Below are 57,671 nucleotides of genomic sequence, written 5' to 3' on the forward strand. Positions count from 1 at the left end.
CGCCGCCGGCCACCTGGGCTTCGCGGGCCGCTCGGTGTATTCGGCGTCGAAGTGGGCGGTGATCGGCTTCACCAAGTCGCTTGCCATCGAGCTGGGCGCGTTCGGCATCCGCGTCAACGCCATCCTGCCGGGCGCGGTGGAAGGCCCGCGCATCCGCGCCGTGATCGCCGCCAAGGCCGAGGCGCTGGGCGAGCCGGTGGCGGAGGTCGCCGCGCGCTACGAGAACCAAGCCGCGCTGGGCCGCATGGTGACGGCGCGCGACATCGCCAACATGGTGCTGTTCAACGCCAGTGACGCGGCGCGCAGTGTCTCTGGCCAGGCCATCGTGATCGACGGCTTCACGCAGAAACTCTACTGACCGGAGGCGCCATGTCCACCGTCGCCATCATCGGTTGCGGATTGATCGGGCAGGGCTGGGCCATCGTGTTCGCGCGCAGCGGCTGGCAGGTGCGGCTGCACGATCCGGACGCTGCCGCGCGCGCCGAGGCGCCCAGGCTGGTGCGCCAGCAGTTGCTGGCCCTGGAAAAGCACGGCTTGCTGGAGGACGCCGAAGGTATCGCGCAACGCGTCGGCGTGGCGGATACCTTGGCCGACGCGCTGGCGGGCGTAGACTACGTGCAGGAGAACTCGCCCGAGCGGCTTGAGGTCAAGCTGGCCCTGTTCGCCGAGCTGGACCGGTTGGCGCCGCCCGAGGCCATCATCGGCAGTTCCACCTCCAGCATTCCCACCAGCGCCTTCACGGCGGCGCTGCCCGGACGCGCGCGCTGCCTGGTCGCGCATCCGGTCAACCCGCCGTACCTGGTGCCGGTGGTGGAACTGAGCGGCGCGCCGTGGACGGATGCGGCCACCATCGAACGGGCGCGCGAGATCATGTGCGCGGTGGGCCAGAAGCCCGTGACCGTGCGCCGCGAGATCGAGGGCTTCGTGCTGAACCGCCTGCAAGGCGCGCTGTTGCAGGAGGCATTCCGGCTGGTGCAGGCGGGCATCGCCAGCGCCGAGGACATCGATGTGACGGTCAAGGACGGCCTGGGACTGCGTTGGTCTTTCATGGGGCCCTTCGAGACCATAGACCTGAATGCGCCGGGCGGCATCGCGGATTATTGTGCCCGTTACGGCGGACTGTATGCCTCCATCGGCGCCACGCAGCAGCAATGCGTGCCCTGGGAGGGCGAGCTGGTCGACGATCTGCAACGGCAGCGGCGCCAGCAACTGGACGCGTCGGAACTGCCGGCGCGGCGATTCTGGCGCGACGATGCGCTGATGCGGTTGTTGCGGCATAAACAAGAGCGGAGAGACTAATGGCAAAGGCCAAGAACAAGGTCATCATCACCTGCGCCGTGACGGGCGCGATCCACACCCCCAGCATGTCGCCTCACCTGCCCGTGACGGCGGACGAGATCGCCGACGCCGCCATCGGCGCGGCCCAGGCCGGCGCGGCGGTGCTGCACCTGCATGCGCGCGATCCCGTCACCGGCAAGCCGACCCAGGACCCGGCGTTTTTCGAGCCCTTCCTGAAGCGCATCAAGGCCGAGACCGATGCGGTGATCAACATCACCACCGGCGGCAGCCCGCACATGACGGTGGAAGAACGCATGAAGCCCGCCACCACCTTCGCGCCCGAGGTGTGCTCGCTGAACATGGGGTCGATGAACTTCGGCCTGTATCCGATGCTGGACCGTTTCAAGGAGTTCGAGCACGAGTGGGAGCGCGCGCACCTGGAAAACAGCCGTTCGCTGGTGTTCCGCAACACCTACCAGGACATCGAGACCATCCTGAACCTGGGCAATGCCAACGGCACGCGCTTCGAGTTCGAGTGCTACGACATCAGCCACCTGTACAACCTCAAGCACTTCGTCGACCGCGGCCTGGTCAAGTCGCCGCCCTTCATCCAGTCGGTGTTCGGCCTGATGGGCGGCATCGGCCCGCATCCCGAAGACCTGATGCACATGCGCCGCACGGCCGACCGCCTGTTCGGCCGTGATTACGAGTGGTCGATCCTGGGCGCGGGACGCAACCAGATCCCGCTGGCCACCATCGGCGCGGCCATGGGCTCGAACGTGCGCGTGGGGCTGGAGGATTCGCTGTGGATCGGTCCGGGCGAACTGGCCGCGTCCAACCGCCAACAGGTCGAGAAGATCCGCACGGTGATCGAGGCCCTGAGCCTGGAAGTCGCCACGCCCGCCGAGGCCCGCGAGAAGCTGGGGCTCAAGGGTGGGGACAAGGTGAATTTCTAGGAAGGCGCCCGGCCCGTGGGGGGCGGGGCCTTGAACCGGCCCGCCCCGGCCGTGCTCAGCCCGCGTGCCGCTGCAGCGCGCCGGCCAGTTCCGCCACGCCCAGCGTACGAGGGAAATTGGCGGCATGGCGCGCTTTCAGCGTCAGGCCGGCGCACAGCGTGAGTGCTGCCTGGTCGATGCGCGTGGCGCCCAGTTCGCGCAAGGTGCGCGGCAGGCCCACGCGGCCATACCAGCCGAGCAGTGCTTCACGCACGCCATCGTCGCGCGCTTCCAGGTCGAGCTGAACCAACAGGCCCAACGCCACCTGCATGCCATGCAAGGCTTTCTCCACACCCGATATCTTGGACAGGCCGCGCGTCAGCGCGTGCGCGATGGACAGGCCGCCGCTTTCGAAGCCCAGGCCGCTCATCAGGATCATGGCTTCCACGGCGCGCTCGAAGGCCGGGTTGGTCTGGCCGGTGCCCGCGGCCGCCAGCGCCGCCTCGCCATCGGCCAGCAGCGTGGCCGCGCAGCCGTCGGCGATCAACTGCGCCGTGCCCGTGGGGGCCGCGTCGTACATGTTCAGGCCGCCGTTGGCGGCGCATTGCGCGGCCTCGAACTTCTTCGAGATCGCATCGCCCAGGCCGGCGCGGAAAAACAGCGGCGGGGCGGTGGCGACCAGCGCGGTATCGACCAGCACCAGCGTGGGATTGAACAGCATGTGTTCCACCGCCAGCAGATTGTGGTGTTCGTCGTACAGCACGTAGTTCTTGCTGGTGGGCGCGTCGTTGGACGCCACGGTGGGCACGGTGACCAGATGCCGGTGCAGGTGTTTGGCCACGGCCTTGCCCGCGTCCAGCGACTTGCCGCCGCCCACCGCGATGACCATGTCCGCGCCCAGTGCATCGGCCTGGCCGCGCAGGTGGGTCACCACATCCGGCGTCAGGTCGCCTTCCAGCACCAGCGCGTGCAGCGCCACGCCGTGCGCCTGGCACAGCGCCGCAAGCCTGTCGCCCAGCACGCCGTGCACATAACTGTCTATGACCAGTACGGCCTTGCGGCCGAACACCGCCGCCCAGCGGCCGAGCTCATCGATCGCGCCCGGTCCCTGGTAGTACCGGCTGGGCGCGCCAAACGCCTTCAACATCCTGTCGTCTCCTCATTTGCGAGCGGCGCGGGCGGCAGGCTCGGGCCTGGCCTCGCTGTCGGCCTGCTCTTTTTCCCGTTCGATCAGCCAATCGATCATCATCTTGCCGCCCCAGCGCAGGTCGTCCTGCAGGGCCTGCGAGGCCGCCTGCGAATCGCGCGCGCGCAGCGCCTCGATGACGGCTTCGTGGCGATGGCGGTCTTCGGAATAGTCCAGGCCCGCGGTCTTCACGTGGAAGACCTTCAGCAGCGGGCCGGTGATGACCCAGAACGACTCCACCGTGTTGCGCAGCGTGGGCATGCGCGCGGCTTCCAGGATGGAGAAGTGGAACTTGCGGTTCAGGTAGCTGGCGCGCTTGGGATCGGTGGCCGTATTGGCCAGGAAGTCGCGCTGCAGCGACACGAGGTTGTCCAACTGGTGCGGCGTGATCTTCTTGGCGGCCTCGGCCGCGCCCAGCCCTTCGAGTTGCAGGCGGATCTGGTAGATCTCCCACAGCCGCTGGGAGTCGACGAAGGGGACGTACACCGCCGTGGCGGCCTGCATTTCCAGGCCCTGTTCGCTGATGAGGCGAAAGATGGCTTCGCGCACGGGCGTGATGGACACGCCCAGTTCAGCCGCCAGTTCGCCGATGATGAGACGTTCACCGGGCTCGTACTGCCCGTCGATCAGGGCGTTGCGCAGCTCGTTGTAGACCTTGACGGACAGGTTCTCTTTTTTAACGGGCTTCAGAGTGGTCATGGGGCGGCGGGCAGGAAGGAAAAAAAGCGGCGTGGGCAACGATTCTAGCTTGGCGGACCCCAATTTTCGGTTGATAGGTATATTATATATGATATATCTTTAACTACAAGGAACAGCGCCATGACGCATGTACCGGCATATCCCACCTCGGAGGAGATCGAGAGGTTGCGGGAAAAGGCCCGCTTCGTCCGGCTGGAAACGATCCGCTTGATCGAGATCGCCAAGGTCGGCCACTACAGTTCGGTATTTTCGTGCGCGGAAATCTTTGCCGCGCTGTACTACGACGTGATGCGGCTGCGCCGGGGCGAACCCGCCTGGGCCGGCCGCGACCGATTTCTTATGGGCAAGGGCCATGCCGCCGTGGGCCTGTTTCCCATCCTCGCCGACCTGGGCTTCATCGACCGCGAACTGCTGGATGGCTATACCCGCCTGGGCAGCCCGCTGGGCGACCACCCCGACATGAGCAAGGTGCCGGGCGTGGACTTCAGCTCGGGCTCCATCGGCCACGCGCTGTCCAACGGCGTGGGCATGGCGGTGGGCGGGCGGTTGAACAAGCTCGACTATCACACCTTCGTCATGCTGGGCGACGGCGAGATGCAGGAAGGGCAGGTGTGGGAAGCGGCGCTGTTCGCCGCGCACAACAAGCTGAATCGCCTGGTGGCCATCGTCGACCGCAACGGCTATCAGCTGGACGGCAAGGTCGACGACGTGATGGGTGTCGAATCGCTGGGCGACAAGTGGCGCGCCTTCGGCTGGGAGGTGCACGAGGTCGATGGCCACGACCTGCGAGAGCTGACCGCGCTGCTGCGCCGCCTGCGCGCCGACGAATCGCGCCAGCGTCCGGCCTGCGTGATCGCGCGCACGCTCAAGGGCAAGGGCGTGTCGTTCATGGAGACCGAGCCGGGCTGGCACCTGGGCTATCTGGCGCCGGCCGATGCCGAGGCCGCCATCGCAGAAATCATGTCGCGGGAAATCTGAAATGACCCACACCCTTCTTTCCTCCGATTCGTGGCAGTACCGCGCGCTGAACGCCATCAACCCCGGCCTGGACTATCTGTCCAAGGGCCTGATCGCGCTGACCGAAGCCGGCCATCCCGTGGTGGCGGGTTCCGCCGACCTGCAGTATTCCAACGGCCTGAACCGCTACGCCGAGGCCTATCCGGAGCGCTACGTGCAGTTCGGCATCTCCGAACAGAACATGGTGTCGGCCGCCGCCGGCCTGGCGGCCTGCGGCCACATGCCCTTCGTGGCGACGTTCGCCTCGTTCCTGGGCCTGTTGTGCTGCGAACAGATCCGCATGGACGTGGCCTACACCCGATTGCCCGTGCGTCTGATCGGCCATCACACCGGCATCAGCCTGGGTTTCTACGGCACCTCGCACCACGCCACCGAAGACATCTCCACCATGCGGGCCATCGCGGGGCTGACCGTGGTGTCGCCCGCCGACGGCCCGCAACTGACGGCGGCCATCGAGGCCTCGGCGGACTGGCCCGAGCCCATCTATTTCCGCATCGGCCGTGGCCGCGATCCGCAGGTGTACGCCGACGGCACGCCCTTCGTGTTCGGCCGCGCCATCGTGCACTCGCAGGGCAACGACCTGAACCTCATCGCCTGCGGCATCACGCTGCATGCCGCGCTGGAAGCCGCCGCCGCGCTGAAAGAGCTGGGCTATTCGGTGGGCGTGATCGACATGCCGACTATCAAGCCGCTGGACCGCCAGGCCGTGCTGGCCGCGGCCGGCCGGTCGCGCCTGCTGATGACGGTCGAGGAACACAACGTGCTGGGCGGCCTGGGCTCGGCGGTGGCCGAGGTGCTGGCCGACGCCGGCACGGGTACGCGCCTGGTCCGCCACGGCATCCACGACGAATACAGCCTGATCGCGCCGCCCACCACGCTGTACAAGCACTATCAGCTGGATGGCGAGGGCATCCGCCAGGTGGCGCTGCGCCAATTGAAGCAATCTTCCTGAGAGTCATCATGAGAGAAATCACGGGCTATACCAAGGTGATGGCCATCCTGGCCGATCCCATCGAACACGTGAAGACGCCGCAGCGCATGAACGAGCATCTGGCGCGCCTGGGCTACGACGGCGTGCTGGTGCCGCTGCACGTGCGGCCGCAGAACCTGGCCACCGCCCTGCAAGCCATGCGCGGCATGGAAAACCTGGCGGGCAGCATCGTCACCATGCCGCACAAGAGCGCCATCCTGTCGCTGTGCGACGAGGTGACGCCTGTCGCCGAAAAGATCGGCGCGGCCAATGTGATTCGCCGCGAGGCCTCGGGCCGGCTGGTGGCGCACATGCTGGACGGCGAGGGCTTCGTCACCGGGCTGGTGCAGGCGGGCCTGGATCTGAAGGGCAAGAGCGCCTACCTGGCCGGCGCGGGCGGCGCGGCCAATGCCATCGCCTTCTCGCTGGTGCAGGCGGGCGTCAGCAGCCTGACGGTCTATAACCGCACGGCGTCGCGCGCCGAGGATCTCAAGGCGCGCGTGCTGTCGCTGTATCCGCAGGCCGACGTGCGCCTCGGCTCCTACGATCCGGCGGGCTTCGACGTGGTGGTCAACGCCACGCCGCTGGGCATGAAGCCGGGCGATGCGCTGCCGGTCGACGTCGCGCGCCTGGACCCGGCGCAGTGGGTGTGCGAGGTCATCATGCAGCCCGCCGAGACGCCGCTGATGGCCCAGGCCCGCGCGCGCGGTTGCAAGGTGCAGCCGGGCGGTCCGATGCTGGCCTGCCAGATCGAACTGATGGCGCGTTTCCTGGGCGTCGGCACCGCCGCCGACGCGGCGTAGCGCGAGGCGACCCATGGACCAGCAAGTCAGCGGGTTCGACTACATCATCGTCGGCGGCGGCACCGCCGGCGCCATCCTGGCCAACCGCCTGACGGCGGACGGCCGCCATCGCGTCCTGGTGCTGGAGGCGGGCGAGAACGCCTCCAGCATGTGGATCTCGATCCCGGCCGGTTTCAGCAAGCTGCTGACCGATCCGCGCTTCAACTGGCGCTTCGCCACCGAGCCGGAGGACAACACGCGCGGGCGCGTGATCTCGGTGCCGCGCGGCAAGGGGCTGGGCGGCTCGACGCTGATCAACGGCATGATCTACGTGCGCGGCCAGCCGGGCGACTACGACGCCTGGGCGCGCGCCGGGGCCACGGGATGGGGCGCGGCCGACGTGATGGACGTGTTCCGGCAGATCGAGAACTACGCGCCGGGCGACGCCTCGCGCGGGCATGATGGCCCGATGCACCTGGAGCAGGTCGCCGAGCGTTATCCGGTGTCCGAGGCTTTCCTGCAGGCCGCGCGGCAGGACGGGCAGACGCTCAACCCCGACTACAACGGGGCCAGCCAGGAAGGTTTCGGCTACTACCAGGTGCTGCAGCATCGCGGCCAGCGCTGGAGCGTGGTCGACGGTTATCTGAAGCCCGCCTTGAAGCGGCCGAACCTGTCCGTGGAGTGTGGCGCGCACGTTACGCGGTTGCTGTTCGACGGCACGCGCTGCGTGGGTGTGGAGTACACGCAGCACGGCAAGACGCTCCAGGCGCGCGCGGGCCGCGAGACCCTGCTGTGCCTGGGGGCCGTACAGACGCCGCAACTGCTGGAGCTGTCCGGCGTCGGCGACCCCGAACTGCTGCGCCGGCACGGCATCGGCGTGGTGTTGGCGCGCAAGGGCGTGGGCGAGAACTATATCGACCACTTCGCCACGCGCATGAACTGGCGCGTACGCAACACGGTGACGCTGAACGAGATGTCGCGCGGCGTGCGCCTGGCGCGGCAGGTGGCCCGCTACTACGCGATGCGCCGCGGCATCCTGACCCTGGGCACGGGGTTGGTGCACGGTTTCGTTCGCACGCGTGAAGACCTGCCCACGCCCGACGTGCAGTACTTCTTCGTGCACGCCAGTTACGCGAACGCGGCAGAGCGCATCCTGGACCGCGAACCGGGCATGACGATCGGCGTGGCGCAGTTGCGGCCCGAGTCCGTCGGCAGCATCCACATCAAGTCGGCCGATCCTTTGACGGGCCCATCCATCCGGCCCAACTTCCTGGCCCAGGCGGAAGACCGGCGCAGCCTGGTCGAAGGCATGAAGCTGGCGCGCCGCATCGTGTCACAGCCCGCGTTGCGGCAGTATGTGGCCCACGAGATGAGCCCGGGCGAGAAAGTGCAGGGCGATGACGAATGGCTGGACTTCGCGCGCGCCAACGGCCAGACCATCTACCATCCCATCGGCACCTGCCGCATGGGGTCGGACGCCGACGCGGTCACCGATCCGCGGCTGCGCGTCAACGGCATCGCGGGGCTGCGCGTGGTGGATGCCTCGGTGATGCCGTCGATGGTGTCGGGCAATACGCAAGGGGCTGTGATGATGGTGGCGGAGAAGGGGGCGCGCATGATTCTGGAGGAGGCGCGCGGCTGATCGGCCGGGGCTGCCCGTGCGCGCCGGCGGCGGGTTGGGGGCCGCGTCGCTGCGTGTCACCGGTCGGTCATATTCCGCCGCTACGATGCGATGCGCCCCGGCCAGGGCGTTCCCTCCCTCTTGGCGCCGGGCGCGCTCGCTCTCCCCAATCATCCTATGACAGGCCGTTGCGCATCGGTCGGTTTGCTTGCCTTGGCGGCGCTGCTGGCGTGCGCGCCGCTGTGGTCCGCGAATGTCCATGCCCAGGCGGCGGCCGCTTCCGCTTTCTCCATGGCGCCCGACCAGACGACGATCGACTTCGATATTCCTCCGCAGGGTCTGGGCGATGCCCTCGAGGCCTACAGCCGGCAGACCGGCATGGCCGTGCTGATCGACGACCGCCATGCCAAGCTGCCCGCTAACGGAGTGCGCGGCCGCTATGCCGCCGGCCACGCCTTGCAACTGCTGCTGGCCGGCATGGATCTGCGGGTGCGCTATCCGGATTCGCGGTCGGTCGTGGTGCATGTGCCCGAGTCCGGTTCGGCGGCCGCGGCGCCGGGGCCGCGGATGGCCGAATTGGTGGCGGCGGCGGACATTCCCGGCGCATCCGGTTCGGGCGCCGACACCGCGGCCTATGTCGGACTGATCCAGAGCACCTTGAGCCGGGCGCTGTGCGCCTCTCGCACGACACGGCCGGGCGGCTACCGGCTGGCCCTGCAATTGCGGCTGGACGCGCAGGGCGCCGTGCAGCGGATGCGCCTGCTGGACAGCACGGGCGATCCCTCCCGCGACAGCGCCGTGTCGAATGTGGTGCGCCGCCTGCGCATCGGGGTCCCGCCGCCGGCGGCCATGCCGCAGCCTGTTTCCATCCTGGTGCTGCCGGCGGGACCGCACAGCGAACCCAGTTGCCCCGCCGCGGCGCGCTCCGGGAATGCCAGGCCATGAGCGACAGCCCGCGCGCCACGTTGCGCCTGCGCCTGGCGGCCCGCTACGCCGAACTGCGCGGGCGGCTGGAGCGCATCGTCGGCTCGCGCGATGCCGCCGCCGATGCCCTGCAGGAAACCTGGCTGCGCCTGGAAGCCACGGCGCAGCCCGCCGGACCGGTGCATAATCCCGACGCCTATCTGTTGCGCATGGCGGCCAACATCGCCACCGACGCCTATCGCCGCGACAATGTCCTGGTGTCCGACAGCGAGCGCGAGGCGCTGATGCACATCGCCGACGAGGTGGCCGATCCGGCGCGCATCGTCACCGCAAGGCGCGACCTCGCCGCCCTCGACGCCGCGCTGGCCGAATTGCCGGCGCGCCGGCGCGCGATGCTGGCCGCGGCGCGCGTCGACGGCCTGTTGAATGCCGAGATCGCCGAGCGCTTCCAGGTGTCGGTGGCCACCGTCAAGAAAGAGCTGCAGCAGGGCATGCAGCATTGCCGCGCGCGCCTGGCCGATACGCAGGCCGTGCAGCGCGGCAGCACCACCGGCCGCCGCAAATTCTGAGTTCCGCCATGACCTCCCGCCCCGAATCCTATGCCGCGATCCAGCAACAGGCCAATGCCTGGTGGGTGGAGCTGCGTTCCGAGCGGCTGACGCGCGCCCAGGCGGATGCGTTCCGCCGGTGGTGCGCGCGCAGCCCCGAACATGCCCGCGCCTGGCGCGAAGTGATGGACGTATGGCAGGGAATGGCGCCCGTGCTGGGCGAGGCCGCGCGCCGCGATTCCCGGCTGGCGCACCCCGCGCCGCATGCGCGCGGGGCCGCCTGGCGGCCGGGCCGCCGCGCGTTCATCGGGGCGGCGCTGGCCGCGCCCGCGTGCGCCGTGCTGGCCGTGCGGCCGCCGTTCGCGCTGTGGCCGTCCGTCATGGACCTGGCTGCCGACTATCGCACAGGCACCGGCGAGCAGCGCCAGGTGGCGCTGTCCGAGGCTACCGTGCAGATGAACACGCAGACGCGCATCAACCTGCACGCCGAAGATATCGAGCTGCTTGGCGGCGAAGTCGAAATCCAGACCGGCCCCGGCCTGCGCCGGCCGTTCACCCTGCTGGCCGGCAATGGCCGCCTGTCCGCCCAGGCGGCGCGCTTCAACGTCCGTTACACGGGGCCGTCCGTGTGCGTCACCTGCCTGGATGGAGCGGTGGACCTGCTGTACGGCGCCGAGCGGCGCCGGCTGCAGCCCGGCCGGCAACTGAGCTACGACCAGCGCGGCATGGGCGCTGTCGATGCCGTCGATCCGGCCGGCGTCTCGGCCTGGCGCACCGGGTCGCTGAACTTCGTCGGCCGTCCGCTGGCCGAGGTGATCGACGAGATCAACCGCTACCGGCCGGGCCGCGTCGTGCTGCGCAATGCCGAACTGGGCCGCCGGTCCGTTCGCATGCGCTTCGCCATCGACCAGACCGATGGCGCGCTGGAGATGCTGCGCGACCTGTATGGCGCGCGCCTGACGGAGCTGCCCGGCGGCATCGTGCTGATGAGTTGAGGGTCGGCCCGGCGGCGGGCATGGCCGCCGCCGGGCGAAATTGCGTTATCCCTTTTGCCCGCGGGATTCGTCCTGGGACAGGAAGGGCGGCTGCCGGGCCATGAGGCCGGGCAGGGACCGCGCAGGGTGGCCGCCCGCGCGCCGCCCATGGCTCTCATCAGGAAAAGGCATTCCATGAATTTCCCGTCCCCGCGTTTCCGCCGCCATGCATCCGTTTCCGGTGGAAAATTAACGCCGCTGGCCCAGGCGCTGGCGGCATTGCTGATGGCCGGCGGGCTGTCGCTGCCCGGCACCGCGCAGGCGCGCGCCTGGTTCGCGGCGGAAGGGGCGGGCAAGAATGCCGCCTCGGGGGCCGCGGCCAGGGCGCCGGCCGGCCGCGCGGGCCTGGGGGCGAGCGGCTCGGCCGCGCAGCAGGCGGCGGCGCGCCAGAAACTCACGCGTTCCATCGAGAACCTGAACCGCACGGCCGGGGCGATCGCGGCGGCGCAGGCTGCCCAGGCGGCGGCCCGGCAGGCGGCGCAGGCCGCCTCCCCGGTGCCCGACGGCCTGGCCGAGGGCGGGCTGAAACTGGCCGCGGGCGCTGCCGACGACGCCCTGGCGCCGTCCTCCGTACGCGACCCCGCCCTGTGGCAGAACGCCAGGCTGCCCGTGCAGAGCCGGGCGAACGGCCACACGACCGTCCATGTCGAGCAGACCGCCGATCGCGCGATCCTGAACTGGGAGACCTTCAACGTCGGCAGGGACACCACGGTGCAGTTCCAGCAGGACAGCAACTGGGCGGTGCTGAACCGGGTCGTCGACCCCGCCGCCCGGCCGAGCCAGATCCTGGGCCGGATCAAGGGCGACGGCACGGTGCTGGTCGTCAACCGCAACGGCATCGTGTTCGGCGGCGCCAGCCAGGTCGATGCGCGCAATCTGGTGGCCGCGGCCGCCAGCATCACCGATACGCAGTTCCGCGGCCACGGCCTGTATGGCGCCGACGCCGGCACGCCCAGCTTCACGGACGCGGCGGGCAGGATCGAGGTGCAGGCCGGGGCGCGGATTTCCACCAGCGTCCCCACGTCGGTGACGCAGGGCGGGGGCTACGTCCTGCTGCTGGGCACCGAAGTCTCCAACGCCGGCACGATCTCCACGCAGAAAGGGCAGGCGCTGCTGGCCGCCGGCGACGACTTCATCCTGCGCAAGGGCATGGGAACCGAGGGCAACACCCATGCGACCACGCGCGGCAGCGAGATCGCGGTGCTGCGCGACCCGGACGGCCTGGACGCCGGCGGCAACGCCGTGCCGAATCCGTCCGGCACGGTGGTCAACACCGGACTGATCCTCGCGCGCGAGGGTGACGTCACGCTGGCCGGGCACGACGTGCGCCAGCAGGGCGTGGCGGTGGCCACCACCACCGTGAACACGCGCGGCACCATCCACTTGCTGAACTCGCAGGGCGACGCGGCCGGCAGGGTCGCGCTGGGCGCGGGCGCGACCACGGCGGTCGTCATCGAGGACGACGGCCAGACGGCGCTGGACAGCCAGCGCAGCGCCCTGCTGGGCGAGTCCGTCGCGCAGGACAAGCTGCGCGTGCTGAGCACGCCGGGCGCCTTCGACAACTATTCGCGGCTGGGCGACCGGCGCGACCAGTCGCGCATCGAGATCGTCTCGGGCGGCGACGTGGCGTTCGAGGGCGGCAGCCTGACGCTGGCCACGGGCGGGCAGGTCGTGGCCGATGCGAAGGGCCGCAGCGTGCTGGCCGACCGGGCGCAGGTGGACGTCTCGGGGGCGGTGGGTGTGCGGGTGGCGATGGAGAGCAACAGCATCCAGGTCAACGTGCAGGGCAACGAGCTGCGCGACGCGCCCGTGAACCGCGACACCGGCAGGCTGGTCAACAACGATGTCTGGGTCGACCGGCGCCGCCTGGTCCTGCTGCCCGCGGGCACGGGCGGCTACGCGTCGGATCGCTGGTACACCGCCGGGGGCCTGCTGGAGGTCGGCGGCTATCTGGGCAACCAGGGGCATACGGCGGGCGAATGGGCCGCGCAGGGCGGCTCGGTGACGCTGGCCGGCGGACAGGTCGTCACGCAGCCGGGCTCGATGGTGAACCTGGCCGGCGGCACGCTGGACGTGCAGACGGGCTATGTCCGGCAGTCGTGGCTGCGCGGGGCCGCAGGGGCGCTCTACAGCCTGGACTCGGCGTCCGCGGACATCGCCTATCGCGGGTTCTACAAGGGATACGAGGCCGCCAGCCCGCGCTGGGGCGTGACCGCTTACTACCGCAGTCCCCTGATCGGCCCGTCCCAGTGGCGCGAGCCGGGCTATACCGTGGGCCGCGACGCGGGGACGCTGATCGTCAGCGCCCCGGCCGCGCTGCTCGACGGCGATATCGACGCGGCCGTCTACAACGGGCCGCGCCAGTTCCAGGCGCGGCCCGCGGATCTGCAGGACGGCTATCTGCTGGGGCAGACGCAAGTGGCGCAGGCGGCGGGCCTGGTCGTCGGCCATGCGTCCGGCGCGGGCTTCGAACCTCCCTACGACAGCCGCATCGTGGTGGGCGGCGAGCAGGGCGAGCCGCAGGCCGGCACGCTGTGGCTGGACGCGGCCCGCCTGAGCCGGATGGGACTGGGCCGGCTCGACCTCGCCAGCGCCGCCGGCATTGCCGTTACGCAGGACCTGACGCTGGCCGAAGGCGGGCGCCTGCAACTGGTGGCGCCGGACGTCGACATCGCCGCCACGGTCACCGCGCACGGCGGGACGGTCGAGGCCACCAATGTGTTCGACCAGGACCAGCGCTGGGGAACTCCGGACACGCTGCTGGACGCCGACGGCGGCGCGCGGATCCGGCTGCGCGAAGGCGCCGTGCTGGACCTGCGCGGCCTGCGCGCCGATGCGGCGCAGGACGCCGCCAGCGCGAACCGGCGCGGCTGGATCGACGGGGGCGAGGCGCGCCTGGCCGCGACGGGCGACGTGGCGCTTGCGGCGGGCAGCCGGATCGACGTGTCCTCGGGCGCGGCGATCCTGGACGACGGGAAGGTGCAGGGCGGCAAGGGCGGCGACGTCACGATCGCGGCCAATGTCTACGCCGCCGGCGCCGGCGCGCCGGCCGGGCGGCTGACGCTGGACGGCACGTTGCTCGGCCACGGTGTCGCGGGCGGCGGCAGGCTCAGCGTGGGCGGCGCGCCGGTGCTGATCGCCGAGGACGGCGCGGCGCTGCAGGCCGGACAGGTGCTGCTGCGGCCCGGCGTCTTTCGCAGCGGCTTTGCGCACTATGAGATCGCGGGCGGGGCCGTGCCTACGTCCATCGCCGTCGCAGCCGGCACGGTCGTCGACGTGGAAATGCCGGTATACCGGCTGGCCGACGCCGGCCAGGCCGCGCCGGCTGGGGCGGGCGGCTTCGAGGCATGGACGCCGCCGCTCTACCAGGTGGATCCGGCAGGCGCGGCCTTCGTCCAGCGCAAGGGGGCCAGCCTGTCTTTCGTCAACGCCGCGGAGGTGTCGATCGGCACGGGATCGCGCATCGAGGTCGATCCCGGCCAGTCCATCGCGATCTCGGCGAGCGGGCAGGTCACCATCGATGGCCGGCTCGACGCGTGGGGCGGCACGATCGCCATCAACAGCGGGCTGGGCTTCGGCCAGCCGGGCGATCCCATGCCGGGGCGCTCGATATGGATAGGCGGCAATGCCGTGCTCGACGTGGCCGGGCGCGCGGTGAGCGGCCGGGACGAGCCCGGCGGCCGGCCGTTCGCGCACGTCCAGGACGGCGGCACGATCCGCATCGGCACCGGCGCGCTCACGCTGGACGACGCCACGCTGCCGGCGTCGGTCACGCCGCTGCTGGTGATCGTGCGGCCGGGCGCCGTGCTGGACGCGTCCGCGGCCAGCGCCGCGGTGGACCTGGACGCCGGCACCGCCAATCCGTCGGCGCGTTCCGGCGTGCGGACCCTGGCCGGCAATGGCGGCACGATCACGCTCGCTTCGTCCACGGGGCTCGCGCTGGACGGCGAGATGCGCGCGGCCGGCGGCGGCGCGGGAGCGGCGGACGGCGCCCTCAACCTGATTCTCGAAACGCGCTTCTACGGCGACGACGTTCCCGATGCGGTCAAGGCGCCGCGCATCCTCAGCATCTCGCAGGGGCGCCGGCCGTCCTCCCTGCCCGCCGGATTGGCGCCGGGCGAAGACCACGCGGCGCTGGGCTATGCGCAGGGATGGATCAGCGCCGAGCAGGTGCGCGCGGGCGGCTTCGGCAACCTGTCGCTGTGGAGCGCCGACGTCATCCGCTTCGAGGGCGACGTATCGCTGCAGCTCAACCAGAGCCTGGCCCTGCGGCGCGGCGTCATCGCCGTGGCCGACGCGACGCCCGGCGCCCATGTCTCCCTCTCCGCGCCGGTTGTGCGCCTGGACGGCTCGGTGGCGCGCGGGACCAGCGGCCTGGAGGGTCTGCATCCCGGCCTGCGCAACGTGAAGGCAGGCGCCTGGCAGCCCGCCGCGACGGCCAATGCCGCCACCCTGGCGGTCGAGGCGGACCTGATCGACATCGGCAACTGGGTTGCGTTCGGCGTGACCGACAGCTACGACATTGCCTTCCTGACCGAATGGTCCTTCGAGACCATCACCCGCCCGTTCGAGGCGCCCGGCTTCGCGGACATCCGGCTTTCGAGCCGCGGCGACATCCGCCTGCGCGGCGGGTCGATCGGCACAGCGGGCAACATGACGCTGACCGCGTCGCGGATCTACCCCGCGACCGGCGCGAGCACGACGATATTCGCCGGCGCCGTGGGGGCTGGCAGCGGCAGTATCCAACCGCGTCCGGACAGCGTCCTGGCCATCCGCGGCAACGGCCGGGACGCGGGGGCGCCGGCGTCCATCTTCGGCTCGATCGGCCTGCTTGCCGGCGTCATCGACCAGGGCGGCGCGCTGTACGCGCCGCTGGGCACGATCCGGCTGGGCGCCAATGCGGGCGGCGCCGGTTTCCAGGAGTACCGCAACGGCGGGCAGGTGGTACTGCGCGACGGCAGCACCACCTCCGTCAGCGCCGCGGGGCTGGTCATTCCCTACGGCGGCACGGTGGACGGCCTCAAGTACCACTACAACGGCCAGGAGCTGGCCCTGCCCGACCTGATGGCGCTGGGCGCGATGGGCAAGGTCGAGATCGCCTCCGACCGGTTCGAGGCCGAGCCCGGCGCCGTGCTCGATCTCTCGGGCGGCGGCGAACTGGCCGGCGCCGGTTTCGTCGCGGGCCGCGGCGGCTCGGTCGACATCCTGGGGGCGCCGCTGGCGGCCGCCAATCCCAGCTTCGGCTTCAGCGCGGCCGGCAACCGGATCTATGCCATCGTGCCGGGCCATGCCGCGGACTACGCGCCGCTCATGCAGGAAAAGGGGGCGGGCGACCCGGCCGTCGGCCAGCAGATCTCCGTGCCCGCGGGCATTCCTGGGCTGGCCGCCGGCACGTACACCTTGCTGCCGTCGAATTTCGCCCTGCTGCCGGGCGCCTTCCGCGTCGAGATCGGCGCGGGCCTGCGGCGCGATCCGGGCGTGATCGCGATGCGCAATGGCTCCTATGCGGCGGGCGGCTATCTCGGCATCGCCAATACCGCGATCGGCGCCGTCCTGCCCAACCAGATCGTGGTGACGCCCGCGCAGGCCGTGCGCACTCATTCGCAATACAACGAGACCAGCTACAGCCGTTTCGCGCTGGAGCAGGCCGCGCGGTTCGGCACCACGCGGGCCCGGCTGCCCTCGGATGGCAAGCAACTGGTGCTGACGTTCGAGGAGGCCGGCGAAGTGCTCGACTTCAGGGGCATCGCGCGATTCGGGCCGGGCGAGGGCGGCTATGCCGGCTCTCTGCTGGTCCAGGCCTATGAGGACGTGGAAATCAAGGCCGCCGGCAGCGCGGCCACGGCGGACATGGTGTCGCTGGACGCGGAAGACCTGTCGCGCTTCGCCACCGGCACGCTGTTCGTCGGCGGCGCGTATGACTACGGCTCGGGCGGCAACGTCTACCTGCGGTCCGGGCTGTTCACGGACGCGGACGTCGCCGTGCGCAAGGGCGCCGTGCTCGAAGCCGGGCAGATTCTGCTGGCGAGCAACAACATTCTCGTCGAGGACGGCGCGGTCCTGGACACCACGCGCAGCACGTTTGCCGTCCCCGACTCCACGCTGGGCTACATCTTCGCCAACGGCAATGGGCCGGACGACACGCAATTCGGCACGGTGCTCGTGGTGGCCAACGGGTGGCTCAACCTGCTGCCGGCGGTGGTGCCCAGGAACAGCGTCTCCAGCCGGCTGGTGGTCGCCGACGGCGCGGTCCTGCGCACGCGCGGCACCATCGGGTTCGTCGCCGCCGACCAGCTCTCGCTCGGGCAGGCGCAGTTGAATGCGCGCTACCTGGCGTTGAGCCTGCCCGCCGTGAACGTGGGAACCGAAAGCTCCCTGGCCGCCGCGCAGGCGGCGGGCGTGCTCGGCACGGGCTGGAACCTGACGCAGACGACGCTGGACCGCCTGCTCAACCCCGCCACGACGAATCTCGCGGCCCTGGAGCGCCTGTCGTTCTCGGCGCGCGACGGGATCCGCTTCTACGGCGATGTCTCGCTCGACGCACGCAACCGCGCGGGCGGCTCGTACGAGACTATGGTCGTGCTCAACACGCCGGCCATCTACGGCTGGGGCGGCGCGGACGCCTCGGCGGTGCTGGCTGCCGATACGCTCGTCTGGAACGGCATCGCCACGGGCACCGGCACGGTGGCCGACCCCTACGCGAGCCTGCAGCCGCCCGCCGTGCAGCCCGGCGGCGCCGGCACCGGCTCGGGCCGCCTCGCCTTCCAGGCGCGCGAGATCCACTTTGGCTACGATCCCCTGGCGCGCAGCCAGAACAGCGCGGATGTCGAGCGGTTGTCGCTGGGCTTCTCGGGCGTGGAACTCGTCGCCACCGAGAAGGTGACCGCCAACAATCGCGGCCGCGTTTCCTTCTATCGAAGCGGCACCGATGCGGCGTCCTATGCGGGCGGCGATCTCACCATCGCCACGCCGCTGCTGACCGCCGACAGCGGCGCGATGATCGACATCCGCGCGGGCGGCGCGATCGCGGTGAACGCGGCCGGCACGGCCGCGGATCCGTCGACGCAGGCCGACCTGGGCGGCGAAATCCGCCTGCAGGGCGGATCGGTCCTGCTCGACACCACGGTCGCCTTGCCGAGCGGGCGCCTGGTCATGGCGGCGCAGGGCGATATCGCGCTTGGCGATCGCGCGCGCGTCGACCTGGCTGGCCGCGCCGTCTCGTTCTTCGATGTGACGAAACACAGCTGGGGCGGCAGCCTGGAGCTGGAAAGCCACGGGGGGCGCATCGCGCAGGCCGCGGGTTCGGTGATCGACGTGTCCGCCCGCGACAACGACGCCGGCACGATCGAGGCCGTGGCGACGCAAGGCTCCGCGGTGTTCTCCGGCACCTTGCGCGGCAGCGCCGACGGCGGCGGCAACGCGGGCGGCTTCGCGCTTTCCGCGGACGCCATCGCCGATTTCGCCGGCCTGAACACGCTTCTGAACGACGGCGGATTCTTCGGCGAGCGCCGCTTCACCGCCCGGCGCGGCGATCTGGTCGTCGGCGACGGGGTGAGGGCGCGGTCCGTCACGATCTCGGCCGATGGCGGCAGCCTGATCGTGAACGGCAGGATCGACGCCAGCGGCGAGAAGGCGGGCAGCATCCGGCTGTCGGCGCGCGACGATCTCACGTTGGCCGCTGGCGCGGCGCTCGACGCGCACGGCGCGGTCCTGCAGGTCGACAGCCATGGCGCGGCAATCGACGCCTCCAATCGCGGCTCGGTTGAACTGACGGCGAGCCGGGGCGTCGTGGCGTTCGCACAGGGGGCAACGATCGACATGCGCTCGGCCGACGGCATCGCGCGCGGCAGGCTGGAGATCAATGCGCCGCGCGTGGGCAGCGACGGCATCGGCATCGACGCGGCGGCCCGCGTCGACATCCTGGGCGCGGCCAGCATCGCGGTCAATGGATTCCGCGGCTATACGCCGGCCGGCGGCATCATCAACCAGGCGTACCTGGACGGCATTCATGGCGACAGCGCCGCCTTCATCGCCGCAGCAGGCGCGAATGGCGCGCTGCAGGCCCGGCTTGCCGGGCTGAGGGCCCACGGCCCGGCCTTCCACCTGCGGCCCGGCGTCGAGATCGCCAGCGCCGGCGATCTGGCGACGCAGGGCGACCTGGATCTGTCCGGCTATCGCTACGGCCCCGGCGCCGATCCCGGCGTGCGCGGTTCGGGCGAGCCCGGCGTGCTGGTCGTGCGCGCGGGCGGCGACATCAAGATCAACGGCAGCGTCAACGACGGCTTCGCGCCGCCGCCGGCGACCCCGGACGACTACAACTGGGACGATGGCCGCGCGGGCCGGATGTGGGCGGTCGCGCCGATGCTGGCGCCGGGCTCCCGGTCCTGGTCCATGCGCTGGGTCTCCGGGGCCGACCTCGCGGCGAGCGACACCCGCGGGGTCAGGTCCCTCCAGGCGCTGGGCGAGCACGGCGACCTCGTGCTCGAAGACCGGCACATCGGCGGCGGCTGGATGCTGGAAGCGATGAGCGTGGTGCGCACCGGCACCGGCTATCTCGACATGATCGCCGGCCGCGACTACCGGCATGCCTCGCTCTTCGGCGTCTATACCGCAGGCGCCGCGCTGCCCGAGACCCAGGCCTACAGCGGCCTGTGGCTGACCGGCGGCGGCGGCGACGTGCGGGTCGAGGCGGGCCGCGACATGGCCGGCTACGTCTACACGAGCGACCTGAACACGGACCAGCGGCGCATCAACGAATGGCTGCGCTGGCAGGACGGCGCGTGGGGCATCAATTTCGGCGCCTACATCGCGGACACCTGGGGCATGGAGGAGCTTGCGGGGTTCTCCGGCATCGGCGCGCTGGGCGGCGGCAACGTGACGGTGACCGCGGGCGGCGACGCCGGCGTGACCCAGCCGCAGATCCTGGAGATCAATCCGGACATCGGGCTGTTCGAGGCCAGGACCGGCGGCCTGACCGTCGCCGTCGGCGGCAGCGGCTATGTCGACGCCGGCGGCGTGCTGCGGCAGACGGGCGGCGGGGACATCGTGATGCGGATCGGCGGCCGCCTGAACAAGGCGCCGCTGGCCAATCCGAACAATCCGGGAGGCAGCACGCTGATCAACGTCCGCGGCGACGTGTCGGTGACGGCCTCGACCATCGGCCTGGTGAGCAACCTGGGCTACGGCTCGCCGCTGGGCTACCCGGATCCCCGGCCCATCGATCCCACGCGCCCGTACGACTACCGGCCCGACAGCGGCCTGACGCTGGCGCTTGGAGACAGCCGCGCCACGATCAACACGCGCGGCGACCTCGTCATCCTGCATGCCTCCGATCCCGGCGCGACCGATCCGGCCAGCTTGGGCGCGATATACCTTCCTTCCATCAGCGCGCCGGGCTTCTCGCTGTGGACCGAACGCACCGCCATCGACCTGTTCTCGGCGGGCGGCTCGGTCGCGCCCGTCTCCACCTACGCAATAAACAGCGGGGCCTTCAACGACGGCTACTACGGCTATGTCGGGAAGCGTCCCTACCCGCCGGCGCTGGGCGTCGTGGCCGCGGGCGGCAATGTGCTGGTGTTCGGCCGGGCCGAACTGATGCCCACGCCGGGCAGCAGGCTCGACCTGCTGGCGCGCGACTCGATCTACTTCGGCTACAACCCGAGCGGAGAGGGCAACTACCTCACGATCTGGGATGAAGACATCGCCAACACGGCGTCCCGGCCCATGCGCTTCTATGCCGTGGGCGGAGACCTCACCAACGTCCGCACGGGATATATCCGGCAGCCCACGGGCGAATTTCTGGAAACCGCCTATATCGGCGGCGGCCCGGTATGGATGCGGGCCGGCCGCGACATCATCGCCGCCGGCGGCGTGGACGACCGAAGCTCCGACTGGCTCGACGAGGGCGGCATCGGCGGCCTGATCGTCCACAGCGGCGACAACGACATATCCATTGTCCAGGCGGGCCGCGACATCATCTATGCCAATCTGAAGATCGGCGGTCCCGGCACGCTGGAGGTGACGGCGAGCGGCGACATCTATCAGGCCGACCGGGGGTCTATCGTCGCCCTCGGTCCGGTCGCCGAGGGCGACACCCGCCCCGGCGCGTCGATCGCCATCCAGGCCGGCGCGGGCGCGGCCGGCGCCGACTGGGCCGCGCTGGCGGCGCTGTACCTCGATCCGGCCAATCAGGCCGACCTGACGCCGGGCCATCCGCTGGCCGACCAGCCCGGCAAGGTGGCGCGAGTGTACGGCGGCGAACTGACGCTGGCCGGCTGGCTGCGCCAGGAGTTCGGCTATGGGGGCGACGAGGCCGGCGCGCCGGCGTGGCTGGCCGCCAGGCAGGCCGAGCTGAATGCGCGGCGCGCGGCCGACGGCAAGTCGCTGCGCGACCTGAACCGCGAGTACGCGGACGCGAGCCAGGCGTACCTTGTGAACTGGCTGCGCGCGCGCTTCGCGCAGCAGTACGACGGCATGGACGATGCGCGCGCATTCTTCGCGGCGCTGCCGGCCGAGCAGCAGCGGGCCTATTTGCGCAATGTTTACTACGCCGAACTGAAGGCCGGCGGGCGCGAATACAACGATCCGGCCAGTTCGCGCTACGGCAGCTACCTGCGCGGCAGGCAGATGATCGCCACGCTGTTCCCGGTCTACGAGACGGGCGGCGACCTGGCCGCGCAGGTCCAGTCCGGGCTGGACCCGCAAGGCAGCGACGCGGCCGGCCAGCCCTATGCGCAGAAGTACGCGGCGATCGCGCGCGGCGGCGACTTCACCATGTTCAGCTCCGCCACCGGCACGCCGGGCACCCCGTCCTACAAGACGATCGACAGTTCCCTGCGCACCCAGTTCGGCGGCGACGTCAGCGTGCTCGCGCCGGCCGGCCAGATCGTGGCGGGCGTGCAGGGGGTGGTGCCGGGCAGCATGTCGGGCATCGTCACGCAGGGCGAGGGCGACGTTTCGCTGTACTCGCGCGGCTCCATCCTGCTGGGCCTGTCGCGCATCATGACTACCTTCGGCGGCGGCATCCTGGCGTGGTCGGCCGAGGGCGACATCAACGCCGGCCGGGGCGCCAAGACCACGGTGATATACACGCCGCCCCGGCGGGTCTACGACCAGTGGGGCAACGCGGCGCTGTCGCCCCAGGCGCCGTCCTCCGGCGCGGGCATCGCCACGCTGGCGCCCATTCCGGAGGTGCCGCCGGGCGACGTGGACCTGATCGCGCCGTTAGGCACCATCGACGCCGGCGAGGCGGGCATCCGCGTGTCGGGCAACGTCAACGTGGCGGCGCTGCAGGTGCTCAATGCGGCCAACATCCAGGTGCAGGGCGAATCGAAGGGCGTCCCGGTGGCGGCGGTGGTGAACACGGGGGCGCTCACCAGCGCCAGCGCGGCGGCCACCAGCGCGGCGACGGCGGCCCAGGACGCGGTGTCGCGCTCGCGTGCGGCGGTGCGGCAAGGCCTGCCGTCGATCATCAGCGTGCAGGTTCTCGGCTTCGGCAATGAACCCGCCGCGCCGCCGCCCGGCGGCCGCGATGGCGGCGCGGGCGGTTCCTCGTCCTATAACCCTCGCAACGCCGTGCGCGTGCTGGGCCTGGGGGAATTGCCGGAAGGCGCGCGCCGCCAGCTGACCTCGCCAGAACGCGCCAATCTGGGCCTGTAAGCCATGCCGCAACCCGCAGTGGGACCGGCTGGCGCCGAAACCGTGCGGCTGCGGGCGTGCCTGGTCGAGAACTATGCGCGCCTGCATCGCCGCCTGAGCATGCGCCTGGGCTGCGCCGACTTGGCGCGCGAGAGCCTGCACGATGCCTGGGTATGCCTGGGCGAGCGGCGCGCCGCGCCCGCGGCCGATTGTCCGCAAGCCTATGTGTACCGGGTGGCCTGCAATGCGGCCGTAGACCGGCTGCGCGCCGATCGCCCGTGGCGCACGAGGGACGAGGCCGATTTGCCGGCATTGCTGGAAGCGGTGCCCGATGGCGGGGCGGGTCCGGCCGTATTGGCCGAACTGCGTTCGGAACTGCGGGCCGTCGCGGGCGCGGCCGCACGCCTGTCGCGCCGTGACCAGGCGGTGCTGGCCGCCGTCAGCCTGGACGAACAGACCCGGCGGCAGGTGGCGTGCCGCTACGGGCTGTCGCTGCGCAAGGTCGACACCGCGCTGCGCCGCGCGCGCGATTGTTGCGCCGCGCCAGGGTAGGGCGCGGGATCGAACCGCGCCGCGCAAGGGGGATGGCGTCGCCGCGCTACGACACGTCGCCCACGCGCGCCAGCGGCGGGTTGGCCGTGAAGTAGCGTCCGATGCCGGCCATGATGGCCTGGGCCAGCTTCTCCTGGTGCGCCTCGGAACGCAGCAGCCTTTCTTCGCGCGGGTTGCTGATGAAGGCGGTCTCGATCAGTACCGACGGAATGTCCGGCGCCTTCAGCACCGCGAAACCCGCCTGCTCGACTTCGTTCTTGTGCAGGCGGTTGATCTTGCGCAACTCGTCCAGCAGTGCGGTGCCGACCCGCAGCGAGTCGTTGATCTGCGCGGTGGTCGACAAGTCCAGCAGCACCTTCTGCACCTGGCGGTCGTGCGACCCCAGGTTGATGCCGCCGATCAGGTCGGCCGCGTTTTCCTTGTTGGCCAGCCAGCGCGCCTGCGTGCTGCTGGCGCCGCGTTCGGACAGCGCGAACACCGACGTGCCGCTGGCGGTGGGCTTGATGAAGGCGTCGGCGTGGATCGACACGAACAGATCGGCGCGCACGCGACGCGCTTTCTGCACGCGCACATGCAGGGGCACGAAGAAGTCGTCGTCGCGCGTCAGGTAGGCGCGCATGTAGGGCTGCGCGTCGATCAGCGTCTTCAGGCGCCGCGCGATGCGCAACACCACGTCTTTCTCGCGCAGGCCGCTGCCACCGATGGCGCCCGGGTCTTCGCCGCCGTGGCCCGGGTCCAGCGCGATGGTCAGCATGCGTTTGCGGCCGGCTGCCTGGCGCGACGGGCTGGGCGCGGTCGGGGGCGCCACGGCCACCGGCGGGCGCGGCGTGGGCGTGGGCAGGACCGGCGAGGCTTCCTGGCCCTTGGCCAGCGGCACGCCGCCATCGGCGCTGCTCCTGGCCGCGCCGTTGCGCGCGATCTCGTCCAGCACGCGCGCCAGCGGATCGTCCACGTCGGGGCCGCCCTGCTTGTTCAGGATGGCGACCAGCGGGTCTTGCGCGATCTTGGGATACAGGTCGAGCACCAGGCGGTACTGGTAGTCGGCCACCGGCTTCAAGGTGAAGACCTGCGGCGCCACGGCCTGCTTCAGGTCGAACACGATGCGCACGACGTTGGGGCGGTTCTGCGCCACGCGCAGGCCGCTGATGTAGGGATCGTCGGGACGGACCTTGCGGACCAGGTCGTTCAACGCGGCGCTGACGGAAAGGCCTTCGATGTCCACCACCAGGCGGTGGGGATTCTCGAGCGTGAAGTGCTCGGCCTTCAGTTCGTGGTCGAGTTCCAGCGTGACGCGGGTGTATTCCTCGGCCGGCCACGTCCGCACCGCCAGGATGGTGGCCGCGTGCGCCAGCTTGGGCAGCACCGGCAGCACCAATAGCGTGGCGGCGACACTGATCAGGCGCCGCCGTTTGGGGGAGCCTGCGTCGAGGGCGGGGTGTTGATCGCGTTCAACCATGTTTGTCCTCGAGCGGTGTAAGCGGTCAGGCCGGCATCACGCCCCTGGACGGCATACTCCAGGGCGATCAGCAGATCCGGGGGCGGTAACAAATCCCCAGCGCGCTCGGGCCATTCGACGAGGACGACCGCTTCGTCCCTCAATAAATCCCTGAACCCGGCGTCCAGCCATTCGCGCGGATCGCTAAATCTATAAAAATCAAAGTGATAGAAGTATAAGCTAGAAATTTTATAAGATTCAAGCAATGCATAGCTCGGACTCTTGATCCGGCCCTGAACGCCGCATGCACGCAACAGTGCCCGGGTGAAGGCGGTTTTGCCCGCGCCGAGGTCGCCTTGCAGATGGATGCGTCCCCCCGGGGGCGCGCCGGTGCGCCCGTCCAGAAGGGGGGCCAGTTGCCGGGCCAGGGCGTCGGTGGCGGCCTCGTCGGGCAGGTGCAGCAGGCGCGAAGCGTGCGGAGGGTGTGTCATGGCGGGATCCGGGCGCGGTGTTAAAACCGGGAGAGTGCCCGCGATTATAGGAAGCGCGCTTTCTGCTACGCTTCTATTGATATCGATTCTCGTTCTAATTTTCCCGGCAGAGCCGGGATCGCCGCAACGGAGCTGCACCGCCATGAAAACGCGTACCGAGAAAGACACCTTCGGCCCCATCGAAGTCCCCGACGATCACTTGTGGGGCGCGCAGACGCAGCGCTCGCTGCATTTCTTCGCCATCTCCACCGAGAAGATGCCGGTGCCGCTGGTGACCTCGATGGCCCGCCTCAAGCGCGCCGCGGCGCAGGCCAACGCCAGCCTGGGCGAACTGGACGGCAAGATCGCCCAGGCCATCGCGCAGGCCGCCGACGAAGTCATCGCGGGCAAGTGGCCGAACGAGTTCCCGCTGTCCGTGTGGCAGACCGGCTCGGGCACGCAGAGCAACATGAACATGAACGAGGTGCTGGCCAACCGCGCGTCCGAGCTGCTGGGCGGCGAGCGCGGCGAAGGCCGCAAGGTCCACCCGAACGACCACGTCAACCGTGGCCAGTCGTCCAACGATACCTTCCCGACCGCCATGCACGTGGCCGCTGCCGTCGAGGTCGAGCAGACCCTGCTGCCGGCCCTGAAGGCGCTGCGCGCCACGCTGGCCCAAAAGAGCGCGGACTTCTTCGACATCGTGAAGATCGGCCGCACTCACCTGCAGGACGCCACGCCGCTGACGCTGGGACAGGAACTGTCGGGTCATGTGGCCCAACTGGATCTGGCCGAGCAGCAGATCCGCGCCACACTGCCGGGCCTGCATCAACTGGCCATCGGCGGCACCGCCGTGGGCACGGGCCTGAACGCCCACCCCGAATTCAGCGCCCGGGTGTCCGCCGAACTGGCCCGCGACACGGGCAGCGCCTTCGTGTCGGCGCCCAACAAGTTCCAGGCCCTGGCCTCGCACGAGGCGCTGCTGTTCTCGCACGGCGCCTTGAAGACTCTGGCCGCGGGCCTGATGAAGCTGGCCAACGACGTGCGCTGGCTGTCCAGCGGCCCGCGTTCGGGCCTGGGCGAGATCAGCATTCCCGAGAACGAGCCGGGCAGCTCCATCATGCCGGGCAAGGTCAACCCGACGCAGTGCGAGGCCATCACCATGCTGGCCGCGCAGGTCATGGGCAACGACGTGGCCATCAACATCGGCGGCGCCAGCGGCAATTTCGAGCTGAACGTCTACAAGCCGCTGGTCATCCACAACTTCCTGCAATCGGCGCGCCTGCTGGCCGACGGCATGGCCAGCTTCGACCAGCATTGCGCCGCGGGCATCGAGCCCAACCACGCGCGCATCGCCGAGCTGGTGGACCGTTCGCTGATGCTGGTGACCGCGCTGAACCCGCACATCGGCTACGACAAGGCCGCGCAGATCGCCAAGAAGGCGCACAAGGAAAACCTGTCGCTGAAGGAGTCGGCGCTGGCGCTGGGCTACGTGACCGAGGACGAGTTCGCGCGCTGGGTCGTGCCGGCGGACATGACCAACGCGAAGCGTTGAAGCAATGACGGGCGGGGCCGCCGGGCGGCCCTGGTCAGCCCGCCACCATCAGCCAGAGCGGGATGGTGGCGGCCGACAGCAGCGTGCCCAGCGAGATCAGCACGGCCACCATGCGGCCGTCGCCGCCCATGCGCATGGCCAGCACGTAGGCCGCCGAGGCCGTGGGCAGGGCCGCGAACAGCAGCAGCATGCGCGATTCCAGCGGCGGCAACCCCAGCAGTGCGGCGGCGCCCAATGCCACCGGTGGCAGCAGCAGCAGCTTGACCACGATCATCCACGCGATCAGCTTCCCTTGGCCGCGTCCGCCCTCCCAAGACAGGCTGGCGCCCACGCAGATGATGCCCAGTGCCAGCGCGGCGGCTCCCAGCCGGCTGAACACCGTATCCACCGGGCCGGGCAGCGACAGGCCCGCCAGGTTGCACGCCAGTCCCAGCAGCGTGGCCAGCAGCAGCGGATTGCGCAGCAGTTCCTTGAACACGTTGCCGCCGCCGTGGCGCGCCAGCGCGTACACCGCGGCCACGTTGGCCATCGGCACCGCGAAGCCCACGATCAGCGCCATGGTCGATTGGCCTTGCGGGCCGCCCAGGCTGGCCGCCAGCGCCAGCCCGATATAAGTGTTGAAGCGGTAGCCGCATTGCGCGGCCGAGGCATGGGCCATGGGCGCGCAGCGCAGGGCCGGCAGCGCCAGCCAGGCCAGCAGCACGCCCACCACGATCACCAGCGCCGTGGCCTGCAGCAGCAGCAGGGCGCTGCCGGCCGAGATGGGGGTGCGCAGCACCGACTGGAACAACAGCGCCGGGAACAGCACGAAGTAAACCAGGCGTTCGGTGCCGGCGAAGAAATCGCGTGAGTATCCCAACCTGTGGCGCAAGGCCCAACCCAGTGCTACGAGGAGAAAATCGGGCAAGACCAGTAAAGCGACCGACATGTAGGGGCCAAAGTGGTTGATTTTCGGGATAACAGCGATGTGCGCTGCGGAAATTTGCTGCTATTCTTCGTCGTCCAGGCGCAGCCGCGGACCATGTATCCGCGACGCAAGCCCATAAGATCGCACGGCATATATCTCAGCACAAAGCGGCTTTTTGACCGCAGCCGCATTCTAGGAGGAAACACCCCATGCTTAAAGTCCGCACCCTGGTTCGCGCCATCGCCCTGGCCAGCGGCGTCGCCGCTGTCGCCGCCGCGTCCGTCGCCAATGCTGCCGGCTATCCCGAGCGTCCGATCCGCGTGATCGTGCCGTTTGCACCCGGCGGCTCCACCGACATCATCGCCCGTCTGGTCACCACGCGCATGAGCCAGGAACTGGGCCAGCCCATGGTCGTCGAGAACAAGGGCGGCGCCGGCGGCGCCATCGGTGCGGCGGAAGCCGCCAAGGCCGCCGCCGACGGCTACACGCTGTCGATCGCCACGGTGTCCACCATGGCCGTCAACCCGGCTTGCCGCCCCAACGACCTGCCCTACGATCCGATCAAGGACTTCCAGCCGGTCACCAACTTTGCCAACACGGCCAACGTCGTGGCGGTCAACCCGAAGTTTCCGGCCAAGGATTTCAAGGAATTCCTCGAAGTCCTGAAGAAGAACCCCAACAAGTACTCGTATGGCAGCTCGGGCACTTGCGGCGTGCTGCACCTGATGGGTGAATCCTTCCGCATGGCTACCGGCACCGACATCGTGCACGTGCCGTACAAGGGCTCGGGCCCGGCCATTGCCGACGCTGTCGGCGGCCAGATCGAAGTGCTGTTCGACAACCTGCCGTCGTCGATGCCGCAGATCCAGGCCGGCAAGCTGCGCGCCATGGCCATCGCATGGCCCGAGCGCATCGCCTCCATCAAGGACGTGCCCACGTTCGCCGACGTTGGCCAACCGGTGCTGAACCAGCCCGTCTGGTACGGCCTCTTGGCTCCCAAGGGCACGCCGATGGACATCGTGAACAAGCTGCGCGACGCCGCCGTGGTGGCCCTGAAGGACCCGAAGGTCATCAAGGCGCTGGACGACCAGGGCTCGGCCCCGTCGGGCAACACGCCCGAAGAGTTCGCCAAGGAAATCCAGTCGCAGTACGACTGGGCCAAGGACGTCGTGAAGAAGCAGAACATCAAGCTGGACTGATCGCTCGATGCGATGACGCGGTAGCGTCGTCGAGAGAACGCCCCGTCCGGGTTTGCCGGATGGGGCGTTTTGCATTTGCGGTTGGCAAAAGGGGCTTGCCAATGGAGAGATGAAAGCGCCACGGTCTTCGTTGCAGTCGAGACAACGAACCTGGACCATGCCGATTCGCCGCGGACGCGGCTTGAAATTGCTTGTTGTATTGCGCCAGTTGGCCCAGGCGTTCGGTGGGGTTCAAGCAGTTGCCGAGCATGCGCAACTCAATCCAACGCAGATCTACCGCACGTTGTCGTCCAGGGGCAATCCCGCCTTGAGCAGTCTGGCGGCCATACTCAAGGCAATGGGCTTGCGACTGGCCGTGCAGCCTATCCGTGCCGGGCAGGCTCCGGCTGCTTGAGGACCGCCCAGTTTTATTCAGGCCGCCGCAACGTCAGGTGCTCCTGCGCCTTGATCTGGTCTACTGAGGTCACGCCCAGCATCGCCATGTCGCGCGACACTTCCTGCGTCAGCAGCCGGATGCCGTGCTCCAGCGCGGGCAGGCCGCCGACAGCAGCAGCGTAGCCGAAAGGCCGGCCCACGAAGGCCATGCGCGCGCCCAGCGCCAGGGCCTTCAGCACGTCGGTGCCGCGCCGCACGCCGCTGTCGATCATCACCGGGATGTCGGGGCAGGCGCGCACCACCTCGGGCAGCGCGCGCAGCGGCGCCACCGCGCCGTCCAGTTGGCGGCCGCCGTGATTCGAGACGATGATGCCGTCCGCGCCGCAGTCCTGCGCGCGCCGGGCATCGTCACCGCGCAGGATGCCCTTGACCACCAGCCGGCCGCGCCACTGGCGGCGGATGTTGCGCAGATCGTCCCAGTGCAGGTGGCCGCGTTCTGAAAAATCGCGCATCACGGATGGGGACAGGATAGGAGCGCCGCGCGTGGCGTAGTTGTTCTCGAAGTGCAGCATGCCGTGCTTGACCAGCGTGCGCAGGAAGGTGCCGAACAGCCAGCGCGGATGCGTCATGCCTTGCCAGGCCAGGCCCAGGCTGGGCCGCAGCGGCGCCGAGAAACCCATGCGCACGGTGTTCTCGCTGTTGGGTGGCACGGGCGTGTCCACCGTCACCACCAGGGTCTTGAAGGCGGTGCGCGACACCCGGTCTATCAGCGCTTCCAGCGCGGCGCGGTCGCCGGGCAGGTAGGCCTGGAACCAGGCGCCGGGATGCTGTTCGGCCACGTCCTCCAGGCGGATCAGCGACGAGCCGCTCATGACCATCGGCAGGCGCGCGGCGCGCGCCGCCTGGGCGATGACGACGTCGCCGCGATAACTGGACAGCGCGGTCAGCCCCAGCGGCGAGAAACCGAAGGGCGCGGCGTAGGTCTCGCCGAACAGCGTGGTGGCGGTGCTGCGCCTGGACACGTCCACCATCACGCTGGGCCGGAAGCCATAGTCGGCATAGGCCGAGCGGTTGTCGTCGAACGAGGCGCCCGTCTCCGCCACCGCGCTCATGTAGCCGTACACGGGGCGGGGCAGGTGGCGGCGCGCCAGGGCCTCGAAGTCATCCAGCGACAGCACGCCGCGCAGGCGCCGCGGCGGCCGGGCCGCGGGGGCGGCAACGGGCTTGGAAGCGGCGGACAGGTTCGGCATGGCGGTGCTGGGAGGCATACGAGGATTTCCTTCTACGGGTCTATTCCGGCTTGATGCCGGACTTCTTGATGAGAGCGCCCCACTTGACGCTCTCGGCTTGCATGTATTGGCGGAACGCGGCGCTGTCGCGGCCCTCCAGCGTGGCGCCCTGCTCGGCCATCTTGGCGCGCAGGTCGGGATCGGTCAGGGCGGTTTTCACACCGGCCTCCAGCTTGGACACGGCCGCTTGCGGCGTGCCCGCCGGCGCGTACAGGCCGAACCACGTCAGGGCCTCGAAGCCTTGCAGGCCCGATTCGCTGACGGTGGGGATCTCGGGCGCGCTGGGCGAGCGCTGCAGGCTGGACACGGCGATGGCGCGCAGCTTGCCGCTGCGGATGTGCGGCAGCAACGTGGGCAGGTTGCTGAACATCAACGGCACCTGGTTGCCCAGCACGTCGGTGATGGCGTTGGCCTCGCCCTTGTAGGGGATGTGCACCATCTTCGTGCCGGCCATGGCGTTGAACAGTTCCATGGAGACGTGCTGCGGGCCGCCCAGGCCCGACGAGGCGTAGCTCAGTTCGCCCTTCTTGTCTTTCGCGTACTGGATGACGTCCTGCACGGTGTGCAGCGGCAGCGAGGGATGCACCACCAGCACCAGCGGCACCGAGGCCACCAGCGACACGGGCACGAAGTCCTTGATCGGATCGAAGCGCAGGTTGGGGTACATGCTGGGCGCGACCACCATGGTCGATTGCGTGCCCAGCAGCAGCGTGTAGCCGTCCGGCTTGGCGCGCGCGGTGGCCTCGGCGGCGATGGTGCCGGTGGCGCCCGGGCGGTTCTCGATCACGTAGGGCTGGTCGAACTGCTTGCCCAGCGCCTGGCCCAGCTGGCGCGCCACCAGGTCGACCGCGCCGCCCGCGGAGAAGCCCACCATCAGGGTGGTGGAGCGGCTGGGGTAGGCGTCCTGCGCCCAGGCGCCGCCGGCCAGGGTGGCCAGGCCACCCGCCAGCAGGGCGGAAAGGGTGCGTCGGCGTAGGGGATCGATCATGGTCATGCGTGTCTCCTGTTGGAATAGGTGTGTGCCAGCCGGGGCGGATGAGGGTCTCCGCCTGTTGTTCTGCGTATCGCGGGCTGACTGCATTGTGGATTCGGTATGACTGAAGCACAATTTCGTTTTTGAGCTTTCAAACTGAATTTTTTATTGATTCATGGATACGCGCTTTCTCGATACCTTCGTGATGGTGGCCGAATGCGGCTCGATGGCCGAGGCCGCGCGGCGCAGCAACGTCACGCCCACGGCGCTGGCGCAGCGCCTGCGCGCGCTGGAGCGCGAGTTCGGCGTGCCGCTGTTCACGCGCTCGGGGCGTTTCGTGCGCATCACCGAGGGTGGGGCGCGCCTGCTGGACCGCGCGCGCCGCTTCCAGCGCGAGCTGTATGAACTGAAGGCCGCCGTGTCGACCGAGGGCTTTCCGGGCGGCCTGCGTATCGGCACCATCCGCACGGCGCTCACCAACGTCATGCCCGATCTGCTGAAGTACGTGGCCGAGACCTATCCCCGGCTGGACGCCGTGCTGGAGATCGGCGTGTCGCACGAGCTGTACCACGAGGTGACCGCGGGCAAGGTCGACGCGGCGCTGGTGGTCGAACCGCCGTTCCGGCTGCCCAAGTCGTTCGCGTGGCAGACGCTGCGCGTCGAGCCGCTGGTGCTGCTGGCCCCGGCCTTGCTGGTGCGCGGGCGCAAGGCCGACGTGGACCGCCTGCTGGCCATGCAGCCCTTCATCCGCTACGACCGCCGCACCTGGGGCGGCTCACTGGCCGACCAGTACCTGCAGCAGCGCGGCCTGCGGCCTCAGGAACGCTTCGAGATGGATGCCCCCGACGGCATCCTGATGCTGGTGGGCCAGGGCCTGGGCGTTTCGCTGGTGCCCAACTGCTTCCGGCCCGAGGCCGTGCCCAGGAACGTGGCGGTGCTGCCCTTGCCGCGCAACAAGCTGGAGCGCAAGCTGGGCATGCTGTGGCCCGCGCAGTCGCCGTACGCGCGGCTGTTCCGCGAGATGATAGTCGCGGCCACGGCGCAGAAATAAGAAGGCCGCGGGCAGATTGCCCGCGGCCTGTACGGCGCGCGCCTGCGCAGGAAGGATCAGAACGCCGAGCGGATCACGCCGCCGTCGGCGCGCAGCGCCGCGCCGTTGGTGGCTGCCGCGGCTTCCGAGCACACGTACACCACCATGTTGGCGATTTCCTCGGGGGTGATGAATCGCTTGAGCAGCGACGACGGGCGGGCCGTCTCGAAGAACTCCTGCTGGAAGGCCTCGAACGGCTTGCCGCCCGACAGCTTGTCGACGAAGTCCATCACGCCTTCGGACTGCGTGGGGCCGGGCAGCACCGAGTTGACCGTGACGCGGGTGCCGGCGCAGCTTTCGGCCAGGCCGCGCGCCAGGCTGATCTGCGCGCTCTTGGTGACGCCGTAGTGGATCATCTCGACGGGGATCTGCACGCCGCTCTCGCTGCTGATGAACACCACGCGGCCCCAGTTCTTCGCCTTCATCTTCGGCAGGTAGGCGCGCGTCAGGCGTACGCCCGACATCACGTTGGTGTCGAAGAAGTGCTGCCAGTCCTCATCGGGGATGTCCTCGAAGGGCTTGGGGTCGAAGATGCCCAGGTTGTTCACCAGCACGTCGACCTCGGGGTACTTGGCCACCAGCGCGGCAACCTGCGTGGGGTCGGACAGGTCGCCGGCATGGCCCTCGGCCTGCGCGCCGGGGACGGCCTTGAACAGGGTTTGCAGCGCGGCGTCGACCGAAGGCTGCGAACGGCCGTTGACGATGACGCGCGCGCCTTCGCGGGCCAGGCCCACGGCGATGGCGTGGCCGATGCCCTTGGTCGAGCCGGTGACCAGGGCGAGCTTGTCTTTCAGATGCATGTCCATGGGTGGTGCTCCAGGGAGATGGGTGAAGGGAGCCGGGCGTTGTGCGCACGGTTCGGGTCAGGATAGCGGATGCAGGGTTTAAGCTGTGGCTATATCAGGACGCGCCGTGGGGTTGTTGGCGCGGGGCGTCCGGTCTTCATGCCGATGTCAGCGATAAGGTCTATGACGATGATGTCCGATTCCAGTTTCGACGCATTGCTGCAGGGCCAGCCGGCCGATGAACGCCCGCCCTGGGCCGAGCGCGATGAAGAAGCCATCGATGCGTTCTATCGCCTCGTCTGTTCACGGATCGAACGCGAAACCCGCACGCTGTCGCGCATCGAGTGGGATCACTATGGATCGGGCTACGCCTCGTTCGTGGACGCCTGGTTCTATCGCGACGAGCCGGGATTCCGTCTGCCGCCCTTCAAGCGGCTGAGCCTGCGCAAAGAATTCCGCTACACGGGGCTGGCCGTGCTGCTATGCCGGATGGCGCCCGTGTTCGTGTTCATCGAAGGCGAGAAGTCCTGGCACCGGCAGGGCGGCAGCGGCTATCTGCCCAGCGGCAGCAAAGTGGACCAGTTGAGGACGGATGCGGTGCGGGAACTGGCCGCGCAGGTGCAGGGCGTGCTGGAAGCGCAAGGGCTGACGCGCCTGTCGCGCCAGCAGTTGGACGTGCCGCTGCCCACGGGCACGCAGGTGCCCACGATGCTGGACAACGGCGCCTACACGCGGTTCGACGCCTTGTTCCATTGGGAAGACTGAGTCCGCGCCGGCGCGGCGCGTGTCAGCTGCTTTCCAGTCCGCAGTGGACGTTGGAAAAATCCCGCTTCGCCAGATCGCTCTTGTGGATCACGAAGTAGATCTCGCCCGCATCCCAGAAGCAGAATCCGGGCCGCTCATCCGACGAGACGCGCAGCAGCACCATGAAGTCTTCGGGCCGGCCGCGCAGCCTGTGGGCGGCCTCGATCTGCGGGGTGTCGTGCTGCTTGAAGACGTAGCTGTTGATCGCGTGCGCGGGCGTCACGTCGCACGCCTGGGACAGCGATTCCCGCAGCGCCTCCGTCTGGTCGAACAGTTCGTGCAATGGCTCCAGCGGTTCCGCCTCGCCGGTGCAGTAACCCTCGTCCGAATAGAAATGCGGCACGCTGGCCTGCCGGGCGGCCTGCGCGCGATAAGGCCGGTAGATGCCGCGTTCGTCGCCGATGAAATCCTCGGCGATGTCCAGCCCTGCGGCGCTACGCAGCGCCGAGGCCGGACCTTCGTGGAACAACACGCGCGCGCCGACGCTTTCCTGGTCATCGATGAAGAAGTACAGGGTGCCCGTGCGCGGCAGATAGTCCTGGTAGGGCGCCAGGGCCGCGCAGTCCAGTTGGGCGATGAACTGCCAGCCCTTGGTTTCCCCTTGATAGGTCGTCAGCGTGGGATAGTCCATGCCGGCGGGCAGATCGGGCAAGCCGCCGAAACGGGTGTTGCCCGGCGTGCCATAGTCGTCGGGATCGGTGGTGCACAGGGCCACGGCATGCAGGGCAATGGCATCGAGCCCCGTCCGATAGGCCTGCCATTGCGGGCCCGCCAGCGCTTCATCAAGCATGGCTTTCGATGCCCTGTCGTTGCGCGCCAGGAAGATCGCTTCGTCCACCGGCACGGTGCCGCCGCCGTCCGCGCCGCGGTACTCGTAGTCCAGCAGCGCGAGCTTCTTCTCCAGCTCCAGCTGCAGGTTCTCGATGCGCTCCAGCCCCTCGGGCAGCGAAGACAAGGGGTTGGATTGAAGATCGAGCGTGCGCAGGTTGGGCAACTGCGTCAGCGCAGCGGGAATGGTCTGCAATTGATTGTTCGCCAGCGACAGGCTTCCCAGCACCGGCGAATAGCCCGCTTCGGGCAGCGACTGCAAGGCGTTGTCCGATAGCGTGCAGTGCACCAGTTTCGGCAGCGCCAGCAGTCCGTCCGGCACCTTGGCGGCTCGCGAGCCTGTGATGAACAGCCATTGCAGTTCCGTCAGCGCGCCTAGCGAATCGGCAAGCGTGGTCACTGCCTCGATGCCCGTCAGCGCCAGCGATCGCAACCGAGTCAGACCGGACAAGGCATCGGGAATGGCGGGAAGCGCCTGCGCGGTTTCGGGCGTGGTGTAGCGCAGAGTCAGCGTTTCCAGCGCACGGTAGCGATACAGCGCATCAGGCAAGGGCCCGGGATCGGTCAGTTGCGCGTGGCGCGGCAGATCCGCGGGGGCGCGCAGCAATTCCTCCAGCGACCCGAATGCGTAGTGCGACCAGTCGATGTCCGCCACCGGCAGGCGCAGGCCGAATCCCACGGGATAGCGCTTGTCGGACGAAAAGCCCTGGAAATAGCCGCTGAAACCCGCCCAGCCGTCTTTCAGCACCAGTTCGCCGTGCAGCGACAGGCTGTAGTGGAAGCCGCCTTTCCATACCGACACCGTATAGGAGGCTTCGCTGTCGTTCACGATGGCGTAGCGGCCGGTGGGGGCGTCGGGATGGTAGATGCCCTTCATGGTGAAGCGCAGGTACACCTCGCCGTCCTGATAGTCGTTCAGGATGTGCGCGCAGGCCTGGGCGTCGTAGCCGATGGCGCGGGCCTTCAGGTCGAGGGTCAGGCCATCCCCGGTGTCGCTGTAGGTGTGCACGCTGCAAGCCGTGTCCGCCAGGATGTCGAAGCGCGTGGCGTCCACGAACAGATAGTCCTGGCCATCCTGCGGAATCTCGAACGGCGGGGCGAGCTCGGCGACGATGTCGTCCTCGTCTTCTTCCTCGTCGTCGTCCGCGAACATCGCGTCGATGGCGCGCCGCTGGGCGGCCAACGCGGGAACGGGATCGCCGAAGCAGCGCAGCGTCAGCAGCGTCTGTTCGAACAGCGGGAAATAGGTGTCCTGCTGGCTGACCAGGCAATCGCCCGTCAGTTCGTAGTGGTAGCCGCCCTCGATCGGCACGATGGCGAAGTAGAAGGCATAGCCGGTCTCGGCGTTGGCCGTGATGACGTGGCCGGCGTGATCGCCGACCTGTATGGGCCTGTCGCTGGTGAAGGTCGCCGGGCCGCGGCGGTCCGCGCAGAACGCGCGGAAACGGTCGATCAGGGTGGCGCCGGGATGCTTGCGCAGGTGGGTCTGGTCGGCCAGGCCGGCGCTGATCATCACGGTGTCGTCGCCGGTCTCGTGCTCGGCGCGGATGCTTTCCCACATGGGACGGACGGCTTCGAAGACGTCGGGGATGTCCAGGGAAAAGGTTTCGGTCTTGACATTGCGCATGGAAAGGCCGGCGGAAAAAAGGACGGCCAAGGATAGCAGCGAGGGTCTGCAATAAATGAAAGCACCTGTACCGAAACGGCGGCGCGGCACGGTCTTGGGAGACAATCTTGCGGTCTCGCGTTTCGTGCCCCGACCTTCCGGCCTGATGCCCGTATCGCCCCTGCTCGAACAGATCCTGCGCAATGTCGCGCGCCGTTACCGCCTGCCGGCGTTGGATGAGGCCCCGGCACGTCTGCACGATGGCCATCCCGCCGCCGTCATCGCGCTATCGATCGAGCAGGCACGGCGGGACCACGAACGCGGCCAGGCGCCGGATGCCGCGCTGAAACAGACGTTCACGCAGGCGCTGGCGCGCCTGATCCAGGAGGCGATGCGCGCGGAACAGGGCGATCCCGGCGTCCAGGCCATGGCGTTGCGGCATCGGTCCGTGCCGGTGCGTGAATATGCCCTGCTGGCCGCCCAGGCCGAGGCGGATCGCCGCGCTGTCCATGCCATGGTCAACGCGATCGCCCACCCCGCCAAGCTGGAGCGCCTGCCGCCCGGTCCGATGCGCGAGGGCTTGCGTGCCCTGCAAGGGGCGTTGGCGCAGCGCCGGTGGGACGGCGTGCGGGAGGCCGCTCGGCATCTGGCCGGCTTGCCGGACGTGCCGGGCGAGGTCTTGCCCGGCCTGGATCGCCTGCTGGATACGCCGGCTTTGGACCATCTGCGGCGCCAGGATGCGCTGACCGCCGAGGCCGACGTGCGCGAGTATCTGGCACTGGGCGCGCGCAGCGGGCCTCGGCCGGGCAGCGAGGCCGCGGTCGCGGAAGGCCTGGCGTCACGGCGGCGTGGCGACGCGGTCGAGGCCGCCACGGCGCGCGCCATGCAGGCGCTGGCCGGACGGCTGGACCGCGAGGCGGGCTTGCAAGCGTCGTATCGCGTGGTGACCTCCATGCGCGTGCCGGCGTCGATTCCCGCCAGCCACGAGCGCGCCAAGACCGAATGGGACGTGGTGCTGTTGCGGCATGCAGGCATGCAGGGCGATACGGCGCTGTGGGACGTCTGCCTGCTGGCCGAGGCCAAGGCGTCGGCGGATGCCGCGCCCACCGATCTGCCCCGGCTGGTGCGCGGGCTGCGCCTGCTGGCGCATGCCGATGCGGCCATCGCCTATACGTTCGAGACCCGGGAAGGCCGGGTGCTTCTGCGCGGCGCATCGCTGGCCGCGCTGCGCACGGAACCGGCGGAAGTGGCGCGGCAGGTGCTGTATTGCTGCGAGGCGCCGGTGGAGCCGGCTCCCCGGCTGTTGGGCGCCGCCAGCCGCATGCAACTGCTGTGCGCGCCACCCAGCCTGGAGGTGGCCGCGGCGATGACGCCGGGCCAGCCGGTGGATCCGGCGCCGCTGGCGGCGATCTGGGACCAACTGCCGGTCTCTGCGCATTGGGCGGGCGTGTTCCACCAGTATCCGGCCCTGGAGCAGGTACGAAACTTGATGGTGCACCCGGATGACCTCCACGCGGCCATCCAGGGATTCCGGTCCGGAAAGATCGTCACTAAATTGTCACAATGAATTGAGCATAAATATGCGGCCAAGTCCCATCCAGCGATGGGCGTAGCCATCAATCGCTGTAATAATTGGCTTCATTTTGTTGGCAAGCTTTCAACGTAGAATTTTGCCGCTGTTGCGAAGTCCCACCGCAGCACCAAAACGTCCGGGATGTACGTGGATCTGCTCACCCTTTACCTCCTTGCTACCGGAACGCTGGCTGTCAGCGCGGGCCTGCTTTTCTGGGAGCATCGGGCCAATCCCAAGCGCGCCACGACGCTGAAGCGGCTGGCGGTCGGGTTCGGGACATTGGCGTTGGGGTGTGTCGCCGTGCTGTACCGGGGCAGCCTGCCCAGCCCGCTGGGTTCGGCCATCGGCAATCTCATCATCCTGTCCGGCTATCTGCTGGTGCTGGCGGGCGTCGGTTCGTTCAGCGGCCAGCGTTACCGCGCGTTCTCCGCCTTCATCCTCATCGGCGCGGCCATCATGTGGACGATTGCGGGGGCCGAGGGCGAGGCGGCAGGCTGGAGTTACTACAGTGCGGTGCCGATTGCGCTGGTCAGCGGCATGACGGCATGGGCGATGTGGCGCTGCCAGGCGATGAAAGCCTTTCCCGCGCGGCACATCGTGGTGGCGGCCGCCGGCATCCACACGCTGTTGTATGCGGGCCGGGCCACGCTCCTGCCCTGGTTCGTGGCGCATGGCGGACCGGCGGTGCAGGCCATCGCCAGCAAGCTCACGATCTACGAGGGCGTGCTGTATTCGGTGGCCTTGCCCATGGCGCTCCTGAAGGTGATCCGGGACGAGACGCACGGCCAACTGCTGCAGGAGTCCCTGACCGACTACCTGACCCGCCTGGGCAACCGCCGCTGGTTTTTCGAAGAAGGACCACGTCGGCTGCACGCCTGTGCCGGGCGCGGGCCGATCGCGCTGCTGGCGTTCGACCTGGACCAGTTCAAGGCCATCAACGACGCGTATGGCCATTCGACGGGCGACAGGGTGTTGAAGACTTTTGCTGAAGTCGCCCGCGACGTACTCGGGCCGCAGACCTTGCTGGCGCGCATCGGCGGGGAAGAGTTCGCCGCATTGCTGGTGGGCGACGATGCCCGCCGGGCCCGGCAACTGGGCGAGACGATCGCCCGGCGCTTGCCCGAGACGATCGCGCAGCGTATCGACGGCCTGGCCATTGCCACGACGGTCAGCATCGGCATGTCGTGCCACCAGGAAAACCTGCCCACGCTGCCCGAAGGCCTGTCCGCGGCCGACCAGGCGCTATACCGGGCGAAATCGCTGGGTGGCAATCGCCTGGAAGAGGCTGCCTGACGGCTTCAGAGGCTTCGCCACGGGGCTCAGGAACTCAATACGGTTTCGCCCGCGTAGGGCGCCATGTGGATTTCGTCGCCCACTACGGTGATCGTCCCCACGGTCCATTCGTAGTCGCGCGGATGGCTGGGCTTGAGTACCCAGGTAGTGCCGCCCTGGATCCGAATCCGGCAGGCGACCGTGGCCGTGGACAGTGCCCCGGTCTGCGAGAAATTGCGCACGCTGATCAGATAGCTGGCGTCGCCCCAGCGCGAAATCTCGATCACTTCCTGGCCCGGCCCGGTCACGACATCCTGCATCAACTGCGCATACGGCGCCTCGGCCAGGCTGCCGGTGTGGTCATACGCCACGGTCTGAGGGTTCTTGCCGTCGTTGATCAGGACCAGGCGCAGGTCGACGTCCTGCAGCGCATCGGTCCATTCCAGCAGGACAGTGGCGGCCAGGTCCTGCCGCAGGGCGTTGGGGACCTGCGGCGCGGCTGTGGGCAGGGGCGGTGGCGTCTCGATGGCGGTGAAGGCTGGCGATGGCACGGCCTTGTTCCGTGCACCGTTGAACAGGATGTCACGGATGCTGTCATGCAGTGCGGGATGCTGGCGTTCGCGGCCGGCCGTCGCATGGGTGATGATACGGAAGTGGTCCGCCCTCGAGGCGAACGCCCGGGCGATCATATCGACAGCGATGGCTGGCCGGGGGTACACCAGCAGAATATCGGTGTCAGGACAGGCCTGCGTGTAATCCCCGATGGCTCGTATCGCATTGGCCGAGTCGCACTCGTGCCGGTGCTGGCATTCCAGGACGAAGCGCGTCGCGTCATTGTGGTTGCCGTTCAGCGTGGCCCGCACGACCCGGAAATCCGGATACCTGCCTCGCTTGCGTTTGCCCTGGCCGCGCAGCAGGGCGGACCGCAGTTCGATCCAGATGTCGAACTGTTCGCCGTCGTACTCGTAGGTGGCCAGCCGCTTGCCGCCAGGTGTGAAGGGCAGCGTGTCGCCTTGGGTGTGGAAATGGAAGCGGTCAGCATGCTCGCGCGCGGCGCGCAGCAGGCGTGTGCCCGTCCACACCGGGTAGAGCACATGCCGCGCTTTCCACAGCGGCAGCGTCAGCACGCCGATCAGGCGGCCGCCGATCTCGTTGATCCATGCCGCGAGCGTGCGCGGATCGGCTGGGGCGATGCGTGTGTCCAGCGCCTGCCGGACCGCATCCATCTGCTCCTGAAGCTGGGCCCGCGTATGCAGGGCGACGGTATCGTCCTGAAGCCGCAGCGCCAGACGCAGTGTGTCGGCGCCTCGGTGGGTTTGCGCGCAGGCCTGCGTGTCCAGAATATCCGCCAGCATGCAGGCAAAGTCCCGCAGATGCGTCCGCACGGTTTCCAGAAAATGAGAAACCGTGACCTGCGGTGCGCTGGCCTTGGCGTCCGTGCGCAGCAGATCGCGCAGTCTGATGTCGCCTTTCCGGGGCGTGGGAGACCACTCCGTCACCAGATGCATCCGCAGCGCGTCTTCCAGGTCGGCATCCCGGCCGGGCTTGTTCCTGCCCGTGCGCAGCTCCAGGCCGGCCTGCGTGCAAAGCCTGTCCCACCATTCGAGCGCCGTATCGGTTACCGCCATGCCTGTCTCGCTGTTCTGCTTTGGCCAGCAGCATATCCCAGGCTGTCTGAATGGCGCCGTAAAGCATGGGGCGGTCCTGCACCTCGTTGATCTGCGGCGTTTATGCTACCCGGTGACCGAGATCTCCATAAGGCGACCCCATGCACAATCTCGCCCGCCTGGCCGTGCTGCTGGCCTGCACGCTGTGCCTGGCGCCCGCACAGTCCCAGCCGGCCACGCAGGACACCAATCCCGAAGCCGCCACCGGCTATGCCGACAAGCCGCTGGCGCATGCACGCCACTTCATGCTGGCCTCCGCCAATCCGCTGGCGACGCAGGCCGGCTACGGCATCCTGAAGCAGGGCGGCAGCGCTACCGACGCCGTGATCGCCACGCAATTGGTGCTGGCGGTGGTCGAGCCGCAGTCGTCCGGCCTGGGGGGCGGCGCGTTCATGGTGCATTACGAAGCCGAGGGCGGCGCGGTTCAGGTGTACGACAGCCGCGAGACGGCGCCGGCGGCCGCGCGCGCGGACCGTTTCCTGGCGGACGGCAAGCCGATTCCGTTCAAGGAGGCCGTGAACAATGGCCGTTCGGTGGGCACGCCGGGCCTGTTGCGCGGCCTGGAGCTGGCCCACCGGCAGCACGGCAGGCTGCCGTGGAAGACGTTGTTCGAGCCAGCCATCCAGGTGGCGTCGCGGGGGTTTGCCGTATCGCCGCGCCTGCATGCATTGCTGGCGAACACGCCGGAACTGGCCCGGCAGCCCGAGGCGGCGCGCTATTTCTACGCGCCCGATGGGCAGGCGTGGCCCGTGGGCCATGTACTGAAGAATCCCGAGCTGGCGTGGGTGCTGCGCCGGGTGGCCGAGGAAGGGCCCGACGCGTTCTATCACGGCGGCATCGCGCGCGACATCGTGGCGGCGGTGCAAGGCCACGCCAAGCCGGGCGACCTGACCGAGGCCGACCTGGCAGGGTATCGCGCGCAGGTGCGCATGCCTGTGTGCGGGCGCTATCGCGCCTATCTGCTGTGCGGTCCGCCGCCGCCCAGCAGCGGTCCGCTGGCCGTGCTGCAGATGCTGGGCGCGCTGCAGCAGCACCCCATGGGCCGCATGAAGCCGGATACCGCGCAGGCGGTGCACTATTTCTCGGAAGCCGGCCGGCTGGCCTATGCCGACCGCGATTTCTACGTGGGCGATCCCGCCTTCGTCGACGTGCCGGTGTCGGCGCTGCTGGATCCGCGTTACCTGAAGGCGCGCGGCGCGCTGATTCGCCCGGACCGCAGCATGGGGACCGCGTTGCCGGGGGATCCCGCCGGCCTGCTGCAGGCCCGCGCGCGCGACGATGCCTTCGAGGTGCCGTCGACCACGCACATTTCAGCTGTGGACGCCCAGGGCAACGTGGTGTCGATGACCTCGACCATCGAGTCCGCCTTCGGCAGCAAGATCCTGGTGCATGGTTTTCTGCTGAACAACGAGATGACGGACTTCTCGTCGTCGTACCGCGATGCCGAGGGACGGCTGGTGGCCAACCGCGTCGAACCGGGCAAGCGGCCGCGCAGCGCCATGGCGCCGATGATCGTGTTCCGCGCCGGCAAGCCCTATCTTGCGGTGGGGTCGCCGGGCGGCAGCGCCATCATCAACTACGTGGCCAAGACGCTGGTGGGCGTGCTGGACTGGAACCTGGATATTCAGGAAGCCATCGCGTTGCCCAACATGGGCAGCCGCAACCGCGCCACCGAACTGGAGCGCGGCACGTCGTTGGCGAAGCTGGCGCCCGCGCTGAAGAAACTGGGGCACGAGGTCAGGGAAGAGGAATTTCCCAGCGGGTTGCAGGGAATCGTGATCGGGCCGTCGGGGCTGTCCGGTGGCGCGGACCCGCGCAGGGAAGGGCTGGCGCTGGGGGATTGAGCGCCGTACCAGAGGACCGGCAGCGGATCCGCCGACGCCAGCATGGGGCGGGTGCGGCGCGAGCCGTCGCCCAGCGAGGGCTCGGCGGGGTCGAGCCCGGCGGCCTGCCGGGCGGCCGCCACGATGGCCGCGGGCTCGGCGGACGGCATGGCGTAGTTTTCGATGCGGGTGTCGACGCGGGCCTCGCTCCAGGCGCCGACCAGCGTGCCGGTGCTGGCGGCCAGGGCCAGCAAGGCAGCGGCGGCCAATCCCGTCAGCAATCCCCAGGGCATCATCGTCAGGGCTTGTTTCATGATCAGGGGCTCCTCGAAATGGGTGCGGGCGTAGTGTGCCAAGGACTTATGAGGATGGAATGAAGAGAATGGCCGGTGGATGAGGTGCATGACGGATCTTCTTGTCGAATCGGCCGGGCGGGCCGCCGGACGTCCGAGTCGGGGACGCATGAGGCATGGCCGGGCGTGCCCGGATTCCGTCACGTCATGGGGACGCCTGACGCGCGCTTCAGCCGGCATGCCAGGATGAGCAGGGACGGCAGGACATACGAACCGATGAAGACGGCGACCAGCAAACCGCCCATGACCGCCGCCTCGTCGTGCGTGTCGAACCACGCGCTGGGAAACGCCGCCCAGGCCAGCACGGGCGCCGCCAGGACCCACAGCAGCAGCCCGCGTACCCAGGCGGCGGGCGCGAGCAGGGCGGTCGCGGGGCAGGCGGCGATCATCCACGTCAGGGCCAGCAGGTGAGTCGGTTCGCCGACCAGGTCCCACAGACTGTCGAGGGCGTTATTCATGGCCCGAGTCCGGCTTGGCCCGGTTCGGCGCATCCACCATTTCACCGAGTCGCAGCAAGCCCAGCGCCGCGCCGCACATCAGCGTGGCGCCGGTGATGACGAAAGTCTTGAAGAGATATTTCATGGTCCGATCCTCCCGTTGAGATGCATCGCAGTCTGACGATGCGGCGTGAGGACCGGACGAAGTTTGTGAAGGGACGGTGAAGAACGGGAGAATGCCGGCGCGAAGACATGCGCCGGGCAGGAGAAGCGGTCAGGCGGTGTTCAATGCCCGCCAGGCTCGCTGAAGTCCGCCAGCACGTCGTCGCGCAACGCGATGAATGCCGGATCGCTGCGGCTGCGGGGCCGTGGCAGATCCACTTCCACGGTGCGGCGGATGCGTCCCGGATGCGGTTGCATGACCACCACGCGGTCGCCCAGGAACACGGCCTCGTCCACGTCGTGCGTGACCAGCAGCATGGTGATGCGCTCCTGCTGCCAGATACGCTGCAGCTCGTGCTGCAGGCGCGAGCGCGTCAGCGCGTCCAGCGCGCCGAAGGGCTCGTCCAGCAGCAGCACGCGCGGCCGGTTGACCAGGCCGCGCGCGATGGCCACGCGCTGCGCCATGCCGCCGGAAAGCTGATGCGGATAGGATTGCTCGAAGCCTTGCAGGCCGACCAGGGCCACGTGCCCGGCCACCAGTTCGCGTTTCTCGGCGTGCGCCAGGCCGGCGTTGCGCAGGCCCACTTCGATGTTCTGCTCGACGTTCAGCCACGGGAACAGGCGATGGTCCTGGAACACGATGCCGCGGTCCAGGCCGGTGCCGCGGATGGGGACGCCGTCGAACTGGATGCGGCCGTCGTATCCGGTGTCCAGGCCCAGGATCAGGCGCAGCAGTGTGGACTTGCCGCAGCCGCTGGCGCCGACAATGCTGACGAACTGGCCGGCGGGCACGTCCAGGTCGATGTCCTGCAGCACCTGCAGCGTGCCGCCCTCGGCCTGCGTGCTGGCGTAGCGCTTGCTCACGCCCTGTATCTGCAGGCGGTTGTGATCTCCCTGGGGCGCGGCGCGCGAGGGGATGTCGGTCAGGGTCTCGGTCATGGCATTCCTTTCGATGTCGGGTTGCGAGGACCGCCGCGCGACGGCGGCCCCGAGGCGAGGGATCAGGCCTGCGTGCCGCGCCATCGGCCCAGGCGCCGTTCCAGCGCGCGCGCCGAGGCGTTCATGGCCCAGCCGATCAGGCCGACCACGAACATGGCGAAGATCACCAGGTCCATCTGGAAGTGTTCGCTGCCTTCGATCAGCAGATTGCCCATGCCCAGGCCGGACACCAGCAGGTACTCGGCGCCGATAGTGGCCAGCCACGAATAGATCAGCGCCAGATAGATGCCGGTGAAGATCGAGGGAACGGCCGAGGGCAGCACCACCAGCCGGATGGTCTGCCAGCGCGTGTAGCGATAGACCCGCGCCACCTCCAGCAGGTTGGCCGGCACGTTGCGGATGCCGTCGCAGGTGTTCACCACGACGGGCACCAGCGCGGCCAGCGACAGGAACACCACCTTGGCCGTGTCGCCCAGGCCGAACCACACCGAGATCAGCGGAATCCACGCGAACAGCGAGATCTGCTTGAAGGTGTTGAAGCTGGGGCCGACGATGCGGTCGAACAGTGCCGACAGGCCCAGCAGCGCGCCCAGCGCCAGGCCCAGCACGGTGCCGATGGCGAAGCCCGCCAGTTCGCGCGCCAGGCTGGACGACAGCGCCCGCCACAGTTTGCCGCCCGACACGTATTCGGCGGCGGTGGCCAGCACCTTGGCCGGCGAGACCAGCAAGGCGGGATTGGCGGCGCCCGCGGCGGCCAGCGCCCACCAGATCGCGATGGCGATCACGGGCACCACCAGGCCGCGCCAGCGCCCGCTGGCCGCGAGGCGGCGCAGGACGCCGGGGCGTTGCAGCGGTTCATCGGCGCGCGGCGCCAGCCTGCCCCTGGGGCCCAGCGCGGCCTGCAGATATTCCACGTCGGCGCTCATGAGCGTGCTCCGTGCGCCGGGCGATGGCGCAGCAGACGCTGCTCCGACAGATCCAGCAGCCGGTCGATGGCGTAGCCGATGGCGCCCACCACGATGACGGCGGCCATCACCAGGTCCAACTGGAACAACTGCCGGCCGTACACGATCAGGTAGCCGATGCCTTCGCTGGAGGCCACCAGTTCCACCACCACCAGCGACAGCCAGGCCTTGGTGAAGCCCAGGCGCAGGCCGGTGAACAGCGTGGGCACGGCGTGCGGCAGCACGATCTCCAGCACTTCCTGCCGGCGCGTGTAGCCGTAGACGCGGCCGACTTCGCGCAAGCCCTGGGGCGTCTGCCGGAAGCCTTGCAGCGTGTTCAGCGTGACGGGCACCAGCGCCGCCTTGGCGATCAGGATGTACTTCAGGGGTTCGCCGATGCCGACCAACAGCAGCACGAAGGGCAGCCAGGCCAGTACGGGGATCTGCACCAGCGCGTTGAAGGTGGGCAGCACGTAGGCCTGCAACCGTGGCGACAGGCCCATCGCCGAGCCCAGCGCCAGACCCAGAAGACTACCGATGGCGAAGCCCGTGACCACGCGCAGCAGGCTGGCTTGCAGGTGGGTCCACAGCTCGCCGCTGGTGGCCAGGTCGCTGAGTGTCTGCCACACGAAGGCGGGCGGCGGCAGCACCTGGGGCGAGATCCAGCCGCCTTCGGCGCCGGCCTGCCACAGGGCCAGCAAGGCCAGTGGCAACAGCCACGGCAGCACGCGCAGGGACACGCGGCGAACCGTGCGGCGCAGCGCGGCGGCGGGGGCGCGGGTCAGTGAAGGCAGGCCTGTGCCCGAGGGCAGCGCCGGCGCGAGTATCGAGGGATGATTCATCGGCCGCTCCTTATTTCGCCGCGGCGTGCGCTTCGGGCGCTTCGCGGCCCTGCGGGTCGTAGGCGGTCCAGTAGTGCTCCAGGCCCTGCTTCTTCAGCGCGGCCTGCAGGAAGCTGGTGTCGAACCAGCCGTCCGTCGCGACTTCGCGGCGCACCAGCTTGGCCTTCAGCGCGTCGGAAGCCACGGCCTGGTAGCGCCCCACGATGAAGGCGTCGGCCAGCGGCGAGTTGCGCGTGCGCAGGTCCTGGTCCTTGAACTCGGCCTGCCACGAGGCATACGGCGTGCCGCTCTTCTCCCAGATGCGGAACAGCGCCTCGCGGTTCTTCTCGTCGGACGACCAGTGCGCGGCGCGCACGAACACGTCGACCACCTGCTGCACCTCGGCGGGATGCTCCTTCGCGAAATCGTCGCGCACCAGCAGCGAGGCCTGCCGAGTGAAGGACGGATCCTGGCCCTGCGTGGAATAGATCACCTTGGCCAGGCCCTGATCGCGCACCTTGAACCATTCGTAGCCGCCGAACGCGGCATCGACGCCATGCGATACCAACGCGGCCTGCGCGCTGCCCGTGTCCAGGTTCACGCCCTTGATGTCGCGTTCGGTCAGGCCGCGCGAGGCCAGCACGTTGATCGCCACCAGATGGCCGTTGGTGCCGCGAAACAGCGACACGCGCCGGTCCTTCAACTGATCGATGGACCGCAGCGCGGAGTCGGACGGCGTGACGACGTACAGGTTGTTGCGCGCGCCGCTGGTCAGCAGGATGCGGGTCTTCAGGCCGTTGGCGCGGCCCACCACCGAGGGCAGGTCGCCCTGGTAGGCGAAGTCGATCTGCCTGTTCGACAGCGCTTCGTTGACGGCGGGACCGGCGCCCTTGAAGAACAGCCATTCGATGCGCACGCCGGCCGGCTCGAAAGCCTCTTCCAGCCAGTGGTTGGCGCGCGCCACGCTGCCGGGCGAGCCGCCCCAGGTGATGGGATCGCCGCCGCCCGCGGTGGCCACGCCGATGCGTATGACCTCGGGCGGCGCGGCGATGGCGTTCGTGGAGAAGGCGCCCAGCGCCAGGGCGATGGCCGGCAACGCCAGCAGGCGGCTGGCGGTGTTCAGAAGCTTCATGATGCGTGTTCCTTGGTCGTTGCGGAGGGCGGCCGTTCAGGCGGCGGCGCGGCGGTCGGCCAGTCTGTGTTCGATGGCCGTGCCCTTGAAGAAGTCGGGATTGGCCTCGGTGTACAGGCGGTACGGATTGCCGAACACCAGGGCCTTGAATTCGGCTTCGCTCAGCACGCCCTGCTCGACCAGATCCCAGCTTTCGGCCAGGGGTTCGGTCAGGTCGGGCACGTCCCAGTGGCCGATGTCCGAGGACCAGATGGCGTTGATGGGCGTGCCCAGCGGATTGACGCGGGTGTTGAATGCGGCGGACACGGTGCGGTCGTCGGCTTCGGCGCCGAAGTAGAAGCTGTCGACCCAGCGTTTGCGGATGTCCTCGACGCTCTCGATGCCGGCGGCGGCGAAGTCGTCCAGTTCCGCGCCTCGGGGATCGCGGCTGTGCGGCAGCGCGGAGATGCCCAGGCTGTCCTGCACCAGGCGGGCGGGATCGGCGCCCGGCGCTTTCAGGAAATCCGGCGCGTAGCGCTGGAACAGATCGTGCAGCAATTCGGCATCGGCCAGCTCGGGGTTGTAGTTCTGCACGGCGTCGCGGTTGCGCTTCTCCCAGCGGTCCGCCAGATGCGCGTAGACGTGTGCGCCCCAGTCCGCGCCGCCTTCCAGCAGGGCGACGCGCAGGTTCGGAAAGCGGCGCGTGACGCCGCCGAAGAACAAGGCCTTGGCGAAGGCCTGAGAGCCGTCGGCGAAGTGGCCGATGTGGTTGTACATGTAGTTGCTGATGGACTGCCGGCCGGTCCAGCCCTGGCTGCCGTAGTGCGTGGTGACGGGCACGCCCAGTTCCACCACCCTGGCCCAGAACGGGTCGTAGTCGTACTCGCTGTCGATGCCGTAGAAGTCGATGTACGAGGCGTACTTGGCGATCTCGGGGAACTGTTCGGCGGGGTACTTCTGCGCGATGGCCTTGATGGGCCGGCGCACGCCGCCTGGAATGTTGATGACTTTCAGGCCCAGCGTCTTCACCGCGAATTCCAGTTCCTCGATGGCTTCCTGCGGCGTGTTCATCGGTATGCCGGCCACCGGCGTCAGCCGTTCGCTGTACTTGCGGTACTGGTCCGCATGGAAGTGGTTGATGGCGCGGTGCAGGGCTTGGCGTTCTCCATCGCGCGCGGCCAGCGGGGCCAGCACGTCGTTCGGAAACAGGATGGAGTAGTCGGCGCCTTGCTCCGCCAGCCGCTCGTACAGCAGTTCGGGCAGCGTGTAGGTGGCCAGATCCAGCGTGTTGCGCGTGACGCGCGCCCACCACGGGGCCCGCAGCGTGCGGTGATGCTGGCGTTCCTCGGGCGTCTGCTGATACCAATCCTTGCCCGCGCCGCGGGTGACGAAGCGCGAGCCCAAGGCTTTGCGCAAGGCGTCCACCAGCTTCGACCCGCCATAGTGCTGCACGTAGTCTTCCAGCACGGGCGCGTAGTCGTTGACGTGCACGTCGGTGTCGATGACGGGATAGTCCAGCGTGGCCTTGACGGCAGCCGAACGGGAAGCGTGCACACGGCCGAGTCGATCATTCATGGCGGTTCTCCGGTAGGGGGTCCGGATACGCTACGGCAGGGCCGGCGCGCCGCAAACGAACGATTCGGTATTACTTACTTGGGCATTTTCTAATGCGCCATTAGCGTATGACCGGCGGGAAGATCGGCGTCATGGCGCGGGGCGATTGCAGGCGGCCGTACTGGATGGCGGTGGCCAAGGCATCGCCTCAGGGCCGTGTGTGCCGCCTGAAGAACTGCCACAGCAGCACCGAGGCGTCCGGGCCCGTATCCGCGTGGTACTCGATGGCGCCGTCGCCGCCGCTCCAGGCATGCGTCAACCGGGGAATCTCGCACAGCCGCACCACCGGCGTGCGGCCGCGCAGCGTGTCCACGCGGCGGTACTCGCGCTTGGTACCCTCGGCCAGCACGCGTGCAACGGAGTCGCCGGGCGGCAGGCCATTCAGGTGGCGGAACTGCTCGGCCAGTTGCTGCGCGTTGCGCACGGAGACCGCATTGTCGCGCTGGCCATGCAGGATCAGCGCGGGCATGCCCAGCCGGAAGGCCTCGGGATGCGCGACGGCGCCGACCAGGGCGCCGGGCGCGCGCAAGGTGCCGCGCCGCATCACGCTCAAGCCGTCCACGGCGTTGCGCGCGTTGCCCATCACCACGCCGGAATGCAGCGCCACGGCGGCGACCAGATCCGGATGGCGCAGGGCGATCAGCGCGGCCATGCCCGCGCCCGCCGAGAGCCCCGCGATATACACGCGACGCGCGTCCAGGTCGTGGCGTGCGATCTCGACGCGTATCAGCGCGGCGATGGCGTCGGCATCCTCGCGTCCGCCCCGGCCAGGCTCGAACCAGCGCCAGCAGCGCTGCGATTGCCTGGACTGCGCCTGTTGGGGATAGAGCACCGCGAAGCCCATACGGTCGGCCAGCAGGTTCATGCGCGTGCCGCGCGCGAAATCCGAGGCGGTCTGGCGGCAGCCATGCAGCATCACCAGCAAGGGCAGACCCTTGACCGGGCCGGCTGGCTGATAGCGTGCGTAGGCCAGCCGGCGTCCGCCGGGGGCGGCGACCTGCAGCGAGGGTTGCCATGTGCCCAGGCCGAACGCCCAGGATGCGGGGCCTGGTGTTGCCGGCGCCTTGCGCGGCGCGGCCTTTGCCCGCCTGGCGCCGGCCTTGGCCTGGGCCGCCAGCGTGCGCGTGCCGGCGCGCACCATCTTGCTCTGCAGCCGCGTCATGTTGCGCGCGGCCTTGAAGAACAGGCTGGCGAAGCCGCGCTTCATCGGCATGCGCAGGAAACGCGGAGGGGAGCGTTGCGGTGCCGCATCGGGAAAGAGTTCCGCTGAGATCCTGGATACCGGCCAGTGTACGCGCACGATGGTGCATTGCGGCAGCATATGGCGCCCCTTGGAAAACTATCGAATCACACGGCAAACAACCGACGGGAAACTTCTCTTGCCATCGTGGTCTGATCCATGAGTGGCTCATGAAACGGCGGCCGCCAGAAAGTTCAGCGGCATGTCAGTGCATGGGCATCATGCCAAGGAGACAGCATGTCCCAGACGCAGGAACTTGCGGGCCGCGTGGCCCTGGTCACCGGCGCCACGTCCGGCATCGGCCGTGCGGTGGCCATATCACTGGCGGGGGCGGGCGCGCGGGTGGCCGTCAATTACCGCGATGCGAAAGACGGCCGGCAACGCGCCGACGACGTCGTGGCCGAGATCGCGCGGGCGGGCGGCCAGGCCGTGCCCGTGCTGGGCGACGTCAGCCGCGAGGACGAGGTCCAGCGGATGTTCGCCGACGTGCACACCCAATTGGGCGAGCTGGACATCCTGGTGAACAATGCGGGCATCGAGCAGCCCGCGCCCATCCAGGACATGACGCTGGCGCAGTGGCAGGCCGTCATCGACGTCAACCTGACCGGCCAGTTCCTGTGCGCGCGCGCCGCGGCGCGCGCCTATCTGGCGCGCTGGCCCGAGCCGCCGCCCAAGGGGGCATCGGCGGGCAAGATCCTGTTCATCAGTTCGGTGCACGAGGTCATCCCGTGGGCCTTCCAGGCGAACTATGCGGCCTCGAAAGGCGGCGTGTCGCTGCTGATGCGCTCGCTGGCGCAGGAGCTGGCGCCGCGCAAGATCCGCGTCAACAGCATCGCTCCGGGCGCGATCCGCACGCCCATCAACCAGGCGGCCTGGGGCACCGACCAGGCCATGGCGGAGCTGTTGAAACTGATTCCGTACGACCGCATCGGCGAGCCCGAGGACATCGGGCGCGCGGCGGTGTGGCTGTCTTCCGATGCCTCGGATTACGTGACGGGCGCGACGCTGTTCGTCGATGGCGGCATGACGCTGTATCCGGAGTTCCGCGGCGCGGGTTGATGGCGCGGCATCGCCATTTCCGAGTCCATCACGGTTCCGGCCAAAGGAGTGTCCATGTCCAAGCCCCTGGAAGACTACGGCCTGATCGGCAACATGCTGTCTGCCGCGCTGGTATCGCGCGACGGTTCCATCGACTGGCTGTGCCTGCCGCATTTCGATTCGCCCGCCTGTTTCGCCGCGCTGCTGGGCGACGAGCGCCACGGCCACTGGCGGCTGGCGCCCGCGAAGTGCGATCAATGCCGCATCACGCGCCGCTACATTCCCGACACGGCCGTGCTGGAAACCCGCTATGAAAGCGCCACCGGCACGGCCACGGTATGCGACTTCATGCCCATCAGCGACGACGAATCGCGCGTGGACGTGGTGCGCATCGTGTGCGGCGTGGCGGGCAAGGTCGACATGGACATGGAGCTGGTGCTGCGCTTCAACTACGGCCAGGCGGTGCCGTGGGTGCGTCGGCGCGACTACGGCCTGAGCGCCATCTCCGGCCCCGACGCGGTCGAGCTGCATACCTCGGTGGACCTGAAGGGCGAGGACATGCGCAGCATGGCGCATTTCACGGTCAGGGAAGGGCAGTCGGTGCCGTTCACGCTGTCGTACCACCGCTCGCACCAGACGCCGCATTTCGTGCCCGACCGGTTGGAAAGCAAGGACCGCACGGTGTCGTGGTGGCAGCAATGGGCGCGCCGCTGCCATTGGGAAGGCTCGGACGAGCGCCGCGAGGCGGTGGTACGGTCGCTGATCACGCTGAAGTTGCTGACCTTCGAGCCCACCGGCGGCATCATCGCCGCGCCGACGATGGGGCTGCCCGAGGAGCTGGGCGGCAGCCGCAACTGGGACTACCGCTATTGCTGGCTGCGCGACTCCTCGCTGACCCTGTACGCGCTGTTGAACGCCGGCTATCGCGAAGAGGCCGAGGCGTGGCGGCAGTGGCTGCTGCGCGCGGTGGCGGGCCATCCCAAGCAGATGCAGATCATGTATGGCATCGCCGGCGAGCGCTGGTTGCCGGAGCACGAGGTGCAGTGGCTGCCCGGCTACGAGGGCAGCCTGCCGGTGCGCGTAGGCAATGCCGCGGCGGACCAACTGCAACTGGACGTGTACGGCGAGCTGATCGAGACCTTGCATGCGGCGCGTGCCGCGGACCTGGCGCCGCTGGCCGAAGCCTGGCGGCTGCAGAACGTGCTGATCCAGCCGCTGGAAGAATTGTGGAAAAGCCTGGACCACGGCATCTGGGAAGTGCGCGGCCCCAGGCGCGCCTTCACGCATTCGCGCCTGATGTGCTGGGTGGCGTTCGACCGCGCCATCAAGTCGTGCGAGCAGTTCGGCCTGCAAGGTCCGGTGGAGCGCTGGACCCGCGTGCGTGACGAGATCCGCGACGACATCTGCGCCCATGGCTACGACGCCCGGCGCAATACCTTCGTGCAGTACTACGGCGGCAAGGGGCTGGATGCCAGCCTGCTGCTGATTCCGCTGGTGGGATTCCTGCCGCCCGACGATCCGCGCGTGCAGGGCACGATACGCGCGGTCGAACGGGAATTGCTGCGCGATGGCCTGCTGCTGCGTTATTCCACCGACCATACCGACGATGGGCTGCCTGGCAACGAAGGCGTGTTTCTGGCGTGCAGCTTCTGGCTGGCCGACGCCTACGTGCTGCAAGGGCGGCTGAACGACGCCGAGCAGCTATTCCAGCGCCTGCTGGGCATGCGCAACGACCTGGGCCTGCTGGCCGAGGAATACGACGTGGCTCGGCATCGCCTGGTGGGCAATTTCCCGCAGGGTTTCTCGCACATCGGGCTGGTGAATACCGCCTACAACCTGGGCCGCGCGAACGGGCCGGCGAAGCAGCGCTCCTCGCGCAAGGCGCCGAAGGAGTGACAAGTTCCCCGCTGCTTTCCGACGTCCACATTCATTGGCAATGCCGGAGACCGCCGCGCGGCCGGGGGGTCAGCGAAACACGACCGTCTTGTTGCGATTGACCAGGATGCGGTGCTCGACGTGGCCGCGCACGGCGCGCGACAGCACCAGCGATTCGACGTCGCTGCCCACCTGCGTGAGTTGCTGCGCGGTCATGCTGTGGTCGACGCGCTCGATGTCCTGCTCGATGATCGGGCCTTCGTCCAGGTCGGACGTGACGTAGTGCGCCGTGGCGCCGATGATCTTCACGCCGCGCGCGTGCGCCTGGTGATACGGGCGCGCGCCCTTGAAGCTGGGCAGGAAGCTGTGGTGGATGTTGATGGCGCGGCCTTCCAGCGCGCGGCACAGGTCGGCGGACAGGATCTGCATGTAGCGCGCCAGCACGACCAGGTCGATGCGCTCGCTGGCCACCAGGTCCAGCACCTGCTGCTCTTGCCGGGCCTTGGTGTCCGCCGTGACCGGCAGGTGATGGAACGGAATGCCGTACGAGGCGGCCAGCGCGGCGTAATCGTTGTGGTTCGAGACGATGGCCGCGATCTCGGCATGCAGCTGGCCGCTTTGCACGCGGAACAGCAGGTCGTTCAGGCAGTGGCCCTGCTTGCTGACCATGATGAGCAGGCGCGGCTTGTAGCGCGCGTCGTGGATCTGCCAGTCCATCGAGTAACCGTCGGCCATCGTGGCGAAGCGCTCGCGCAGCGATTCGTGCGTGATGGCCTGCGGCAGGTCGAAGTGCACGCGCAGGAAGAAACGGCCCGTCTCTTCGTCGCCGTACTGCTGCGAATCCAGGATGTTGCAGCCCAGTTCGAACAGCAGGCCGCTGACGCGATAGACGATGCCGGTGCGGTCGGGGCAGGACAGGGTCAGGATGTAGTCGTTGTGCTGCATGGCGAAAAGGGCGAGGTCAGGGGTTGAGTCGTTGCAGGGTTTCTTCGGCGATGGCCAGGCTGGCCGTCAGTCCGGGGGATTCGATGCCGTACAGATTGACCAGGCCGGGCACGCCGTGGGCGGCGGGGCCGGCGATGGCGAAATCCGCGGCGGGGTCGTGCGGGCCCGAGATCTTGGGCCGGATGCCCGTGTAGCCGGGCGCCAGCGCGCCGTCGGGCAGGGCAGGCCAGTAGCGGCGCACCGCATCGTAGAACACATCGGCGCGCCGGGGATCCAGCGTGTAGTCCTCGGTCTCGATCCATTCGGTGTCGGGACCGAACTTGGCCTGGCCGCCCATGTCCAGCGTCAGGTGCACGCCCAGGCCGGCATGGTTGGGCGCGGGCGCGGGGTAGATCAGGCGCGAGAACGGCGCGCGGCCCGCCAGCGTGAAATAGCTGCCCTTGCACAGGTACTCGCGCGGGACGGTGTCCGCCGGCAGGCCTTCGATGCGGCGCGCCAGCGTGGGCGCCTGCAGGCCGGCCGCGTTGATCAGCACATTGCAGGTCAGCGTCATGGCCTCGGCGCCGCCGAAGCGCGCCTCGAAGCCGCCGCCGGGCAGCACGCGGGCCGATTGCATGGGCGTGTGGAACACGCACTGCGCGCCCGCGTTCTCGGCATCGCCCTGGTAGGCCAGCATCAGCGCATGGCTGTCGACGATGCCGGTGGACGGCGACACCAGCGCCGCCGTGCAGCGCAATGCAGGCTCGAGCCGCCGGGCCTCGGCGCCGTCGATGCGGCGCATGTCGTCCACGCCGTTGGCCAGCGCGCGGGCCGCGATACCTGCCAACTGGCCGGCCTCTTCGTCGGACGTGGCGACGATCAGCTTGCCCAGGCGCTGGTACGGCACGCCGCGCGCATCGCAGTATTCGTACAGCAGATGCTTGCCGCGCACGCACAGGCGCGCCTTCAGGCTGTTGGCGGCGTAATAGATGCCGGCGTGGATGACTTCGGAGTTGCGCGAGCTGGTGCCGGTGCCGATGCCTTCCGAGGCTTCGGCCACCAGCACTTCACGGCCTTGCAGGGCCAGCCCGCGGGCCACGGCCAGGCCGACGACGCCGGCGCCGATGACGATGCAGTCGATGTCCATGTTCGTATTGTTCTGTCAGTCCTGGCGCTGCGCGGCCGGGGTCAGGTCGAAGCCGCCGGCATGGAACACCAGCGGCGCGGCGTCGGTATGGCCGCAATGCAGCACGCGGCCGACCATGATGAGGTGATCGCCCTCGGCGTACTGCGCACGGTTGCTGCATTCGAACCAGGCGGCGCAGTCCGTCAGCATGGGCGTGCCGTCGGGCGCGTGGCTCATCGGCAGGCCCTTGAAGCGCTCGGTGGTGATGCCCGTGGCGAAGCGCCGCGCCAGCGCGATCTGTTCGGCCGACAGCACATTGACCACATAGCGCTCGCAGGCGCGGAACAGATCCAGCGACGACGATTTCCGCGCCAGGCTCCACAGCACCAATGGCGGATCGAGCGAGACCGAGTTGAACGAGCTGACCGTCATGCCGATGGGCGTGCCGTCGGGCATGGCCATGCTGACCACGGTGACGCCGGTGGCGAAACGGCCCAGGGCATGGCGGAAGTAGGGCGCGTCGAAACTGGAAGCGGAAACGGAGGACATCGGTGCGGCGGGCTGCGGCGTGGCGGGCTCAGGGGGCGAGTCGGTCGATCTGCCAGCCCGACTTGCCATCGGGCCGGTAACGCAGGCGATCATGCAGGCGCGACGGACGGCCTTGCCAGAACTCGAAGGCGGTCGGCGCCAGGCGATAACCGCCCCAGTGCGACGGACGCGGCGGCTGGTCGCCGTAGCGGTCGCGGTACTCGCGCTCGCGCGCTTCCAGCACGTCGCGCGTGACGGGACGGCTTTGCTCGGACGCCCAGGCGCCCAGGCGCGATCCCACGGGACGGCTGGCGTAGTAGGCGTCGGATTCCTCGGCCGAGGTGAATTCCATGCGGCCCTCGATGCGCACCTGGCGCTCCAGCGGCTGCCAGAAGAACAGCAGCGCGGCGCGCGGATTGGCGGCGATCTCGCGGCCCTTGCGCGATTCGTAGTTCGTGAAGAACACGAAGCCGCGTTCGTCGTAGCCCTTGATGAGCACGATGCGCGCCGAGGGCTGGCCATCGGCGTCGACCGTGGCCAGCGTCATGGCGTTGGGCTCGGGCACGCGGGCGGCCAGCGCCTGGTCGAACCAGAGGCTGAATTGATCGAACGGCGAGGCGGCGGCCTCGTCTTCCAGCAGCACGCCTTTGTCGTAACTCTGGCGCAGATCGGAGACGGACATGGGGGTAAACACCGGGTGGGCGGGAATGTTCCAGTGTACCGCTTAGGCCCCGGCGCGCCGGGGGATGCCCATGGGGCCGGGTTTACTTTGCCGGCACGGAGGCGGTGGCGGCGCGGGTTGCCATGCCGGCCTGCGCACGTGCAGCGGCGTCTTCCTGCATGGCGCCCTCGAGGCGGGCGGCCACGTTTTCCAGGCGCGCGTCGCGTATGCCCGAGCCGCGCAGCGCGTGCACGGTTTCCATGATGTAGTCGGTGCACGGGCCGTAGCGGCCCGAGGCGCGCCGCACCACGGCGACCAGTTCTTCCTCGGGCAACGCGCTGACATAGGCGGGATTGGCGCGGTTCATGACAAATACCAGCGCTTTTACATCGCCTTCGGGGGTGTTGCAGTTCAGCCAGCGCGGCAGGTAGGCGCCGGTGGACATCTCGCGGTTCCAGAGGGCGGGAAAGAATCCGGGCACCTGGTTGCCGTCCACGCGGTACACCACGCCGCGGCACGAGCCGCCGCGGTCCAGGCCGAAGACCAAACCGGGACATTCGGGCGTGCCGCGGTTGACCCGCGACCACAGGCACAACGCCCGGTGATGGCCGCGCAAAGTGGCCAGGCGGCGTTCCAGGTAGTCGAACTCGGGGCGCCAGATCAGCGAGCCGTAGCCGTATATCCAGACGTCCTGGCCGGGTGGCCAGTCTTTCAGGGCGGCCTGCATCGAGGCCTGTTTCTCTTCGGCCGTCCACAGGCGGAACGGCAGGGCGGCGGGGTTGCTGATGTCCGAGGCGGGGAGGGAAGCGGGTTTCACGGCGGGGGATCTGCGGATTCTTGCGGAGGGTGGCGGTTGAACCAGCCTCCGAGCGCCAGCGCGGTGGCATAAGCCCAGAAAAGCGGCGCCACCCCAATTAAGGCACCGAGCGCGCCGAAGGTCAACGGCAGCGACACCTGGGAACAGTTGATCAGCGCCAGGCGCAGGCCCATGGCTTCGGCCGCGCGTCCGGGCGGGCTGAATTGATGCACCAGGGCCAGCACGCTGGGCTGGCAGGCGCCCAGCG

Annotated in this window: 46 protein-coding genes (2 of these 46 cut by a window edge); 22 read left to right on the forward strand and 24 right to left on the reverse strand. The window is 69.0% G+C overall.

Annotation, left to right across the window (positions count from 1 at the left end):
* The 3 genes in view from A7W11_RS03455 to A7W11_RS03465 are tightly spaced (at most 11 nt apart) and all read left to right on the forward strand, a layout consistent with a single transcriptional unit that may run on beyond the window.
* A protein-coding gene (locus A7W11_RS03455; RefSeq protein WP_066408097.1) for an SDR family oxidoreductase crosses the window boundary here: on the forward strand, positions 1–358 show its final stretch. 425 nt of this gene lie to the left of the window's left edge; 358 of the gene's 783 nt are visible here — the last part of the coding sequence; the start codon falls outside the window, past its left edge; its stop codon occupies positions 356–358.
* A gap of 11 nt (positions 359–369) precedes the next feature.
* The gene (locus tag A7W11_RS03460; RefSeq protein WP_066408100.1) at positions 370–1,299 is read left to right on the forward strand and encodes a 3-hydroxyacyl-CoA dehydrogenase; all 930 of its coding nucleotides are present in this window, start codon (positions 370–372) and stop codon (positions 1,297–1,299) included.
* Positions 1,299–2,234 (forward strand): beta-keto acid cleavage family enzyme, encoded by a 936-nt coding sequence (locus A7W11_RS03465; RefSeq protein ID WP_066408105.1) that lies wholly within the window; start codon positions 1,299–1,301, stop codon positions 2,232–2,234. The genes A7W11_RS03460 and A7W11_RS03465 overlap by 1 nt, the downstream gene beginning before the upstream one ends.
* A gap of 55 nt (positions 2,235–2,289) precedes the next feature.
* On the opposite strand, the gene A7W11_RS03470 is transcribed toward A7W11_RS03465, so the two are convergent.
* Positions 2,290–3,360, reverse strand: coding sequence for an iron-containing alcohol dehydrogenase (locus A7W11_RS03470; protein WP_066408108.1), 1,071 nt, complete (start codon positions 3,358–3,360; stop codon positions 2,290–2,292).
* Between the two features lie 12 nt (positions 3,361–3,372).
* A complete protein-coding gene (locus A7W11_RS03475; RefSeq protein WP_066408599.1) occupies positions 3,373–4,098 on the reverse strand; it encodes a GntR family transcriptional regulator in 726 nt (241 codons plus the stop codon).
* Between the two features lie 120 nt (positions 4,099–4,218).
* On the opposite strand from A7W11_RS03475, the gene A7W11_RS03480 reads away from it, so the two are divergent.
* The 9 genes from A7W11_RS03480 (at position 4,219) to A7W11_RS03520 (ending at position 23,183) form a co-directional block, all read left to right on the forward strand.
* Positions 4,219–5,076 (forward strand): transketolase, encoded by an 858-nt coding sequence (locus A7W11_RS03480; RefSeq protein WP_066408111.1) that lies wholly within the window; start codon positions 4,219–4,221, stop codon positions 5,074–5,076.
* Position 5,077: 1 nt separating this feature from the next.
* A complete protein-coding gene (locus A7W11_RS03485; RefSeq protein ID WP_066408113.1) occupies positions 5,078–6,067 on the forward strand; it encodes a transketolase family protein in 990 nt (329 codons plus the stop codon).
* An 8-nt stretch (positions 6,068–6,075) separates the two neighbouring features.
* The gene (locus A7W11_RS03490) at positions 6,076–6,888 is read left to right on the forward strand and encodes a shikimate dehydrogenase family protein (RefSeq protein ID WP_066408123.1); all 813 of its coding nucleotides are present in this window, start codon (positions 6,076–6,078) and stop codon (positions 6,886–6,888) included.
* Positions 6,889–6,901: 13 nt separating this feature from the next.
* Positions 6,902–8,509 (forward strand): GMC family oxidoreductase, encoded by a 1,608-nt coding sequence (locus A7W11_RS03495; protein WP_066408125.1) that lies wholly within the window; start codon positions 6,902–6,904, stop codon positions 8,507–8,509.
* Positions 8,510–8,692: 183 nt separating this feature from the next.
* Positions 8,693–9,433, forward strand: a complete 741-nt coding sequence (locus tag A7W11_RS03500; RefSeq protein WP_156522984.1) for a hypothetical protein — start codon at positions 8,693–8,695, stop codon at positions 9,431–9,433.
* Positions 9,430–9,981: an RNA polymerase sigma factor gene (locus tag A7W11_RS03505; RefSeq protein ID WP_066408129.1), complete on the forward strand. Its 552-nt coding sequence runs from the start codon at positions 9,430–9,432 to the stop codon at positions 9,979–9,981. The genes A7W11_RS03500 and A7W11_RS03505 overlap by 4 nt, the downstream gene beginning before the upstream one ends.
* 8 nt (positions 9,982–9,989) lie before the next feature.
* Positions 9,990–10,955, forward strand: a complete 966-nt coding sequence (locus tag A7W11_RS03510; RefSeq protein WP_066408134.1) for a FecR family protein — start codon at positions 9,990–9,992, stop codon at positions 10,953–10,955.
* 174 nt (positions 10,956–11,129) lie between these two features.
* On the forward strand, positions 11,130–22,652 hold the full coding sequence (locus A7W11_RS03515; protein ID WP_066408146.1) for a filamentous haemagglutinin family protein: 11,523 nt from the start codon (positions 11,130–11,132) through the stop codon (positions 22,650–22,652).
* A gap of 3 nt (positions 22,653–22,655) precedes the next feature.
* Positions 22,656–23,183: an RNA polymerase sigma factor gene (locus tag A7W11_RS03520; RefSeq protein WP_066408156.1), complete on the forward strand. Its 528-nt coding sequence runs from the start codon at positions 22,656–22,658 to the stop codon at positions 23,181–23,183.
* 46 nt (positions 23,184–23,229) lie between these two features.
* Here the strand turns inward: A7W11_RS03520 and A7W11_RS03525 are convergent, their stop codons facing one another.
* Together A7W11_RS03525 and tsaE are read right to left on the reverse strand one after the other, a co-directional pair.
* Positions 23,230–24,639 (reverse strand): N-acetylmuramoyl-L-alanine amidase, encoded by a 1,410-nt coding sequence (locus tag A7W11_RS03525; protein WP_066408159.1) that lies wholly within the window; start codon positions 24,637–24,639, stop codon positions 23,230–23,232.
* On the reverse strand, positions 24,579–25,109 hold the full coding sequence (gene tsaE, locus A7W11_RS03530) for a tRNA (adenosine(37)-N6)-threonylcarbamoyltransferase complex ATPase subunit type 1 TsaE (protein WP_066408164.1): 531 nt from the start codon (positions 25,107–25,109) through the stop codon (positions 24,579–24,581). The genes A7W11_RS03525 and tsaE overlap by 61 nt, the downstream gene beginning before the upstream one ends.
* Before the next feature lie 142 nt (positions 25,110–25,251).
* On the opposite strand from tsaE, the gene fumC reads away from it, so the two are divergent.
* Complete coding sequence (fumC, locus tag A7W11_RS03535; protein ID WP_066408168.1) at positions 25,252–26,643, forward strand: class II fumarate hydratase; 1,392 nt, start codon at positions 25,252–25,254, stop codon at positions 26,641–26,643.
* Positions 26,644–26,677: 34 nt separating this feature from the next.
* Here fumC and A7W11_RS03540 read toward each other — a convergent pair whose 3' ends face one another.
* A complete protein-coding gene (locus A7W11_RS03540; protein WP_082887060.1) occupies positions 26,678–27,571 on the reverse strand; it encodes an AEC family transporter in 894 nt (297 codons plus the stop codon).
* Between the two features lie 188 nt (positions 27,572–27,759).
* On the opposite strand from A7W11_RS03540, the gene A7W11_RS03545 reads away from it, so the two are divergent.
* Positions 27,760–28,749, forward strand: coding sequence for a tripartite tricarboxylate transporter substrate binding protein BugE (locus tag A7W11_RS03545; RefSeq protein ID WP_066408177.1), 990 nt, complete (start codon positions 27,760–27,762; stop codon positions 28,747–28,749).
* A gap of 157 nt (positions 28,750–28,906) precedes the next feature.
* A complete protein-coding gene (locus A7W11_RS27250; RefSeq protein WP_412778694.1) occupies positions 28,907–29,143 on the forward strand; it encodes a helix-turn-helix domain-containing transcriptional regulator in 237 nt (78 codons plus the stop codon).
* Between the two features lie 13 nt (positions 29,144–29,156).
* Here the strand turns inward: A7W11_RS27250 and A7W11_RS03550 are convergent, their stop codons facing one another.
* Together A7W11_RS03550 and A7W11_RS03555 are read right to left on the reverse strand one after the other, a co-directional pair.
* Positions 29,157–30,392 (reverse strand): alpha-hydroxy acid oxidase, encoded by a 1,236-nt coding sequence (locus tag A7W11_RS03550; protein ID WP_066408182.1) that lies wholly within the window; start codon positions 30,390–30,392, stop codon positions 29,157–29,159.
* A gap of 22 nt (positions 30,393–30,414) precedes the next feature.
* Positions 30,415–31,407: a Bug family tripartite tricarboxylate transporter substrate binding protein gene (locus tag A7W11_RS03555; protein ID WP_066408185.1), complete on the reverse strand. Its 993-nt coding sequence runs from the start codon at positions 31,405–31,407 to the stop codon at positions 30,415–30,417.
* Positions 31,408–31,561: 154 nt separating this feature from the next.
* On the opposite strand from A7W11_RS03555, the gene A7W11_RS03560 reads away from it, so the two are divergent.
* Entirely contained in the window at positions 31,562–32,437 is an 876-nt protein-coding gene (locus tag A7W11_RS03560) for a LysR family transcriptional regulator (RefSeq protein WP_066408188.1), read from the forward strand.
* A gap of 56 nt (positions 32,438–32,493) precedes the next feature.
* On the opposite strand, the gene A7W11_RS03565 is transcribed toward A7W11_RS03560, so the two are convergent.
* Positions 32,494–33,282, reverse strand: a complete 789-nt coding sequence (locus tag A7W11_RS03565; RefSeq protein WP_066408190.1) for an SDR family NAD(P)-dependent oxidoreductase — start codon at positions 33,280–33,282, stop codon at positions 32,494–32,496.
* Positions 33,283–33,450: 168 nt separating this feature from the next.
* Here A7W11_RS03565 and A7W11_RS03570 point away from each other — a divergent pair, with 168 nt between their 5' ends.
* On the forward strand, positions 33,451–34,026 hold the full coding sequence (locus A7W11_RS03570) for a hypothetical protein (protein WP_156522985.1): 576 nt from the start codon (positions 33,451–33,453) through the stop codon (positions 34,024–34,026).
* A 22-nt stretch (positions 34,027–34,048) separates the two neighbouring features.
* Here A7W11_RS03570 and A7W11_RS03575 read toward each other — a convergent pair whose 3' ends face one another.
* Positions 34,049–36,520: a YwqG family protein gene (locus A7W11_RS03575; RefSeq protein WP_082887062.1), complete on the reverse strand. Its 2,472-nt coding sequence runs from the start codon at positions 36,518–36,520 to the stop codon at positions 34,049–34,051.
* Between the two features lie 124 nt (positions 36,521–36,644).
* Between A7W11_RS03575 and A7W11_RS03580 the strand changes: the two genes are divergently transcribed.
* Together A7W11_RS03580 and A7W11_RS03585 are read left to right on the forward strand one after the other, a co-directional pair.
* Positions 36,645–38,066, forward strand: coding sequence for a 3-deoxy-D-arabino-heptulosonate 7-phosphate synthase (locus tag A7W11_RS03580; RefSeq protein ID WP_235816790.1), 1,422 nt, complete (start codon positions 36,645–36,647; stop codon positions 38,064–38,066).
* A gap of 147 nt (positions 38,067–38,213) precedes the next feature.
* Positions 38,214–39,365, forward strand: coding sequence for a GGDEF domain-containing protein (locus tag A7W11_RS03585; protein ID WP_066408196.1), 1,152 nt, complete (start codon positions 38,214–38,216; stop codon positions 39,363–39,365).
* Between the two features lie 26 nt (positions 39,366–39,391).
* Here A7W11_RS03585 and A7W11_RS03590 read toward each other — a convergent pair whose 3' ends face one another.
* Positions 39,392–40,972 (reverse strand): hypothetical protein, encoded by a 1,581-nt coding sequence (locus A7W11_RS03590; RefSeq protein WP_066408199.1) that lies wholly within the window; start codon positions 40,970–40,972, stop codon positions 39,392–39,394.
* Positions 40,973–41,112: 140 nt separating this feature from the next.
* Between A7W11_RS03590 and ggt the strand changes: the two genes are divergently transcribed.
* Complete coding sequence (ggt, locus tag A7W11_RS03595) at positions 41,113–42,855, forward strand: gamma-glutamyltransferase (RefSeq protein ID WP_066408203.1); 1,743 nt, start codon at positions 41,113–41,115, stop codon at positions 42,853–42,855.
* A gap of 472 nt (positions 42,856–43,327) precedes the next feature.
* Here the strand turns inward: ggt and A7W11_RS03600 are convergent, their stop codons facing one another.
* The 8 genes from A7W11_RS03600 to A7W11_RS03630 form a co-directional block, all read right to left on the reverse strand.
* The gene (locus A7W11_RS03600; RefSeq protein ID WP_066408205.1) at positions 43,328–43,645 is read right to left on the reverse strand and encodes a hypothetical protein; all 318 of its coding nucleotides are present in this window, start codon (positions 43,643–43,645) and stop codon (positions 43,328–43,330) included.
* Positions 43,638–43,769 (reverse strand): hypothetical protein, encoded by a 132-nt coding sequence (locus tag A7W11_RS28965; protein ID WP_268874724.1) that lies wholly within the window; start codon positions 43,767–43,769, stop codon positions 43,638–43,640. Before A7W11_RS28965 ends, A7W11_RS03600 begins: the two co-directional genes overlap by 8 nt.
* Before the next feature lie 140 nt (positions 43,770–43,909).
* Positions 43,910–44,725 carry an ABC transporter ATP-binding protein gene (locus A7W11_RS03605; protein WP_066408610.1) on the reverse strand — a complete coding sequence of 272 codons (816 nt, stop codon included), beginning with the start codon at positions 44,723–44,725 and terminating at the stop codon, positions 43,910–43,912.
* A gap of 62 nt (positions 44,726–44,787) precedes the next feature.
* A complete protein-coding gene (locus A7W11_RS03610) occupies positions 44,788–45,651 on the reverse strand; it encodes an ABC transporter permease (RefSeq protein ID WP_082887063.1) in 864 nt (287 codons plus the stop codon).
* Positions 45,648–46,511, reverse strand: a complete 864-nt coding sequence (locus A7W11_RS03615; protein WP_066408209.1) for an ABC transporter permease — start codon at positions 46,509–46,511, stop codon at positions 45,648–45,650. Before A7W11_RS03615 ends, A7W11_RS03610 begins: the two co-directional genes overlap by 4 nt.
* Before the next feature lie 10 nt (positions 46,512–46,521).
* Positions 46,522–47,622 (reverse strand): ABC transporter substrate-binding protein, encoded by a 1,101-nt coding sequence (locus A7W11_RS03620; protein WP_066408212.1) that lies wholly within the window; start codon positions 47,620–47,622, stop codon positions 46,522–46,524.
* A 36-nt stretch (positions 47,623–47,658) separates the two neighbouring features.
* Complete coding sequence (locus A7W11_RS03625; RefSeq protein WP_066408217.1) at positions 47,659–49,176, reverse strand: amidohydrolase family protein; 1,518 nt, start codon at positions 49,174–49,176, stop codon at positions 47,659–47,661.
* Between the two features lie 187 nt (positions 49,177–49,363).
* Positions 49,364–50,428 (reverse strand): extracellular catalytic domain type 1 short-chain-length polyhydroxyalkanoate depolymerase, encoded by a 1,065-nt coding sequence (locus A7W11_RS03630; RefSeq protein WP_235816791.1) that lies wholly within the window; start codon positions 50,426–50,428, stop codon positions 49,364–49,366.
* A 264-nt stretch (positions 50,429–50,692) separates the two neighbouring features.
* Here A7W11_RS03630 and A7W11_RS03635 point away from each other — a divergent pair, with 264 nt between their 5' ends.
* Both A7W11_RS03635 and A7W11_RS03640 read left to right on the forward strand, forming a co-directional pair.
* Positions 50,693–51,514: a glucose 1-dehydrogenase gene (locus A7W11_RS03635; RefSeq protein ID WP_066408219.1), complete on the forward strand. Its 822-nt coding sequence runs from the start codon at positions 50,693–50,695 to the stop codon at positions 51,512–51,514.
* Between the two features lie 54 nt (positions 51,515–51,568).
* Entirely contained in the window at positions 51,569–53,389 is a 1,821-nt protein-coding gene (locus A7W11_RS03640) for a glycoside hydrolase family 15 protein (protein ID WP_066408221.1), read from the forward strand.
* Positions 53,390–53,458: 69 nt separating this feature from the next.
* Here A7W11_RS03640 and purU read toward each other — a convergent pair whose 3' ends face one another.
* The 6 genes from purU to A7W11_RS03670 form a co-directional block, all read right to left on the reverse strand.
* Positions 53,459–54,313, reverse strand: a complete 855-nt coding sequence (gene purU, locus A7W11_RS03645; RefSeq protein WP_066408228.1) for a formyltetrahydrofolate deformylase — start codon at positions 54,311–54,313, stop codon at positions 53,459–53,461.
* Between the two features lie 16 nt (positions 54,314–54,329).
* Positions 54,330–55,439: an NAD(P)/FAD-dependent oxidoreductase gene (locus A7W11_RS03650; RefSeq protein WP_066408231.1), complete on the reverse strand. Its 1,110-nt coding sequence runs from the start codon at positions 55,437–55,439 to the stop codon at positions 54,330–54,332.
* 15 nt (positions 55,440–55,454) lie between these two features.
* On the reverse strand, positions 55,455–55,967 hold the full coding sequence (locus A7W11_RS03655; protein WP_066408233.1) for a flavin reductase family protein: 513 nt from the start codon (positions 55,965–55,967) through the stop codon (positions 55,455–55,457).
* 28 nt (positions 55,968–55,995) lie between these two features.
* Complete coding sequence (pdxH, locus tag A7W11_RS03660) at positions 55,996–56,628, reverse strand: pyridoxamine 5'-phosphate oxidase (RefSeq protein WP_066408243.1); 633 nt, start codon at positions 56,626–56,628, stop codon at positions 55,996–55,998.
* 82 nt (positions 56,629–56,710) lie between these two features.
* Complete coding sequence (locus A7W11_RS03665; RefSeq protein WP_082887071.1) at positions 56,711–57,334, reverse strand: gamma-glutamylcyclotransferase; 624 nt, start codon at positions 57,332–57,334, stop codon at positions 56,711–56,713.
* An 86-nt stretch (positions 57,335–57,420) separates the two neighbouring features.
* On the reverse strand, positions 57,421–57,671 hold the 3' portion of the coding sequence (locus tag A7W11_RS03670) for an MFS transporter (RefSeq protein ID WP_235816792.1). It continues 991 nt past the right edge of the window; only the last 251 of its 1,242 coding nucleotides appear in the window; its start codon lies beyond the right edge, outside the window — the gene reads right to left on this strand; the stop codon is at positions 57,421–57,423.

This window comes from Bordetella ansorpii (assembly GCF_900078315.1).
Classification (GTDB): Bacteria; Pseudomonadota; Gammaproteobacteria; order Burkholderiales; family Burkholderiaceae_B; genus Bordetella; species Bordetella ansorpii.

Bases quoted from the DNA above. Each gene is read 5' to 3' on its own strand.
- pdxH (WP_066408243.1), bottom strand. From the start codon at position 56,628: ATGTCCGTCTCCGATCTGCGCCAGAGTTACGACAAAGGCGTGCTGCTG.
- A7W11_RS03610 (WP_082887063.1), bottom strand. From the start codon at position 45,651: ATGAGCGCCGACGTGGAATATCTGCAGGCCGCGCTGGGCCCCAGGGGC.
- A7W11_RS03570 (WP_156522985.1), top strand. From the start codon at position 33,451: ATGATGTCCGATTCCAGTTTCGACGCATTGCTGCAGGGCCAGCCGGCC.
- A7W11_RS03600 (WP_066408205.1), bottom strand. From the start codon at position 43,645: ATGAATAACGCCCTCGACAGTCTGTGGGACCTGGTCGGCGAACCGACT.
- A7W11_RS03575 (WP_082887062.1), bottom strand. From the start codon at position 36,520: ATGCGCAATGTCAAGACCGAAACCTTTTCCCTGGACATCCCCGACGTC.
- A7W11_RS03540 (WP_082887060.1), bottom strand. From the start codon at position 27,571: ATGTCGGTCGCTTTACTGGTCTTGCCCGATTTTCTCCTCGTAGCACTG.
- A7W11_RS03615 (WP_066408209.1), bottom strand. From the start codon at position 46,511: ATGAATCATCCCTCGATACTCGCGCCGGCGCTGCCCTCGGGCACAGGC.
- A7W11_RS28965 (WP_268874724.1), bottom strand. From the start codon at position 43,769: ATGAAATATCTCTTCAAGACTTTCGTCATCACCGGCGCCACGCTGATG.
- A7W11_RS03585 (WP_066408196.1), top strand. From the start codon at position 38,214: ATGTACGTGGATCTGCTCACCCTTTACCTCCTTGCTACCGGAACGCTG.
- A7W11_RS03525 (WP_066408159.1), bottom strand. From the start codon at position 24,639: ATGGTTGAACGCGATCAACACCCCGCCCTCGACGCAGGCTCCCCCAAA.
- A7W11_RS03665 (WP_082887071.1), bottom strand. From the start codon at position 57,334: ATGCAGGCCGCCCTGAAAGACTGGCCACCCGGCCAGGACGTCTGGATA.
- A7W11_RS03475 (WP_066408599.1), bottom strand. From the start codon at position 4,098: ATGACCACTCTGAAGCCCGTTAAAAAAGAGAACCTGTCCGTCAAGGTC.
- A7W11_RS03635 (WP_066408219.1), top strand. From the start codon at position 50,693: ATGTCCCAGACGCAGGAACTTGCGGGCCGCGTGGCCCTGGTCACCGGC.
- fumC (WP_066408168.1), top strand. From the start codon at position 25,252: ATGAAAACGCGTACCGAGAAAGACACCTTCGGCCCCATCGAAGTCCCC.
- A7W11_RS03470 (WP_066408108.1), bottom strand. From the start codon at position 3,360: ATGTTGAAGGCGTTTGGCGCGCCCAGCCGGTACTACCAGGGACCGGGC.
- A7W11_RS03510 (WP_066408134.1), top strand. From the start codon at position 9,990: ATGACCTCCCGCCCCGAATCCTATGCCGCGATCCAGCAACAGGCCAAT.
- A7W11_RS03485 (WP_066408113.1), top strand. From the start codon at position 5,078: ATGACCCACACCCTTCTTTCCTCCGATTCGTGGCAGTACCGCGCGCTG.
- A7W11_RS03515 (WP_066408146.1), top strand. From the start codon at position 11,130: ATGAATTTCCCGTCCCCGCGTTTCCGCCGCCATGCATCCGTTTCCGGT.
- A7W11_RS03465 (WP_066408105.1), top strand. From the start codon at position 1,299: ATGGCAAAGGCCAAGAACAAGGTCATCATCACCTGCGCCGTGACGGGC.
- A7W11_RS03520 (WP_066408156.1), top strand. From the start codon at position 22,656: ATGCCGCAACCCGCAGTGGGACCGGCTGGCGCCGAAACCGTGCGGCTG.
- A7W11_RS03550 (WP_066408182.1), bottom strand. From the start codon at position 30,392: ATGCCTCCCAGCACCGCCATGCCGAACCTGTCCGCCGCTTCCAAGCCC.
- A7W11_RS03650 (WP_066408231.1), bottom strand. From the start codon at position 55,439: ATGGACATCGACTGCATCGTCATCGGCGCCGGCGTCGTCGGCCTGGCC.
- A7W11_RS03555 (WP_066408185.1), bottom strand. From the start codon at position 31,407: ATGACCATGATCGATCCCCTACGCCGACGCACCCTTTCCGCCCTGCTG.
- A7W11_RS27250 (WP_412778694.1), top strand. From the start codon at position 28,907: ATGCCGATTCGCCGCGGACGCGGCTTGAAATTGCTTGTTGTATTGCGC.
- A7W11_RS03605 (WP_066408610.1), bottom strand. From the start codon at position 44,725: ATGACCGAGACCCTGACCGACATCCCCTCGCGCGCCGCGCCCCAGGGA.
- A7W11_RS03620 (WP_066408212.1), bottom strand. From the start codon at position 47,622: ATGAAGCTTCTGAACACCGCCAGCCGCCTGCTGGCGTTGCCGGCCATC.
- A7W11_RS03480 (WP_066408111.1), top strand. From the start codon at position 4,219: ATGACGCATGTACCGGCATATCCCACCTCGGAGGAGATCGAGAGGTTG.
- A7W11_RS03625 (WP_066408217.1), bottom strand. From the start codon at position 49,176: ATGAATGATCGACTCGGCCGTGTGCACGCTTCCCGTTCGGCTGCCGTC.
- A7W11_RS03565 (WP_066408190.1), bottom strand. From the start codon at position 33,282: ATGGACATGCATCTGAAAGACAAGCTCGCCCTGGTCACCGGCTCGACC.
- A7W11_RS03460 (WP_066408100.1), top strand. From the start codon at position 370: ATGTCCACCGTCGCCATCATCGGTTGCGGATTGATCGGGCAGGGCTGG.
- A7W11_RS03590 (WP_066408199.1), bottom strand. From the start codon at position 40,972: ATGGCGGTAACCGATACGGCGCTCGAATGGTGGGACAGGCTTTGCACG.
- A7W11_RS03640 (WP_066408221.1), top strand. From the start codon at position 51,569: ATGTCCAAGCCCCTGGAAGACTACGGCCTGATCGGCAACATGCTGTCT.
- tsaE (WP_066408164.1), bottom strand. From the start codon at position 25,109: ATGACACACCCTCCGCACGCTTCGCGCCTGCTGCACCTGCCCGACGAG.
- A7W11_RS03545 (WP_066408177.1), top strand. From the start codon at position 27,760: ATGCTTAAAGTCCGCACCCTGGTTCGCGCCATCGCCCTGGCCAGCGGC.
- ggt (WP_066408203.1), top strand. From the start codon at position 41,113: ATGCACAATCTCGCCCGCCTGGCCGTGCTGCTGGCCTGCACGCTGTGC.
- A7W11_RS03490 (WP_066408123.1), top strand. From the start codon at position 6,076: ATGAGAGAAATCACGGGCTATACCAAGGTGATGGCCATCCTGGCCGAT.
- A7W11_RS03495 (WP_066408125.1), top strand. From the start codon at position 6,902: ATGGACCAGCAAGTCAGCGGGTTCGACTACATCATCGTCGGCGGCGGC.
- A7W11_RS03505 (WP_066408129.1), top strand. From the start codon at position 9,430: ATGAGCGACAGCCCGCGCGCCACGTTGCGCCTGCGCCTGGCGGCCCGC.
- A7W11_RS03560 (WP_066408188.1), top strand. From the start codon at position 31,562: ATGGATACGCGCTTTCTCGATACCTTCGTGATGGTGGCCGAATGCGGC.
- A7W11_RS03630 (WP_235816791.1), bottom strand. From the start codon at position 50,428: ATGCCGATGAAGCGCGGCTTCGCCAGCCTGTTCTTCAAGGCCGCGCGC.
- A7W11_RS03655 (WP_066408233.1), bottom strand. From the start codon at position 55,967: ATGTCCTCCGTTTCCGCTTCCAGTTTCGACGCGCCCTACTTCCGCCAT.
- purU (WP_066408228.1), bottom strand. From the start codon at position 54,313: ATGCAGCACAACGACTACATCCTGACCCTGTCCTGCCCCGACCGCACC.